Below are 57,671 nucleotides of genomic sequence, written 5' to 3' on the forward strand. Positions count from 1 at the left end.
TACTTGGCTTATTGGTTTGGCGTCATAGCACTCGAGAGTGTAATAGATAGCGCAATAAAGAGCACAATAGAACACCGCAATAAAAAACAGCGCCTTTAAAGAGCGCTGCTTTTCATCTTCTAATTATCTTCTTAATGCGAGCAAAGCTAGTTAAGCAATAAAATATACGCTAGTGAACTACTACCAATCGCAATCCATAGCAATACTCCTGATTATAAAAAGATGGTTTAGGGCCGGTTGCTTTCATCTTCTGAATGCGAGCAAAGCTAGTTAAGCAGTAAAATATACGCTAGTGAACTACTACCAATCGCAATCCATAGCAATACTCCTAAAACAAGTGGTTTAGGACCAGTGGCTTTCATTCTTTGGATGGTGATGCCTGCGCCAATCAAGAACAGACATACAACTAATAAGCGTTTTGACACCTCAAATATCGCCCCATAGACCACTTCGCCTGCGGGTAACCAGTGGGCTATGGCGATGGCTAAACAGTAGAAGCCGATAAAGTAAGGAATCGCAATCTTATTCTTATCACCTTTAAATAGCATGGCGCTAATAAGGGCGATAGGAATGATCCACAATGCGCGTGCAAGCTTAATGGTCGTGGCAGTGGTTAAGGCTTCATTACCGTAAGCCGAGGCTGCGCCAACTACCGACGAGGTGTCGTGGATAGCTATTGCGCTCCAGACACCGAAATCATGCTGACTCATAGACAGTGCATGACCAATGGCGGGGAACAGGAACAGTGCCACAGAGTTAAGGATAAATACTGTGGCCAATGCGATAGCAGTTTGTTCGCTATTGGCTTTAATCGCAGGTGATACTGCTGCGATGGCGCTACCGCCACAAATTGCCGTGCCAGAGGCGATAAGGTGGCCAGTTTTATGGTCCATCTTTAGCAATCGAGTCAGGGCAAAGCCTAAAATCAGAGTGAAAATGATTGAGCCAAGGATCAGTGGCAGGTTCTCTAGACTGATACTTAGGGCGGCATCTAACTGAATGCCAAAACCGAGTCCCACGATTGAGTAGGCGAGTAGCTTTTTAGTCAAGGCACCAAGGTGTACCTGATTAGGTGCCCAACCTATGCTGGCAAGCGTAAAACCCAAGATCAGTGCGACAGGTGAAGACACTATCGGCATAAGGCACAGCATGCCTACTAAGATAAATACAGCTAGATGGATTTTGTTTGGGCTTTCGTTGGTCATGGGATTAATAATTAACGGCTACTGGTCAGCCGTTAATTATAGCTGTAGGCTAAATTTTAATAAATTAAATACACTTTACTGTTAGCTTCAGGAAAACTTAATCTTGGTTGTAGGAAAGGCAAAGAAAGGTTCTAGGGAAAGCTAAGGCGAGGGCGTGACTGCGTCACTTCGAGAAAAGGCAAAGAAAGGTTCTAGGTCCTAGGAAAAGAAAGGTCCTAGGAAAAGAAAGGTCCTAGGGAAAGCCGAGACGGTAAAGCACAAGCACAAGCAAAGAAGTTCCAGAGCCTGCTTTTGAGGTGCTTTAACGCTTTTCCTAGCAGGTGCGTAGCACCGACCTCGCAGTGAGCTTGCGAACGTCCTAGGACCTATCTTCTGATAACAAAAAAGCCGCTTAAAGCGGCTTTTTGTTATATAAATTCGAAGAATTTATTTAGCAGTGCTGTGCATGCCTTCCCAAACAATTTGACGGTAACGGTCTGGGTTAGTGTCGCCTTCAGTGCTGAAAAGCATGATAACCGCATCTTGGTCTAGACCTAGCTGAGCGCGGTACTCGCTGTACTCTTCGCGGCTAGCTAGCATGTATAGTAGGCCTAGGTTTAGTGCACCTGACTCACCGCTAACAATCTTAGTGTCGCCAGCTAGTGGGTTACCAAGAATACGCATACCAGTAGCCGTCACTTCGTCTTCAACTGATGCGAAGAAGCTGCTGCACTGCTTTAGGATTGGCCAAGTCACAGGGTTAGGCTCGCCACATGCAAGACCTGCCATGATTGAGTTTAACTCGCCAGTTACCGCAACCATTTCACCTTTGATGCCAGAGTTGTAGATACAATCTGCTTTAGCAGGCTCAGCAATAATGGTCTTGAAGTTGTTCGCGCCAACTTTATCGGCGAAGTAACCTAATAGGCCGCCAGCCATTGCACCAACACCCGCTTGTAGCATTAGGTGAGTTGGCTTAAGACCCATAGCTTCAACTTGCTCTTGCGCTTCAACAGCCATAGTCATATAGCCTTGCGAGATCCAAGTTGGGATCTTGTCGTAACCTTCCCAAGCTGTATCTTGTACTAGCATCCAACCGTTTTCTGTCGCAGTTTGGTTAGCGATACGTACTGTGTCATCGTAGTTACAGTCAGTAACGATACACTCTGCACCAAGATTCTTAATGCGAGTCACGCTTGCTTGCGAAGAGCCTTTTGGCATGTAAACCACAGCCTTTTGACCCATTTCACGTGCAGCCCAAGCTACACCTGTACCGTGGTTACCGGCTGTTGCTGTAGCGAAAACTAATGGTGCGCTTAGTTTAGCGGCAACCGTTTTCATATCAATTTCGCTAATATCAACATTTAAGTGCTCAGCAAGTTGCTTACCTAATGCGTAAGAACCACCAAGAACTTTAAATGCGTTTAGACCGAAACGGTAAGATTCGTCTTTAACCAGAATCGCTTTAACGCCTAAGCGCGCCGCAAGCTGCTCTAAAGAGATCAGCGGTGTTGGCTGGTAAGCTTCGATCTGCTGGTGGAATTGACGAGTTTGTTCAGCGACCTGAGCTGTAAATAGATCAGAGGTCTCGCCGTTAAAGAAATCATTTTGAGTCAGCTTTAGCATAGTAACCACTATAAATTTTGAACTGGGGGGCAGCTGTCCATTTAACCCATATTGGCAAATGGACAGTCAGACTTACTTAAATAGGCCGTTAAAAACCTAAATTTAAGTTATTTGATGAAAGCGATCGCTTCAACTTCAACTAGTGCGTCTTTTGGAAGACGAGCAGCTTGTACACATGAACGAGCTGGTGCAGCTTCAGTACCGAAAACTTCAGTGTAAACTTCGTTAAAAGCAACGAAATCTTCCATGTTTGCAAGGAAACAAGTGGTCTTAAGTACAGTGTCTGTACCCGCGCCAGCTTGCTCTAGAACAGCTTTAAGGTTCTTAAGGGATTGGTAAGCTTGCTCTTTAATTCCACCTTCTACGAAAGCCATAGTTGCTGGGTCTAGTGGTAGCTGACCAGAGGTGAATACTAATTTGTCAAAAGCAAGAGCTTGAGAGTATGGACCAATTGCAGCTGGAGCATTTTCAGTATGGATTACAGTTTTCATAGCTTAGTTATCTCTGATAATTAGGATTTAAATTCACGGATGTACTTGTACACCGCATGCTTGGTAATACTTAAATGATTAGCAACTATGTTAGTTGCTTCTTTCAATTCAAAGATGCCGTTATCAAACAACACCTTAGTAATCGCTTTGTTGCGGCCTTTCAGGTTAACGCTGTCGTCAGCATCGACCTCTATTACCGCGTGGTTTAGCGCCTGCTCAACCACATCTCCAGCTGATGCGCTGAAGTTTTCAGTCATATCGAAACTGTGATGCTGTGATGTATCTGGCATCAGAGTCTTGATGATCTCTGGGAACGGGTGCGACAAGTTCATGTTGACGCAGAACATACCGATAGGTTTGCCATTCTCACCCATAATAATGCAGGTGCTCGACTTCAACATCTCGCCACCTTTGTTATTACTGAAGTAACTCTTAGGGGTAACTTCGCCGCTTTGCTCATAAAGACGTAACATCTTTAAGCCCAAATCAGTGATGGGTGAACCCACCTTACGACCGGTATGGTGGCCATTAACAATCTTAACTACCGATTGCTCAAAGCTCTCTAATGAATGAATAACGACTTCGCAGTGAGGTCCTATTAGATCGGCCATGCTTTCGGCTAAATGGAAATAGCCTTGCAATAGCTGACGATCCCTAGGTGTAAATTCCGTTTTGTATGCCTGTTCTGCCGCTTTGATCATTTCAGATTACTTTTGTGAACTATAGATGCGTTTATTGTCAACTTTTTAGCTCGCCAATTCAACCCTAAAATTAACTTTATGTAACTATGGGACGTTTTTTTGGGCTTTTGCGCAAGTTAAATTTAACTATGGTTCATTTTATTTGACTTTGATCATGAAATTTCAGTTTGGCGACTCATCTTGAGTTAACAGATTTTGACTATGAGATATGCGTCACATTTTTAAATTCAGCAAACAGTATGATGCGCCACAAGTTAACGATAGTTGACTAAAACAGGTTTCCGGTCACTTTAGTGACCTTTTGGCAAATAGGCCAGTTGTGTGGGATGTGGAGAAAAAAATGAAAAGCATATTACAGCGTGGATTTACAACAGCTGAATTTGAAATGCGTGCAACTAAAGCTCAGCAAAAGATGCGTGAGCTAGAAGTCGACGCGATTCTGTTAACTACCGAGCCTAACGTGCGTTACTTTTCAGGTTTCCACACCCAGTTCTGGCACAGCCCGACTCGTCCATGGTTCCTAATCCTACCTGCAGAAGGCAAGCCAATCGCAGTTATTCCTGAGATCGGTGCAAGCGGCATGGCGGGTACTTGGGTTGAAGATATCCACACTTGGGCTTCACCACGTCCAGATGACGACGGTATCAGCATCGTAGCTAGCGTGCTTAACAGTCTACCTTCACGCTTTGGCCGTGTGGGTGCAACGCTAGGTATCGAGTCTCACCTACGTATGCCAGTAGCTAACTACCTACAGTTAACGACTCTAATAAACAAAGAGTTCGTTGACGTTTCTCTAGCTGTTCATGAACTTCGTCAAGTTAAGTCTGAAGCTGAGATTGAGAAAGTACGTGAAATCTGTCGTATCACTAACGTGGGCTTCGACAAGATCCCAGGTTACGCAAAAGCGGGTATGACAGAGCGTGAAATTTGTAAGCAGTTCGGTATCGACATGCTTATGGAAGGTGCTGATGAATGTCCATACATCATCGCAGGTTCAGGCCAAGACGGTTACGACAGCATCATCATGGGTCCAACTGACCGCGTGATTGAAGATGGTGACGTTTTGATCATCGACACCGGTGCGGTACGTGATGGTTACTTCTCTGACTTCGACCGTAACTGGGCATTTGGCCACGCAAGTGAGCAAACTAAAGCTGCTTACCGCGCAACTTATGATGCGACTACTGCAGGTTTTGACGCTGCGCGTCCAGGCAACACCACTTCTGACATCTACAACGCAATGTGGAAAGTATTAGAAGCTAACGGTGCACTAGGTAACGACGTGGGTCGTCTAGGTCACGGTCTAGGTATGGAGCTAACTGAGCGTCCATCTAACACCGCAACTGACAACACTCTATTAGTACCAGGCATGGTAATGACTCTAGAGCCTGGCATGGTTTACGCACCAGGTAAGTCTATGGTTCACGAAGAAAACATCGTGATCACCGAGAATGGTGCAGAGTGGTTAAGCAAGCGCGCTGAACCAGAACTACTGATTATCAAATAACTTTATATAGCCATTGATTTCCCTGGAGGGGACTGGGGAAATCATTACTGAAGAGCATCTCATTATGATGAGTTTTGAAGCCTTTACATCGTTTGAACAGCCGCTTGAGCACAAGCAGGCACCAAGAATTAATCGCGTACACATTGGTCTAGTGCAATTAAGCACAGACCACAGTCTAGAAATGGACTGGGCAAAGTTACTCGGTACCCAAGCTGGCGTATTTAGCTCACGCGTATATTACTCAAGCGAAATGACACCTGAAGCACTCGATCAAATCGCCAACGGCATCGTTGAAGCGTCTGATTTAATTGCAACAGGTCTGCCAATGGATGTGATGGCATTTGGTTGCACATCAGCTTCAATCATTATCGGTGAAGAAAAAGTTGCCTCACTACTAACTCAAAACCGTGGTGACATTCCAGCAACGAACCCATGGACAGCGGCTAAAGCATCATTCAAGCACTTAAATGCGAAGAAGATTGCAGTATTTTCTCCATACCCAACTAGCGTTAACTACCCGCTATATCAGCAATTAACTGATGCAGATTTTGACGTAGTGACTTTAGGTTCATTAGGTATCGAGCGCGATACCGATATCACTCTAGTGGCTAAAGAATCAATGTTCGCAGCACTTGAGCAGATGCTTAAAGATTCAGACGCAGAATTAGTGTTTATGTCATGCACTAACCTACGCGTACTCGATTATATCGAAGAGATCGAAGCTAAATTCGGCATTCCAGTTGTATGCAGTAACTCTGCAATGTTCTGGCATGCAATGCACCTGACTGGCAACGTGGCAATGTGCCCAGGCTACGGCAAACTACTTAATAATCAAACAGCTTAAGCTGTTGACTACCAAACATAAATTGTTGGGAAATATAATAATGTCTAATACACAGAAAGGTTGGTTGGCTGCTATTTTCGTTGGTCTATTGTGGGGTATCCCGTGGATCGTTGGTACACCAATTCTTGAGGTGATGGATCCTCAAGTACTAGTATGGTTACGCTATACCGTTGCATTTATTACACTAGGTTTGATTTTCAACATCGGTCTTGCGTCTGGCAAGATGAAAAAGAAAACAGATTTTAAGCTTAACTGGGAAAACCGTAATGATATCTTCTGGGCAGCGTGCTGCGGTATCATTGGTCAAGGCTCTTTCAGCTTCCTATCATTCCTATCTTTGGATTATATTACCGCCTCTGAAAACGGCGTGATCCAAGGTTTGATCCCAATCCTTATCCTAAGTGTTGGTTTCCTACGCCACGGTGAGCGTTTCACTGTAATGCAAATCATGTGTGCGCTAGGTGCTTTCCTAGGTGTGGCAATTCTAGTTATGGACCCACAGTCTGAAACTAACGGCTTCAACATCGGTCACCTGATCTGTTTCGGCTCTGCAGCAAGCTTTGCATGTATGGCTTACGCTCGTGCCAAACTAGCAGACAAGTACGGTTCAGTTGCAACTATGTTCCACCAGTTTGTATTCGCATCACTAGGTTTTGGTCTGTACCTGTTCGTTGTTGGCGCTGATTTCAGCTCTGCATTGAACGTATTCAGCTCACCACTACGTATCCTATGTATCGTAATCTTAGGTGTGTGTATCTCTGGTATGAGCTACCTAGTTTACATCTACGGTATGGAGCGTGTAGGTGTTGACGGTACTGGTATGGCACTAAACTTAATGCCACTGTCTTCATTCATCCTAGCGGTATTTGCACTAGGTGAGCAGGTAACACCGATGCGTCTAATTGCTATCGCAGTGGTTATTACCTCGATGATTGCCTTCATGAAACTAGGCAACAAGAACAAGGCGAAAGTAGAGCAGGTTGAGCCAGAGTTACAGGCGATTCCTAAGCCATGCCGCAGCCAGTAACTGATTAACTCAGTTAGCAAATTAAATAAATTTTTATCACCGGTGACCTAGTCACCGGTTCTTGTTAGAAGAGAAAAGCATATGAATATCGAGCAGAAAGTTATTGAATGGCGTCACCACATTCACCAGCACCCAGAGTTTGGTACCCAAGAGCACGAGACCGCAGCATTTGTGGCAAGCAAACTAGAAGAGTTTGGCATTGAAGTGCATACAGGGATCGGCGGCACTGGCGTTGTGGGTATTTTAAAGTGTGGTGACAGCGAGCGTTCAATTGGTCTACGTGCTGATATGGATGCGCTACATATTCATGAAGAAAACACTTTCGATTACGCATCAGTAAACGAAGGCGCAATGCATGCTTGTGGTCACGATGGTCACACAGCAATGCTATTGGCTGCAGCTCACGAGCTAGCACAAACTAAGAACTTCGACGGTACGGTTTACTTCATCTTCCAACCAGATGAAGAGCGTGGCACTGGCGCTAAAGCGATGATCGCTGATGGTCTATTTACCCGTTGGAATATCGACGCTGTTTACGCGATGCACAACCTACCGGGGATCCCAGCAGGTCACTTTGTGACCCGTCCACACTCAATCATGGCAAGTGAAAGTAGCTTCGAAATCGAAGTACTAGCAACGGGCGGCCACGCAGCTATGCCACACATGGGTACCGATCCTATCGTTGTTGGCGCACAGATCGTTACTGCTATTCAAACGATTGTATCGCGTAACCTAAGCGCGATTGACGAAACTGCGGTTATCTCGGTAACTGAATTTGCCACTAACGGTACAGTGAACGTTATCCCGACTAAAGTGACTATTACTGGTGATACCCGTAGCTTTACCGATGGTGCATTGCACAAGATTGAAAAAGCGCTTGAGCGTGTAGTTGCTGGTCAGTGTATGTCTGCAGGTGTTGATTACACATACAAGTTCAATAACAGCTTCCTATCGACTATCAACACTCCTGCTGAAGCGGCATATGCGGTTCGTGCTGCGCAGACAGTCGTTGGCGAAGATAAAGTTAACGGTAGCTGTCAGCCATTTACCATCAGTGAAGACTTCTCGTTCATGCTACGTGAAGCGCCTGGTTGTTACATCCTAGTGGGTAACGGCGATGGCTGTGGTTGTGGTAGCGTAGCGCTACACAAGCCAACTTATGACTTCAATGACAATATCTTGGTTCCAGGTTTGAAATACTGGCAGACGCTTGTTGAACAGTGTTTGGCTAAATAGTTCGTTTTAAACTATTTGCTATATATAGCAGTGTTTAGATTAAGGCTATGAGCTTAGGTTCATAGCCTTTTTTGTTACCGTTTGCTCGGTGGAAGCAATCAAACTTCGTTTGATAATTTTATCAGGCTGTGCCTGACCAAAGTCGTGGCGCTTCGCCCACACCCGAGCAAGGAGGACTGCTCGTCCTTATCCTCCTTGCATCCACCATGACGCCCCGACGAAGTTACATGCATTAGATACGGACCTCATACTCCGATAAAAATCGCCTAACTGCTCAGATGGGACATCTAATGTGAATGGATTCACAAATGCCGCGATAGCATGGATGCTAATGAGCGGTCATGTCCCGCTGAGCCTGAACCATCATCCATGATGGCTCTACGGCACTCTTGAAGGTAAAGAGTTATCTGCGTACTTCGGCAACTTCGATGGGGATTGGTGTTTTTTGTAATCTCTGAGTTGATGTTGGTTTCACTCTTTCTATGGCTAACGCTGAAAGCTAGGAATTGTGCATTTCGAAACCCGTGTAGATACGGCTTAGGCCTTCGAAAACAAGGATGTTTTCGCAGAGCGGTCAGGGATGACGAAAAGCGTGTCTAAGAAGTGTCTACACATACGCCGGCTGCAGGCCATTAGCTGCATCAGATGCAGACAGCCAAATCTGAGGTAATTAGATACAGCAAGCACAAGCAGTTAAGTAGCTTTGCTTAAATCGATAGTGCATGCAAATATCGTTGCTATTTCACATCAGCCCAATAGGGAACTGGGAAATGTCATTATGATGTGGGGAGCATCATTGACCATGCGAGCACGACATTCGGACATCCTGTCCAGCACTGGCTGGCTGCAGGCCGTTGGAAGCATCGATGCTTGAAGCTGGGCTTAAAGACCATCTAAGGTTCCACCATTTGACCTAGAAATGGAGTCTTACTCCATTAGCTTAAGCTGACTCTTACCGTACACGCTGGCAAACGGTATTGCCTCTTGGGGGGCTGAGGGTGAACTCATTCTCGCAGCCTCTGCCAATAAAGGTACAACCCCTTTTATGAATAACATTCCTAAGTAGCTTTTAGCTGGGGGTTAGGCTGTGTAACCCCTGTTGTGCCTTTCTTTTACGTAATTGCTTATCCAGCAAGGTGCTCGCTATAAATATACCGAACGTGGGTAAAATCCAGCTGGCATTGTAGTGATACAGAGGTAGATGGTTTGCAAAATATTCGCTCAAGGATTCGGGCATTAGCCCCACTATTTTTGCAGCATCAATTGATCCGCCTATGACGGAAACACAGAGCGTTGCTGTCCAAACTTGATAGTTTGTCTGTCGTTGATGGAAATACACCGCCAAACCGACAACACAGATGGTGATTGGATGTAAAATGACGACGAGAGGTAGGGTTATAGAGATTAATGTATCTAAGCCAACATTAGCAATAATCGTACTGACTGCCACTATGGTTATCGCGGCGGGTTGATAAGCGATAAATTTGAAGTTTTCACTAAAAAAGCTAGCGCTAGCGCAGGTTAGGCCTACGGCAGTGGTTAAACATGCCAGTGCCATAATGGCTCCTAGGCATAACATTCCTGGCGTACCATAAATCCAATGCATATAGTCAGATAATAGCTCTCCGCCATTGCTCACTTTGCCCGCATAGTTAGCGCCAATCCATGCCATAGCGATATAGACTAAACACATCACAGTGCCGTAAACCAGAGTGACGCGAACCATGGTCTTGGTTAGTGATACTTGGCCTGTGCTATTTTGATTGATTACATTGATGACTAGCCAGCCAAAGCCGATAGCACCAAGTACGTCCATGGTCATATACCCGTCAGCAAGCCCAGCTGCAAAGGCAAATTCTTGATACTTAACCGCTGTGCTACCTGAGGCTCCATGAGGGTAGGCAATGACACTGCAAACAGTAAATAGAATAAGCAGTAATATGGTTGGGGTAAGTAATTTACCTACTCGGCTCATTATCTGAGCGGGCTTTAATGCAAAGAATAGGGTTAACACTGCGAAGATAAGCGTGGCGAGCAGTAGTCCTGAATCTGCGAAGAAAGGCTTGCCAGTAAATTCGTATGCCACAGTGAAAGTTCTCGGCATATTAAACAGTGGCCCGATAGTTAAAAACAGGGTGCTCCAAAACGCCAGGTGTGCCCATCGCGGTAATTTAGCTGTGATGGCATCGCTTCCACCTAGCCAGGATATTGCAATTAAGGTTAATACAGGCATTCCTACGGAGGTGAGCAAAAATCCCGACAACGCCTGATAAAACTCCTCGCCAGCACCATGGCCTAGCATCGGAGGGAAAATAATATTTCCAGCCCCCAGGAAGAGTGCAAATGTCATAAAACCAATATAAAGGATTTGCTGTTTTGGCACATTTAGCTCCGATATAACAAGATAAGCTGAAAGATGAGTTTGAAGAGGGTAATAAACCTGACTTCACTAAGCATCATTAGGAGCTGTAGTGCACAGTTATATAGAGACGTAGATTGCTGAAATGACCGTATTATCCAAAGCTAATTGTTATTAATACCGACTATTAACCGCTTTGAGGATTATTCTTCAATCCTGAACTTAGCCGATTAGCCTTACTATCTTCCATTTTTATCAGTCTGTTACTCCATTAGCTTAAGCTGACTCTTACCGTACTCGGAGGCAAAGAGCATGGCCTCTTGTGGGCTGAGGGTGAATTCGTTTTCGCAGCCGCTGCCGTTGGGTGTTTCCCAAAGTTCTATGCCTTTTGAGCTGAGAGTCAGATAGAAATAACCTGAGCCGTCTGAGTTATCGCAATCCTCAAAAACTTCCATATCGGCAAACAACTTTTCACGCAGGGCTGGTGGCAGTTGATGGCGCATCTCATCTATATCAGCCCCTTCAATAAACCATTGCCATGGATTGAATGGTTTGCCATCGCTAAGGTTGAAGCTGGTGAATGTGCGGTTGATGCCTCCGGCGCCGTAGCCTGCAGCCCAGCGGTAAAACTTCACGCTTAACCAGTGCTGATTGATAAAGCTTGGTTCTGCTCCGGTTTCATCTGTGATGGGTAAGCCGACTTGCGCTAGCATTCTTCGGCGTGTCTCGAAGGTTTCTGCAAGCAGGGTATCACTGGTTAACTTCTGCTTAAGCCATTGGTTAATAACAGTTATGCCAGCGTGATCGCCTTTAAATTCTAAGCCGATTTCTGTGCCATAGCTCAGTTGGCGGTAGCTTATTTGGTGAGAGTTAGCTTGGTGGGAGTCAGTATCTTCAAAATGCTGCCATTTTCCGCGACTCAATTTTGGCGCAGTTTCTAGCGGCTGGTTGTAGGCATTGCTGCTGCAATCATTTATGCCGTCAGAGCTGATTTGACGTTCAAGCATGATGGCTAATGACTTATCTGAAGCCGACGGCTCTTTATTGAACCCTTCTTTATTAAACCAAAGCCCAATCAGTTGCTGCTCGTTGACGTTATCAAATTGCCAATAACCTGTACTGTTTTCCTCTTGCCAGTGACTATCGACTTGTTCGAGTCTGATCGGGGTTAAGTAACGCTGATAGTAGTAGCTGCCTGTGCCGTATTCGTTAAAGCAGACGCGGATTTTACTTTTGCCTAAGGTGCCTTGCCAGATCCCGCTTAAGTCATTGGCAGCAAATACAGGTAGAGCAATGCTTGAAAGCAGTAACAGGCTGGAAACTAAAATGCTAGGTAACATTCGAATGTACATAGAGTCTGTCTCTAAAAAATGACTGAAAAGGGCAAAGGTGACCGATAGAAAGGCCAATATTTTAGGCGGCAACACTAGCGGATTAGTGATTCAAAATCAAAGCGTTCAGTTGTAGATGAAGTCGAGATCTCCATCTTTAATCGCAAGTATATTTCTTTGGGTAGTTTTTGATTTTTATTTAAGCATTGGTTATTGTTGATAGGTTGACACGTTGTTTTAACACAATCCGCTTATATCATTGATGATTAAAGGTTTAATTATGAGCCATCAGGAAGGTAAATCATATCTCGCCCTCACTCTGGCGACACTGGCGTTTGCTGCATGTTTTTCTGTTTGGACTCTATATTCAATTCTGGGGATTGAGCTACAGCGTCAGTTGAATCTGAGTTCGACTGAGTTTGGTTTGTTACTGGCTGCGCCCATTTTTACCGGGGCGATCTTTCGTATACCGATAGGTTTTTTGGCAGAGAAAGTCTCTTGTCGGTCGCTGTTTTTCTGGCAAATGCTCTCGGTTGTCCCTCCACTTTTCTATCTTCCCTATGTCGAAACATTTTCCGGTTATATCACCTTGGGGTTCTTAATCGGTATTAGCGGTGTCTCTTTCACCATAGGTATCCGCTACGTTACCGATTGGTTCGAAACCAAGCACCAAGGTTTTGCGCTAGGGGTGTTCGGCGCCGGTAATGCCGGAGCGGCTATCACCTTGGTACTGGTACCTCTGGTGGTGGAGTTTTATGGCTGGAAAACTATCGGTACTGTGTATGGATTCGGAATGATATTTATGGCTATCCTGTTCCGCCTATTTGCTCCAGAAGTTAATGCCTTTTATAAGAATAAGCAGCAAACGAAGAGTTTTGAGTTCTATTGGGAGCCATTAAAGCAGCTGCAGGTATGGCGCTTTGGACTTTATTACTATTTTGTTTTTGGTAGCTTTCTGGCCTTGCTGCTTTGGTTGCCACAATATTATGTATCGGCATACGGCTTATCTTTGACTCAATCCTTAGCGCTGACTCTGCTGTTTGTTACTAGCTCCAGTATTGTGCGTGCAGTGGGAGGTTGGTTTGCCGACACTTTTGGTGCTCGTACGGTTAACTGGAGTGCCTTTTGGATCTGCATGGTATGCCTGTTTTTCTTGAGCTACCCTCCAACAACCATGACGGTTCACGGCGTTGAAAAAGATGTCACCGTCGCCTTTGAAGTGAATGTCTGGCTATTTACTCTGCTGATCGTGATCATCGGTTTAGCACAGGGATTTGGTCGAGCCAGTATCTACAAGACAATATATGACTATTACCCACACCATATGGGAAGTGTTGGCGGCGTAGTTGCTGCTGTGGGGGCTCTGGGAGGCTGTACGCTTCCGATTTTATTTGGTCTGGCTGTCGACGTGATTGGCGTATATAGCGCCTGCTTTATGCTGCTGTATGGCGTGTTAGCTCTGTGTATGGTGGTGATGTACTTTGCTATTAGGGCGGAGCGGGAGCAGAAACTGCTTAAGGAAGCGATTGCGAACAATTTCTTAGAAAAGGATTAGGCTTACTCTAAGAAAGCGATGGCTCCTAGCGCTGCATACCTAGGCTCATTGATGTCGTCGCTCTATAGCAGAGTGCTTCATTACTAGGCGAATAAGCGACTAGAGGAGTAAGCCATTAGAGAGCGATGACCAACTCCGATTTTTGACCTTAGTTTGGACTGCTAAACTTGATTAGCCAGTAGGTTATGAATCACTGGCTAATCTTATTCTCTACGGCCCAAAGCACCACTTCAACTCGGCTCTTCAGTGCCAGCTTTTTCAGTAGATTTTTAACATGCACTTTCACCGTGGAGTCGGTGATCCCCAGTTTATTGGCGATCTCCTTGTTACTTTTTCCTGAGGCGATAAGCTTAACTATCTGCAGTTCACGTTGGGTCAGCTCTTCAAGTTGTGAGACTTTCTTACTGCCACTTCTGAGTGATTGTGCGAGGATTTGGGTCAGTGGCGAGCTGATAACGAACTCCCCTTGGAGGGCGAGGTGAATCTTTTCAATTAGCTCTTCGGGCTCGGAGTCTTTTAATAGATAGCCATCGGTATTGAACTTTATGGCTTGCAGTACGTCGCTCTCGTTATCTGAGACGGTAAAAATAACGACTTTACTTTTTACCTGAGCATTCTTGAGTGAGATAAGGGTGTCGATGCCACTGAGCCCTCTCATGTTGAGATCCAGCAGTATGATATCTGGCTCATATTGCACGGCGAGGCTGATGGCCTCTTCACCGGAACTTGCCTGAGCGACGACATCCAAACTGTCCTCTAGAGACATAAGTTGCGCGAGCCCTTGGCGTAGGGCTGGGTGGTCATCAACCAGCAGTATTTTGGCTATAGGCATCTTATTTTTTCTTATCCTTTATCCGCTATTCTAATTCTCGAACGTAATTGAAATCATAGTGCCCGAAGGTAAGTGATCTTTTAGGTGCATTTGCCCCTTCAGAGAGCTCACTCTCTCTCTCATGATCCCCAAGCCAAAGTGGCCTTGAGTTTGAAGCGTAGCTGGTAAGCCTGTGCCATTATCCCATATATCGAGCTGAATTAATTCCCCTTTTGGCGATAATCTGACCCATGCCTCGGAGGCCTTGGCATGACGGTGAATATTCGACAACCCCTCTCTGATGATCTGCAGTAGATGAATTTCTTGGTTAGCAGATAAACAGTGTTGTGGCAGGTCGTAGCTGAAGTGTATCGGGTGTTGGCACTTCTGGGTGAATTCGGCAATCGTGCCCTGTAGAGCACTTTCTATAGAGGGGTCATCCAGTTTGAGCCTGAAGGTGGTTAATAGCTCTCGCAGTTGCAGATAAGCTTTATTGAGACCGTTCTTGATCTCGACTATAGTTTCTTCAATTTGTTCTTCGGGGAGTTTCTTCTCCATTTTACGGGTTAGCAGGCTCATTTGGACTTTTAAAAATGACAAGGATTGCGCTAATGAATCATGCAGTTCTCTGGCAATAATGGCGCGCTCTTCCGATATGAGAAGTCTATTTTCTGCATTTTTTTGATGCCCTAATTCAATCGCGGTTGCAACAATATCGGCCATTGCTTGAATTAACTGTTTCTGCCACTCCTCAACGACTTGATCCTCTGGCACCTCCCAAATGATATCGCCAAAGACCTTGTTGTGCTTCTCTAGAGAAAATTGGTAACTATATTTGTAATTGGAGGGGTGGCCGGATTCTCCTGCCTGAAACACGACTAGATTATCGATATGTTTATGGATCAATCTTATCTTTATAGAGCCAATACCGATAAGGACTTGCATATCTTGAATAATAACCGATTTAACTCGGTCATAGTCTTGATTCGATAGCAGTCTTGCAGCCTTGTAAAGCACTTCTAGAGATTCATTGCTGCGGGTTAGCTCGCGGGTTTTTTCTGCCACTATCTGTTCATAGTCTTGATAGGTATAAGCCAACTGACTCGACATCCGCTTGATGGTTTTGGCCAGCAAGCCAAGCTCATTATCTGCTTTAAACTCAATCGGTGCGCTGAAGTTCCCCTTTCCCGCCTCTTCGGCTACATGTACTAGGTTCTTTAATGGCGCGACAAGTAATTGATTTATCTTTATGAGAGCGATTGTACTGATTACCAGAATAAGCAATACGGCGATACTTTGAATTAACCTTAATAGACTTAGCTTTCTCTCTGATTCAAGTTGAATTAGGTGGACCAGCTTATCGAGCTTATTGGTGAAGCGGTCGTAATCCTGAGGCTTTACTGTCTTGTGTCTTGAATTTAACTGTTCCCACAGCGAGACAATATTTTGATATTGGCTCTCAATCTCAGGGGTGTTGAAGCTGGTTCCAAAGGTTGTGCGCTTTAGCTTGAATAGCTTGGTTTCAAAAGCCTTTTTCTCCTCTCTTATTAAGCTCTTCGAGGCTCCTGCTTCTAAAAGTTGAGCACGGGATATACGGATTACCTGCATCCTCAGTGAGCCCGTATTGTTTATTAATTCGGCTCCCCCCGCTAACTTTTCGGTTACCAAAATTGAAAAAATCATACTCATCAGAGCGAGAGCGATGATTGTAGCCATGTATAAACCAGCGGTCGCGACTAATGATGAAGATACGTTGTGGTTACCTTCCGATTGAGCCAAATGTAAGTCTTTTACGTTATCGGGATCAGCCATTTTCCGCTGCCTTTTATTATGTGATTTTTGTATTAGGGCGCTAACTACTACCAAATAGTTGCTTTGGTAAATCTGTTATAGGAAAAAAACGATTTTTCACTATAAACGTTATTAATACAGCTAGATACATACAATTTCGAACTAATACCTAGGTGGTAGTTTGAGTGTGATCGCTGTCTTTTTACTTGCGTAAATATGATCTAGGTCAAATTCCTTTTGAGCGCGAATGCTAACCTCTTCGCAAGTTCGTGTTAACGATAAGTAAGTAAACATCAGCAAGATGTTTCAAATATACATAAAAAGAAACTGATTATCCTGCCAAATATGAGCAACTGGCTAGCTTAATTAAGTGATTAAACGATTGGAGAAACCAATGTCCGATATAGATAAATGGAATGTCGAGGATCCCAAATTTTGGGACGGAGAGGGGAAAAAAATCGCCAACAGAAATCTTTGGATATCAATCCCAAGTTTACTTTGCGGTTTTGCGGTTTGGCTTTACTGGGGAATTATTACTATCCAGATGTTGAATCTGGGTTTCCCATATGCAACATCTGAACTGTTTACCTTGATGGCTATTGCTGGCTTAACTGGTGCAACATTACGAATTCCAAGTAGCTTTTTTATTCGTTTATGTGGTGGCAGAAATACCATCGTCTTTACCACCGCATTATTAATGATCCCGGCTATAGGCACGGGTATTGCCTTGCAGGATAAGAATACACCGTTATGGGTGTTCCAGTGTCTTGCTTTACTGTCAGGTTTAGGTGGCGGTAACTTCGCCTCTTCAATGTCAAATATCAGTTTCTTCTTCCCTAAGAAGCAGCAGGGATTGGCGCTTGGATTAAATGCAGGTCTAGGTAACTTTGGTGTAACCACCATGCAGATCTTAGTTCCTCTAGTTATGACATTTGGCATCTTCGGCGGAGAGCCGATGGAGTTGGTGAATACTTCAGGAACCCTAATCGGCAAGATCCCAGCGGGCTCAGATGCTTGGATTCAAAATGCGGGTTATGTTTGGCTGCTGTTTTTGATTCCGTTAGCCTTGGTTGGCTGGTTTGGTATGAATAATATCAAGGCTGCGCATGTCACACCGGGATTACCTAGTCCAGTAGGTTCTTTCGGCATTATTTCTGGCATGTTAGCTATCGGTTTCCTTACTTCTATCCTTGGCTTGTGGTTGATGCTACCGGAAAAGGTAGGTGGCTCAGGGCTAGAGTTGAGCAAGTGGATCGTACTGCCAATTGTGATCGCTCTGACCGTATTCCTGCTTAAGCTTATTCCTGGTCAGGTTAAGGAAAACTTAACCCGTCAATACAAAATATTCGGCAATACCCACACTTGGGTGATGAGTATTATCTACACCATGACCTTTGGCTCTTTTATCGGGTTTTCTGCAGGCTTTGGTCTATCAATCAAAGTTATCTTCGGATATCAACATGTGATGGTCGATGGTGTGATGAGCCACGATATCATTAACCCTAACGGCCCAAGTGCATTGATGTACGCATGGATGGGGCCTTTCATCGGTGCGCTTATTCGTCCAGTTGGTGGTTGGATTGCAGATAAGTTCGGCGGTGCAAAAGTGACGCAGATCTGTGCGGTTGTCATGGTGGCCAGTGCGGTAGGTGTAGCCTATTTCATGAAGGCTGCATACGCCTCAGAAACTCCGCAAGAGTTCTTCGTTCCATTCCTTGTGTTGTTCCTAGTGTTGTTTGCTGCAACAGGTATTGGTAACGGTTCGACTTTCAGAACTATCTCTATGGTATTCGATAAAGAGCAGGCGGGTCCGGTTCTTGGTTGGACATCAGCAGTTGCTGCTTACGGCGCATTCATTATCCCTAAGGTTCTAGGTGAGCAGATTAAGCTTACAACTCCTGAAAATGCGTTGTACGGCTTCGCTGTTTTCTATGGACTATGCATCGTAATTAACTGGTGGTTCTACCTGCGCCCAGGGGCAGAGCACAAGAATCCATAATGGCTTTGTAGTTTTCTAAGCTACGTCAATCCTAGCCAAGGAACGCAAAATATAACAATGAGAAGTGGATGATTTCGACAAGATTTCATCCACTCAAATGCGAAAATGGAGTATTGAGATGAGTAATTTTCTTGACCGCTTACAGTTTTTCAAAAAGAAAACTGGCGAGTTCAGTGATGGTCATGGCGACATAACCAATGAGAGTCGTGAGTGGGAAAACAGCTATCGTCAGCGCTGGCAGCATGACAAGGTTGTACGTTCAACTCACGGCGTAAACTGTACTGGTTCCTGTTCATGGAAGATCTATGTAAAAAATGGCCTTGTAACTTGGGAAACCCAACAAACAGACTATCCGCGTACACGCCCGGATCTGCCTAACCACGAGCCTCGTGGTTGTCCTCGTGGTGCAAGCTACTCTTGGTACCTATACAGTGCTAACCGCCTTAAGTATCCAAAGGTTCGTAAGCCACTGTTAAAGTTATGGCGCCAGGCTCGCCTAAATCAAGATCCAGTTGATGCATGGGCATCGATTGTTGAAGATAAGGCTAAAACAGATTCATACAAGTCAAAGCGTGGTATGGGCGGGTTCGTTCGTTCTAGCTGGGACGAAGTGAATGAGATTATTGCTGCTGCTAACGTCTATACCACTAAAACCTTTGGTCCCGACCGCGTTATCGGTTTCTCACCAATTCCTGCCATGTCTATGGTTTCTTATGCAGCGGGTGCTCGTTACCTGTCGCTTATCGGTGGTGTGTGTCTCAGTTTTTATGATTGGTATTGCGATCTACCACCATCGTCTCCAATGACTTGGGGTGAGCAAACCGACGTTCCAGAGTCTGCCGATTGGTATAACTCAAACTATATTATCGCTTGGGGTTCTAACGTACCTCAAACACGTACACCTGATGCTCACTTCTTAACAGAGGTTCGCTATAAGGGTGCGAAAACAGTTTCAATCACACCTGATTATGCTGAAGTTTCAAAGCTTACCGATGAGTGGTTAAACCCTAAGCAGGGTACCGATGCCGCATTAGGTATGGCATTTGGTCACGTTATCTTGCGTGAATTCCACCTCGATAAGCCGAGTGAGTACTTCACTAACTACGTACGTCAATACACCGACTTCCCTATGCTGGTTGTACTTGAGAAGCATGATGATGCCTCACTTAAGTCGACTCGTTTCCTACGTGCATCCGATCTTGCCGACAACTTAGGTCAGGATAACAACCCTGAGTGGAAGACGATTGCTATCGATGAGAATTCAGACGAGTTTGTCTCGCCCACGGGTTCTATCGGCTATCGCTGGGGTGAAAAAGGTAAGTGGAACATTCAGCCAAGAGAAGGTAAGGCAGGTAAAGAAACCAAGCTACAACTCTCTTTGATTGGTGGTGATGTCTCTCCAGTATCATTCCCTCACTTTGCTGGTGACGATGCCAACAAGCACTGGGTCTCTTGTGATCAAGAGCAGGTACAGGTTCGTAACGTACCAAGTAAGAAGATCACGACCGCCGATGGTGAAGAGCTCATCGTCGCAACGGTATATGACTTGATGATGGCCAACTACGGTCTTGACCGTGGATTAGGCGGTGAAAACGTGGCTTCTAGCTACGATCAAGATATTCCAGGTACTCCAGCATGGCAGGAGAAAATCACCGGTGTATCTCGTGACAAGGTGATCAAGGTTGCCCGTGAATTTGCTGATACAGCAGATAAGACTCACGGTAAGTCGATGATTATCGTTGGCGCGGCGATGAACCACTGGTACCACATGGATATGAACTACCGTGGTCTTATCAACATGGTAATGATGTGTGGTTGTGTTGGTCAGTCTGGTGGTGGTTGGTCACACTATGTTGGTCAGGAAAAACTTCGTCCTCAAACGGGCTGGCAGCCGCTTGCATTCGGTCTAGATTGGGCGCGTCCACCACGTCAAATGAACAGTACCTCTTTCTTCTACAACCACTCTTCTCAGTGGCGTCATGAGAAGGTGAGTGTACATGAGGTGTTATCGCCATTAGCCGATAAGTCTCAGTTCCCAGAGCATATGCTTGATTACAACATCAAGGCAGAACGCTTAGGTTGGTTGCCATCGGCACCTCAGCTAAACAGAAACCCACTGCAACTGACTAAAGATGCAGAAGCCGCTGGCATGTCTCCAAAAGATTATGCAGTTCAGCAGCTTAAATCAGGCGAGCTTAAGTTTGCTTGTGAGGCACCTGATGCGCCTGAGAACTTCCCTCGTAACATGTTTATCTGGCGTTCTAACTTATTAGGCTCTTCAGGAAAGGGTCACGAGTACATGCTTAAGTACCTACTCGGAACTAAGAATGGCGTGATGAACGATGATCTTGGTAAGCGTGGTGGATTTAAGCCTGAAGAGGTTGAGTGGGTTGATGAAGGGGCTACCGGTAAGCTAGACCTAGTGACGACGCTCGATTTCCGTATGTCTTCGACCTGTATGTACTCAGACATTCTTCTTCCAACTGCATGTTGGTATGAAAAAGACGACCTGAACACTTCAGATATGCACCCATTCATCCACCCGCTATCTACGGCGGTTGACCCAGCTTGGGAAGCAAGATCTGACTTTGAAATCTATAAGGGGATTGCAAAAGCATTCTCTGAGGTCTGTGTTGGACACTTAGATAAAGAGACTGACTTTGTCACAGTACCAATGCTTCACGACACTCCTGGTGAGCTTGCTCAACCATTTGATGTTAAAGATTGGAAGAAAGGCGAATGTGACCTTATCCCAGGCATGACTGCACCGAATATGGTCGTAGTTGAGCGTGACTACCCAAGTACTTACAAGAAGTTCACCTCATTTGGCCCAGCGCTAGATAAGTTAGGTAACGGTGGTAAGGGCATCAACTGGAATACCGATGATGAGATCATGTTGCTAGGCGATCTTAACCATCGCAACACAGATGAAGGTGTCAGCGAAGGTCGTCCAATTATCGAGACTGCTATCGATGCTGCGGAAACCATCTTAACGTTAGCGCCAGAAACGAACGGTGCGGTAGCGGTTAAAGCATGGGCTGCACTCAGCGAGTTTACCGGTATCGACCACACTCACCTTGCTAAGCCTAAGCAGGAGGAGAAGATCCGTTTCCGTGATGTGCAGGCACAGCCACGTAAGATTATCTCTTCACCGACTTGGTCAGGCCTTGAAGATGAGCATGTGAGTTACACCGCAGGCTATACCAACGTGCATGAGCAGATCCCATGGAGAACCATTACGGGTCGTCAGCAGTTCTATCAAGATCACAAGTGGATGCAGGCGTTTGGTGAGCAGTTTGTCTCTTATCGTCCGCCTATCAACACTAGAACGATCGATGTTGTTAAGGGCACTAAGCAAAACGGTAATAAAGAGATTGTGCTTAACTGGATCACGCCGCACCAGAAGTGGGGTATTCACAGTACTTACTCTGACAACTTGTTGATGCTGACTCTTTCACGTGGTGGCCCCATCATCTGGATGAGTGAAGTTGATGCTAAAGATGCGGGCATTGAGGATAACGATTGGGTTGAAGTATTCAACGCTAACGGTGCTATCGCTTGTCGTGCTGTGGTATCGCAGCGTGTCATGCAAGGTATGACCATGATGTATCACGCTCAAGAGCGTATCGTTAACGTACCTGGTAGTGAGATGACGGGGACCCGTGGTGGTCACCATAACTCAGTTACTCGTATTGTGATGAAACCAACGCATATGATTGGTGGTTATGCCCAGCAGTCTTGGGGCTTCAACTATTACGGTACCGTGGGTTGTAACCGTGATGAGATGGTTGTGATTAGAAAGATGGATAAAGTTGATTGGTTAGAGGGTTCTAATACCGATGACCTACCGCGTCCATTGCCAACCAATCCAGATGAAGCTTAAGGAGTAGAACCATGAAAATACGTTCTCAAATAGGTATGGTACTTAACCTTGATAAGTGTATCGGTTGCCATACTTGTTCAATTACTTGTAAAAACGTATGGACGTCTCGCGAAGGCGTTGAGTACGCTTGGTTCAACAACGTTGAAACTAAGCCTGGTATTGGTTACCCCAAAGAGTGGGAAAACCAAGATAAGTGGAATGGCGGCTGGGAGAGAAAGTCTAACGGTGATATTCAGCCTCGCATCGGTGGTAAGTATCGCGTACTGGCTAATATCTTTGCTAACCCTGATATGCCAGAGATCGATGACTACTACGAGCCATTCGATTATGACTATCAGCACCTGCACACAGCACCGATTGTTGAGCATCAACCTACGGCGCGTCCACGTTCAGTTATCTCCGGTAAGCGTATGGAGAAAATTGAGTGGGGTCCAAACTGGGAAGAGATCTTAGGTACTGAGTTCGAGAAGCGCAGTAAAGACAAGAACTTCGACAATATGCAGAAAGATGTGTATGGCGAGTTCGAAAATACATTCATGATGTATCTTCCACGTCTTTGCGAGCACTGCTTGAACCCAGCTTGTGTCGCTTCATGTCCATCGGGTGCTATCTATAAGCGTGAAGAGGACGGCATCGTTCTTATCGACCAAGAGAAGTGTCGCGGTTGGAGAATGTGTATCTCAGGCTGCCCATACAAGAAGATCTACTACAACTGGAAGTCTGGTAAGTCAGAGAAGTGTATCTTCTGTTACCCACGTATCGAAGCCGGTATGCCAACCGTCTGTTCAGAGACCTGTGTGGGTCGTATCCGCTACTTGGGCGTACTGCTTTATGATGCAGACAAGATCAAAGAGGTGGCATCGACCGCTTCTGAGCAGGATCTGTATGAGAAGCAGCTGGAAGTTTTCCTAGACCCATTCGATCCAGCTGTGATTGAACAGGCTCGTAAGGACGGCGTTGCAGATTCTGTCATCCAGGCGGCTCAGAAGTCGCCAGTTTATAAGATGGCGATGGATTGGAAACTGGCACTGCCACTACACCCTGAGTACCGCACGCTACCTATGGTTTGGTATATCCCATCTCTGAGTCCAATTCAGAATGCAGCTGAGTCTGGCACATTAGGCAAAGCGGGTGTCATTCCAGATGTACGCTCACTGCGTATTCCTGTTAAGTACCTAGCTAACTTGCTAACCGCAGGTGATGAGGCTCCGGTTATCACCGCGCTTGAGCGTATGCTGGCAATGCGTGCTTATAAGCGTGCTGAGAATGTCGAAGGTGTCGAAGACCTAGAGGTACTGCAGCAAGTGGGCCTTACCAAGAAGCAGGCTGATGAGATGTATCGTTATCTTGCAATCGCTAACTACGAAGATCGTTACGTTATCCCAAGTGGACACCGTGAGATGAACGTACCAGAGGCCTATGGTGAGAAGAGCGGTTGTGGCTTCACCTTTGGTAATGGCTGTAGCGATGGCCATAACGGCGTCAATATGTTCGGCGGAAAGAAGGTTACTCGCCGTAATATCATTAAAACTGTGAGTGTGGAGGACTAATACTGTGCTAATCCTTAAAGTTGTTTCACGTCTACTCGATTATCCAACAGAGGCACTATTTGGTGCTGCCGACGAGATGATCGCTATTGTGGAGCAGTCGGGTGAACTCAGTGTTGAAAGCCGTGCAGCGTTGGTGGATTTTATCCGCCAACTCTCTGCAAGGGATCTATATGACGCTCAAGAAAGTTACGACCTACTGTTTGATCGTGGTCGCGCACTTTCACTACTCTTGTTTGAACACGTGCACGGTGAGTCCCGTGACCGTGGTCAGGCGATGGTAGATCTTATGAACGTCTATAAGACCAATGGCTTTGAAGTTGATTCATCACAACTGCCAGATTATATCCCGCTATATCTTGAATATTTGAGCGAACAGTCTCCTGAATATGTTCAGGAGTGGCTCGGGGATATCTGCCATATTTTGACCATGCTGTCTGAACGATTGATCGATCGTGAATGCTATTACAGTGTGCTTCTTGATTCTCTTATCGAGGTGTCCGGCGTAGAAGTCGACCGCGTTGAGATTGCTGAAAATGTCAGTAAAGAGGAGCGTGATGACACTGTAGAGGCAATTGATAAGGAGTGGGAGGATAAAGAGATCCGCTTTGATGACCCTATGGTTGGGCAATGCCCAAGCGCGGGAGTCCATCAATCGAAGAACTCGCTCGATCCCAATACTGTAAATCAAGTGCCTATTAAGTGGCATGACGCAGATGCTGCACAAGTTGCAGGATTGTAAGGAGAAAATAATGTCAAATTTAAATTTTTTATTGTTTGGGATCTATCCCTTTGTCGCCATCGCAGTCTTCTTTATCGGCTGTTGGATCCGCTACGACCGTGAGCCCTATTCATGGAAGGCTGACTCGAGTCAGATATTCGATCAGAAGGGCTTCCGTTTGGCCAGCTACCTGTTCCATATCGGTGTCATCTTTATCTTAGGTGGTCACTTCGTCGGTTTGTTAACGCCAGAGTCTATCTATCACCACTTTATCTCTACGCCTGATAAGCAGTTACTGGCTATGGTGAGTGGTGGCTTCTTCGGCATACTTTGCTTTATTGGTACAGTGATGTTGATTCGTCGTCGTTTAAACAATGACAGAGTGAAGGCGAATACCAAGCGTTCAGATCTCGTGGTGTTGTTCTTGCTGCTACTACAGGTCACTTTAGGCTTGTTGACGATTGTCGCATCGGCTCAGCACTTAGATGGCTCAGTTATGGTATTACTTGCAGATTGGGCGCAAAGCATCGTGACTCTGCAAGGAGTTCAAGCTACAGAGTCAATTGAGTCGGTCAATATTATCTATAAGTTGCATATCCTTGTAGGATTGACCTTGATAATGATATTCCCATTCACCCGTTTGGTGCATGTGATTAGTGTTCCGGTGAAGTATTTCACCAGAGGTTATCAGATCGTTCGTCAGCGTTAGTTTTGCGCAAAGGGCTCAGTTAAGTAGGCAATACCTGCTTAAATTGAGCCCTGATGATTGTAATTAAGTGTGCAATCATCAAGTTTTATTTAGTGGGGATGGGTGATGCATAGCGAGCCCAGCCCCTATAACAAAAAAGACAAGGTGATTTTCTTATGGGTTCTTGTGGACAACATGCATCAGCAACGCCTTCTGAGCAGGCGTTACCAGTCATTAGCGTGAATGGCGTTACCATTAAAGAAGAGGCGCTTGCGAACGAACTGCAGTATCACTCAAATAGTAATTTTGACGTAGTGGTTCAACAGGCAGGACAAACGTTGGTTATTCGTCAGTTGCTGATCGAGCAAGCGAAACAAAATGGTGTGGATGTTACTGCAGAAAATGAGGAACAGGCCATCCAGCAACTACTGGCAGATAAAGTCGTTTATCAAGAGCCTAGCGAAGAGGATTGCCTGCGTTATTTTCAAAATAATCGAGAAAAATTTGTTACCGCTCCGCTATTGGAGGTTGACCATATTTTACTTCCTGCTCCAGCAGATGATGAAGATGCCAGAGAAGTTGCCAGACAAAACGCTGAAAATATATTGGTCCAGTTATCACAAGACATTAGCGATTTCGCTGAGTTAGCGAAAAAGTACTCGGCCTGTCCTTCAAAGGAAACTGGCGGCTCACTTGGGCAGATCAGTAGCGGCCAGACGGTGCCGGAATTTGAACAGCAACTAATGCAACATGGTGAAGGACTGGTTGAGCAACCACTGACTTCACGCTACGGTTTTCATGTCGTAAATATTGCCAGGAAAGTGGATGGCAAGCAGCTCGACTACAATATGGTTGCCGACAAGGTTAAAGGTTATCTGGTTCATAGAGCCTCTAGATTGGCTATTCAAGCCTATATTCATGGTTTGGTAGAGGTTGCCGAAATCGAAGGGATAGATGTTGGTTTTGCACCTGAGTTAAATATTCATCTATAGGTTTTGCTCCTATTACTCAACTGTCGTTTGGATATGACAGTATGTCTCAGCCCCTACCGTTAATAACGTAGGGGTTTTTTTCTCTAAATGACCCCACCGCCATCGCGATAGACAGCAAGATGATGGCATTGAAGAACACCGGCACGATGATGAAGTAGTACCCCAGCTCGTGAACTGTGTTACCACCAATAACCGCAGTGACCGCTGTCGCGCCTCCTGGCGGGTGCATTGAGTCGGTAAGGTGCATCGCTAACATAGCGAGTCCAATAGCCACTGACGAGGCTACAACAGCATTCGGGATTAAATAATAGGCAGAGATCCCGATAAAGGCAGCAATGAGGTGACCACCAATCAGTGGCCATGGTTGAGAGACCGGACTGTGGGGAATGGCAAATATCAGCATGGCCGATGCTCCCGTAGAAGCGAGCACCATTGGCATATCGTTAGCTTCTAAAATGCTGTTACTGAAAAAAGAAGCGCAAAGGGTGGCAAAAAAAGCCCCAATGATTGATGCAATGACTTCTGTGTTGGACATTTTTTTCATAAGTGTCGACTGCTTTTTCTTGTCCGTTAATTAGTCATAAGCATAGTTTAGTAATAGGAAATTACTAATTAATTCAATATGAATGCTGACAATTTTGGTCGGTTGCTGCAGTTATTTGGCTATGAGGTATATGAAGATTGATTGCCGCTGGTGGGCTTGCGAAGTGATAGATGATAGCTGAAGAAGAATGTCTCAGGAATGTGTTAAAGCAAAGGGCATCTATTAGCATAAAGATGCCCTGTCACTTACTGGTCTCTCGTCTTGGGCTCAGACTAAGTATTTGACTCTATCTCAATTGGGTTTTCTTCACGGTCAAATACCACGTATCTTCCAACACCATTGCCTGTTTCCACATCATTGGCCATCTTATTCAAAAACTGTTCTGCATCGTCTGAGCTAGGAGCCTGCTCCTCTTCACCACTTAGGCTAGCGATGAAAAGAAAGTTCCAGCTCTTATTGATGTTGTCTGCTTCCTCGACCAGAGCGGCAAATGAGGCGATCTCCTCGGGTAACTTATCGACACACATTACTGGGCTAATCGTGCCTTTTTGGTGCTTTTTACTTTTCTTAGGATTGACGGATTCTGCGTTGGCAAATAGTAACAAGAGTCGTTGTGGATTGGATTGATTCTTTGTCATTTTTAGTAATTCGTCGAAATTCGCAATCATCGTATTTTTACTCATCTAGGTAGTTGTTTTAGTTATGTTTGAACATTGCTATTACAAGTAGCAGCATTAAGATCCAGAATCCGGATAACAGTTGCCAAAATAGGATTTGGCTCTTGTTCTTTCGGATTTTCGGATCGTCTCTTAAGTAATTTGAATTAGGATTTTTTAGATCCTTCAGAAAGTCTTCTATACGCTGATATCTATGTTCTAAATCAAACATGACACCGCGCTGCAGCGTTCTATCAAACCAGACGGGGATCATTGGGTTTAGGGTGTTAGCTGGGATATAACGTAATCTGTCATATTCAAATGCGGTTTGGCACTCTTCAATTTTTCCCCCATAGGGAAGTGCGCCACAAAATAGCTCGTAAGTAATGGTCGCCAAGGCATACAGATCGCCTTGGATGCCGGTATTTTTTCCAAGGAGGTACTTGGGGTCGGAGTAACTAGCGGTGCCGAGCACACCGTCGTGTTCCAGTGGAATAAATATTTCAGCGACTCCAGCAACAAATACCGAGCCAAAATCAACAATTTTGATATTCAGATCCTTGTCGATGATGATATTAGCCGGCTTTAAGTCTTGGTGTATGGTTTCCATCTTATGGAATTCATTTAAGCCTTTGGCAATCTCTTCGACAATGGATATTGCAGTCTTAGGTTTTGGAAAGCGGTTTTGTTGCATCCATTTATCGAGTGATATGCCGTCGACATATTCCATTAGATAGTACAGACAGGTTCTTTTTCTTTTCTGCTCAATGACCTTAACCACGTAAGGACTGTTGATTCTTTTTCCGATCCACTCTTCCTGTATAAACCTGTCTATGTAGCCAGCATCGTCTTCGAAATTCACGGAGGGGGTTTTCATTACCATCAGCTCACCCGTCTCTGTGTCTTTCACTAGGTAGATCTGGCTTCTGCTGCTGGCAAACAGCTCTTTAATCACCTTGTACCCATCTAACTTTACCCCCGTGTCTAATGGGGGAGGGAAAGGGAGCATGGTGAGCTTGGAGTTGTAGTCATTGAGACTCTCATTGGGGAGAGATATCACTTCTCCAATGATGCCGCTGACGTTGTCATCACTGCCGTTTTCTAGCGCTAAATAGGCTAATTGATCAATCTTTTGCTGTGGAGAGGTTGAGTCAGACAGGGTTTTTACTAGAATTTCTTCATCCACAAAGTCATGGATACCGTCTGAGGTTAGCAGGAGTTGGTCACCCTTGATTAAATTGAGGCTGCTGTAATCAATCTGTAAGCAGTTATCCATCCCTAGCGCTCTAGATAGAAAGCTCTTTCCAGAAGCGATACTTGCAATATGATCACGGGTCAGTTGACTCAGTTCACCGTTACGAAATAGGTAAGCTCGGCTGTCACCAACATGGAAGTAATGGCAGGTTTGTGACTTAATCACCATTCCTGTAAACGTGGTTAGATAGCCTTTCTCTTCATTTGCAAACTCATGGCTACGCTTGAAAAGCGTAATGTTAATACTGGAGAGAAGCTTTTGTCCGGCATGTTTAACAGACCAGGTATCTGGTGTTGGATAGTAATCTTCGATAAAACGTTTAACGGCTGTTTCGCTGGCATCCTTTCCAGCTTCGGCGCTACTTACACCATCAGCAACAGCCAAAATAATCCCTTTCCCCTCAAGTTGTCTCTCCTCTTGTGGGGAAAAAAAGCCAACAGCATCTTCATTTATCTCTTTTAAGCCACGGGTGGTGTGGCTAGCAAGAGCGATAGTAAGCTTTTTTTTATGGGTCATTTCCTATCCTGAGATGCTGTTGTTTAGGTTAAGCTGCTAGTGTTAACAGCTTAACTGTAACTAATCAACATCAATTAACTCAACAGTGCCATCTTCATTAACCTCTGCCATATGGCCTTTTGGCTCACTAAGGAAGAGTACGGCTAAGAACATCACGGCTGACGAGGCAGAGATGACCATAAAGAAGGTACTGTAATCAACAAATGACAACACGGTTAAATAGATCACCGCACCGACATTACCGTATGCTCCCGTCATACCGGCTATTTGGCCTGTCATTCGACGTTTAACCAGTGGCACGATGGCAAATACAGCACCTTCACCCGCTTGCACGAAGAAAGAGCAGATCATCGTCGCCATCACCGCGAAGGGGATGAACCAGGTTCCGTCTATCTGACTCAGCATGGCATAGCCTAATGTGAGACCCCCAATGAAAATCATCAAAGAATGACGGCGACCAAATTTATCACTGAACCAGCCACCAGTTGGGCGAGCAACTAGGTTCATAAAGGCGAATCCTGACGCCAACAAGCCCGCTTTAACAGGATCCAGACCTTCGAATGTATCTAGGAAGAACAGCGGTAGCATAGAGACTACGGCAAGCTCTGAACCAAAGGTAACAAAGTAAGCGACGTTCAAGATTGCAACTTGCTTGAATTCATACTTATCAATATCAGGCACACCCTTGGTGAGGTTCTCTTTATTTACGCGCCAGATTGAATTGAGCTGTATAAAGAATAAAACAATAAGACCAGCCCACATTAGGTACATGGTTTCTGTTGCGTAAAGGTTTACGCCAGCTGGAGATAGCTTCCATGCTAAAACGGCCAATGCGATATACATTGGCACATTCATGCCTAGATAGAAGAAGAAGTCTTTCCAACTAGTGACTTCCAGTCCGCCAGATTTCTTTGGCTTAAAGTAGGTTGAGCCTTTAGGCGTGTTGCGGGCCATTACATAGAAGAAGATACCGTAGAGTCCAGCGGCAACACCGGTTAAGCCCAGTGCATATCGCCATCCGTCATCACCACCGAAAGCATAGGCGATGGTGGGAAGTGTCATGGCGGCGGCTGCCGAACCAAAGTTACCCCATCCACCGTAGATACCCTCAGCAATACCTACCTGTTTGGCTGGAAACCACTCACCCACTAGGCGGATGCCGATCACGAAGCCCGCGCCGACAAAACCGAGCAGGAATCGGAAGAAGGCGAGTTGTTCAAAGCTGGTCGCTGTGGCAAAGGTAAGACAGATCCCTGAAGAAAGGATTAACAGGCCGCTGTAAATGATCCGCGGACCAAACTTGTCAACGAGGATCCCGATAATGATTCGCGCCGGAATCGTTAATGCCACGTTCAGAATGAGCAGAGCTTTGACTTGATCACTTGTTAGGTCAAAAGCCTCTTTGATAAAGACCATCAAGGGGGCATGACTGAACCACACCACAAAGGTTAGGAAAAACGCAAACCAAGTAATATGGAGCATTTTAATTTTAGGATCCGCCAGATTTAGCAGATTCATTCTTCCGTTATTTTGCATACGTCGACTCCAGAAGGTTTTATGCGCGTAATTATGTAGTTGTGATGCTCGGTATTGTTGATCATATGTTTAAAAGGTGTGTTGATCTGTGTCAAGTGCGGAGTTCTTGTGTGATGAAGATCTCAAATTATTTTCATGTGTGATTTTGATAGGGGTGAGCTTTGGATGTTGGCTTAAGGTGCGGAAAATATAAGGGTTTTTATTTTTATCTGAATTGATGGCTAAAATTGAAGCCATAAAAACAGAAGTTCTTGGCCCCTCAGCTATTACTGGTGGCTTGTAATTTATAACTGCAATGGTGTAGGAGACATTTGAGAGCGGAATTTCAAAAGCTGAATCTAGGTTAAGGACTTTCTTATATTTTGCGAGTAATATCTCGCGCCTGCTGCGCTCTCCATCTTGATTGGGAGAGACTAACCACAGTCATGCCATAATTTTGTGACTGTAGTTTTTTTAGCCTTTGTTAATGTTGGCTGGCGCTAAATATGATTTTAAGAGGATTGCACTTGAGCACTTTGTTTTCACCCGCCCGTATTGGCAACATGACACTGAAAAACCGCTTTGTAAGGAGCGCGACCTGGGAAAATATGGCGACAGAAGATGGCCATATGACCGACAAGTTGTACGCGGTATATGAAGAGCTTGCTAAGGGAGAGGTGGGCCTGATTGTTACGGGCTACGCTAACATCGTTGCTGAAGAGAAACCTAACGCTGGTATGATGGGCATGTATAACGACTCGTTTATCGCCGAATACCAGAAGCTAACAAAACTGGTGCATGGTTTTGATTCGAAGATCGTCATGCAGCTGGCATATGGCGGCACTAAGACTACCTACAATGTGGGTGAGCGAGTGATCTTTGCCCCGAGTGCAGTGGCTGAGCGCGGAACCCAAACCTTGGGTAAGGCGATGACCAAGGATGAGATCGGTTACATCGTTAAGGCATTTGCCGAGGCGAGCCGCAGAGCCCAAGAGTCAGGCTTTGATGGCGTTGAGATCCACGCGGCGCACACCTATCTTATTAACCAGTTCCTGAGCCCCTACTATAACCAGCGTGAAGATGAATATGGTGGTAGCCTTGAGAACCGTATGCGCTTCTTACTCGAGATCTACGTTGAGATCAGAAAGCTAGTCGGTGGGGAATATCCAATCCTGGTCAAGTTAACCGCCTCGGAGTTTTTTGATGGTGGCTTAACCTTTGCTGACACCCGTGTTATCTGTAAAAAGTTAGAGTCGGTTGGTGTCGATGCGATTATTATTTCGGGCAACATTCACGGTAACGCCAGTGCGGTTGTTGGTGAGTCGTTTGACGGTCACGTTATTCAACAGGAAGGTTACTTTCGTGAATATGGCGCTGTGATCAGCCAAGAGGTGAACTTACCGATTATTACTGTTGGTGGCCTTGCAGATATCTGCGCCATCGAAGAGATTGCTGCAACCACCAATATTCAATATTTTGCCCTATCTAGACCTTTGCTGGCCGAGCCACAGCTCATTAAGCGTTGGTCTGAGGGGCGCAGAGCAGAAGTCGATTGTGAGCGCTGTTCTAAGTGCCGAACTAAACGTGGCAACTTCTGTGTGGTATATAAAAAGCGTAATGCTGCGTAAGCTTGTTATCGTTAGTGTTGGCACGATTGCAATCGTGCCAACACTTTCACCTCCGCCCTCATTTTTACCTTAATGATTTCTCTTTGCCTCAGTATTTCTTTCGCTAAAAAAGCATCATTTCCCCAGTGGGCAAAATGACCCACAAACGCCGCCAACAGGGCGTTTAGCCTACTTATGAAGCATTAATTCCCCTTGGAATATCTTCATCTATTTTAACGCGAGATTTACATCACACTTTTGATAGATTCGCGACTCAAGTTTGTCGACAGATAGCCCAATTAACATTATTTTATCCTTAGTCCATATTAATCGTAATTTGGGCAACTTTTGGGTGTTATTCGCTCTACAAAAAAAACCGTTCACACACAATATTCATACTCTTCGACTCAGTATAAAACTTACTAGGCTTTCTGCCTTGGTAGGGCGTTGTGGTGTGCACTTAATCAAATCTGTATTTAGTTGTTGCGGACAAAAAAAATGAAAAAGCACTTCGAGCTTATTGATAAGCCGACATTTATCGGCGCACTAGTATTGCTCCTTTCAGTGGTGATCCCACTGTTGATGTTTCCAACAGAAGGAGCTGAATGGATTGCAGTAGCTAAGACCTTTATGACAGATAAGTTAGGTTTTGCTTATTTAGGCCTAGGTTTGGCTGCGTTTTTCTTCATGATCTATATCGTTTTCTCCGATATTGGTCAGATTAAACTAGGTGATCCTGATGAAAAGCCTGAGTTCGCGCTAGCGTCTTGGGCTGCAATGTTATTTTGTGGTGGTATTGGTGCCAGTATTTTGTACTGGGGCACCATTGAGTGGGCATATTACTATCAAAACCCACCATTCCAGTTAGAGGCGGGAAGTGAAGAAGCTGTCCGTTGGGCTGCGACCTACGGTCTGTTCCATTGGGGGCCTATCGCATGGTGTATCTATATGATCCCTGCAATCCCAATCGCTTACTTCTTTTATGTGCGTAAACAGCCTGTCCTTAAGGTTTCTGCAGCACTGATGCCTGTGATTGGTGAAGCTAACAGCTTTGGCAAACTGGGTAAAGTTATCGACATTCTGTTTATCTTCGGTCTATTGGGCGGCGCGGCAACGACCTTAGGTTTAGCGGCACCGTTGATTAACGAAGGTATTAGTTACCTGTTTGATATTCCTGCAACGACTGGCAGTCAAATTGGCGTGTTGATGCTGTGTACTGCAATCTTTGCTTATTCTTCATATATGGGCATGGATAAAGGGATTAAGATCTTAAGTAACATTAACTTCTGGGGTGCCATAGGTTTACTGCTGTTTGTACTGGTTTGTGGTCCAACGATCTTCATGTTGGAAACGGGCCTAGATTCTATCGGTCGCATGCTATCTAATTTCTTTGTGATGGCGACTTGGGCTGAGCCTTTTGGTGGAATGGGTACCTTTGAAGATACGCACTTCCCACAAGATTGGACGATTTTCTACTGGGCTTGGTGGTTAGTCTTTGCACCTAGTATGGGTCTATTCGTAGCGCGTATTTCTCGTGGCAGAACAATTAAGCAGATGGTGTCTGGTGCGGTATTCTTCGGCTCGCTTGGCTGCTCAATGTATTTCATTATCCTAGGTAACTATGGGTTGTCATTACAGCTTTCGGGGCAGCTTGATGTTGTGGGTATTCTAAATACTGAGGGGGCGACTCGCGCTATTTTTGCGACTTTAGAGCAATTACCTTTTAGTACATTGATCATCGCGCTGTTTACTCTGTTATGTGTGATTTTCACTGCAACGACCTTCGACTCAATCTCTTATATTTTGGCATCTGTTGTACAGACCAATGTGACCGAAGATCCAATGCGTTGGAACCGTCTATTTTGGGCATTTGCGCTATCGTTTATGCCATCGGCATTGATGTTTATGGGCGGTTTAGCCACATTACAAACGGCGGCTATCGTTGGTGGTTTACCACTATTGATTATTGCTGTGATGCTGATGATATCGGGTGTTAAAGCTGCGACGTTAGACTTAAGTCATCAAGATAGCTATGTGGATCCTGTTATTAATATTTCAGATCTGCCAGATGTTGATCCTTGGAGTAAAGAAGGACAAGCGCTTGCACGCTTTGAACTATTGCGTGATAACGCTATTGAAGCTGCGGACTTAGAGCGTGAAGCTAACGACGCTATCTGGGAGCTGAAAAAGCAATTACGTAGAGAAGCATTGGCTCGCGGTGAGTCGAGCGTTGAGCTAGGTAATGCACCCGATGAGATTATCGAGCAACTACGTCAGTTAACCGACGATTCGATGAAAGCTAAAGAGGCTAAGTTAGAGGCGTCACAGCTAGCACAGGAAGCACGAGTGGCTTTTGATACGCTGATGCGTGAGAAGCTTGAAGAAGAAGCCTTGCAGGCGCAAGAAGAAGTTAAGCTAGCAATTCAAGCAAGACTGAACACGCCGAGCTAACAGGCATATTGTTAGCGCCGTTTGGCGTAGTTAGTTCAATGTCAGTAAAAGGATTTACCTGCATTGATCCTCAAGTTTTAGATACAAAAAAGCCGCTAACTTAGCGGCTTTCTTATTGCACTTTCTATTGCACTGAATTGTGCTTAGCGCATAGTATTAAAGTACTGCCACATGTGGAATCTGGAAGATTTCTGTAAAGCCTTTAACAGCAAGGCGTGTGTGTGTTTTCCAGAAAAATAAGCGTCGGCAGTCATTTTTCCTAAAAATGTAGATATCCATGTATCATTTTCCAGATTTTTGATCAAAATTGCAGGTAAAGTGCGAACGTTTACGATGCCTCATGGAAAATTTGACCTTAACTTATGAGGTTATTACTGCCAGTGTGTTCAAATTCACTTTTATATTCGTCTTCGCAAATTCTCTCTACTTCATTCCAAACTTTTACTTTAGACATTTTTAGTTGATGTAAGCAGCTATTTATTATCTCAATATATTCATTTGTGACATTTTGAGCGATTTGAAGAAGTAACTTTTGTAATTTTATACTCTTGATGTCTAAGTAGCACTCTTCAGCCAGAGATATAGGCAGAAGTTCTAGTATTACTTTTGCTTGAGCTTTATGGCACTGAGCTGCTTCTAAAGTCTTGATTAGAAGTTTCTCTAGAATGTTATTAAAATCAGTAAAATTCAGGTTATTTGTTTTGGCTTCTATAATGCGCATAATTATGGCGCTGGATGATTGGCATAGTGCAAGTACTTCTTCACTCTTTACTGATATCCCACTCAAAAAATGCTCTAAGCTGTTGATTTGAACTGGTGTTGCATGTGAGCACATTTGAAAAATAGTTGCCCAAGGTACAAAGAGATTAAAATTATGCTCCTGTAATTGAATCAGTTTGCTAACTTGCTCTGTGGGTGTATCTTTAAACAGAAAGTCAGCGAAACTTGGATGGCTAAATAAAATACACTTAAATTCAGGCTTTCTTAGCATTGCTCTCAGTTGGAAGTCAGGTGTAAAAAAAGCCCAATTGTTTGTGTTTGCCAGTCCTAAAGAGCTCACAGTACTAGATGACAATAAGAAACCTGTATACATTACGAGTTTAAATGGAGTGTTATAATTCTTTTTATTGTGTGTTTGGCATATGGTAAGGAGTAGTTCGGCTTCTCTACGTAAGTCAAAATTAGGTTGCACATTTTTATTATCAATAGATATAAATTCATCCCTATCTTTACTAAAGGATATGCCTAAATCTCCATAAGTAGTTAGCCAAGCAGTAATCGAACTTCGTGTTTCACTTGTTATATGAAGTTTGCTGTCCTTTAATTTATCCCCAAGTCCTGTTATAGCGAGAAAAGCAAAGCCTATTTCATCAAGTACAATATCATTTAAATTGTATTTGATGTCTTCAAGTTCATTATTACCTATGAGATCAAAGTAAACATTTTTGGATAAGATAGCTTTCAGGGCTTTAGCAAAACTATTGTGACCAGTGATTTGAGAATATTTTAGATGGACAGGAAAATTGCCCTTTAAAAGTTGTTGGATTTTTTGATCTTGAGGCTCATTTTTTCCAGTGACACTATCGAGGATTTCTTTAAACGACTCATAGTTGAACTTTTCGGGCATTTGGAAAGATGTAAAAACCTGGTTTTCATCATGATCCATAATCTTTATAGCTATTCTGTAAGCAGAGATTATGGGAGGTAGAGAGTCTTCAAAAATACATAGCTTTGCCTTATGAAGGAAACTGTCCCCAGTCTTTTTTGCAGCAAGTTTTTTTGCTAGTTCACTATCGGAAAAGAGTAAATATTGAGGATAATCGTTGGCCAATGATAGGTCATTTACTAATATCCGTATCTTTGATATTTTGTCTTCTGTATATTGATAACCTCTGCTAAATCGACCTTTTGTGGTGCTAAAACTTTCTCGGCCAGATTGAGCAGTGTTCATTACAACCTTAAATAAACGGTTTGCATACTTATTTGGGTTGTAAAAAAACCAACTTAACAGTAATTCCTCAACTAAGTGAAACTGGTTAGTAAAGAAGGTTAACAAATCCCAAGCATTTTCGTCTTCATGGTCGTAGAAAATTGAAATTGGGATTCGTTCTACAATACTATTTATTTTTTCAGGATTAATGTTTTGAATATTAACAATTAAGTGCAACCATAAGTATGTACACTGCCTTTTGTCATGTTTTGATAGTATTTTTCCTTCAAATTTTCTTAGTTCAATTTCTAGTAAATTAACAGCATTTTGATAGTTCCCCTCATCATTTGCAATACAGATTTCAAGGTTAATAATTTCAGAATGCTTTTTTTCTGAACTGGTCAAAAAATTTAAACGAGTGTTAAAATCATGATACTGAGCATTTTCATATAACAGCCCAAGATAACTAATGTACATATCAGACAGCCAGGGCGTTCTGCCTTCAAATGTATGATTAAAGGCAATTAATGCTAACTCTTTATAACCTCCTTTAGCTAACTCCATTGAGATAGGTGCGATAAAGGTTGAATGAATTCTGAGTTTTGAAAAGTCCTCATTAAAGATCTCTGTGATACTTTCAAGAGGAAATTCTTCTTTTGAAATAATGCTGCTTGCATGTGCTGCAAGCATACAGAAGTAGCCTAAGTTATCTGGTGTTTTTCCTAAAGAAATCAGTTCTGAAAGGGTTTGATTGATAAGTTTAGTGTTTCTTCTGGAACAAAATTCACTAATTAATATTCCATTACATTCTTCTTGGTTTGGTTGTGTAATCAGCTTGGATAAATCCATATCGCTCATACTATGTAAGGAGTTTCGATATTCTGAGGCGGCTTTCCTATCTAGGCACCGAAGTAGTTCCTCTATACCTCTAAATGTCATTTTTTCGACTGATTTTTTATTTTCAACAAGATAACTCATGAGATCTTGATCATTAAATTGCGTGTAAATAGCAAGCTGAGCGGCAATGCTGATCATTCTGCTTTCTGGAGTTGTAGATTGTTGACAGAATTCTAATAGCTTAAATTTAGTATCATCAAAAACTTGTTTTTGTTCGCTTGTAAGTAAGAAAAAGTCATTTACAGCAATTTCATTTAGGTTTATACATTCAACCAATAGTTCATACTGGCCTAGTTCAGCGAAAGGCTCTTTTTCTCTCAAAAGGTTTATTAGTTTTTGGCATTCTTTGATCGCGCTAGATTCTAATGTTTTATCCAGTATTACACGGAGTAAAGGTGCATTCGCTGTGTGTATTTCTATCGGTAGTTCTTCAACAGAATCGATCCTATCAAGTGAACGTATATAAGAAAAAGTAGTGAAACTACCAGTAGGTAAGCTCTTGAAAACTGCAGCTACCTCTGTAGGTTTTTTTAGATCCTTGAAAAGAATAATGGCTGCAGCATTGACGATATCCCTGTAGGCATCGTAATCATTAATAGATGTTGGCAAGTTGCTATAGGCTTGCTGGATTGCACTTTTCTCCGAATCAGAGACCTTAAAGCCAAATGAAATTTTTAATGCAATAATGGCATTTTGAGCTTCTAGGCTTAATGATCCAAGCTTGCTTAACATATCTAACGTTTGTTCAGCTTGCTCCCTTTTTCCAGAGGTTAACTGAGTTAGAATGTCATTAAGTACGGATCGCATTGATTCTAAGGGAACCAGTTGTTGAATCATTGTTTGATAATGATTCTCGATGCAATACTTATCACCGTTAACTTTATCTCCTGCGAAGGCGTCCCCTTGCATAGTGACAAAGGTGTTCTTTTCTTCAGCCTTGAATTCTACCGACATATACACTCCAGAACTTTTTACCGCTATTTAGTGATGATTTTGTCGCCCATAACTTTGTCTCCATTAAAGGCATCCCCAGACCCGAAGTTTTGGATAGTGACACCATTTTGCGGTGCCTGATTGATTTGAGTAAGAAGTGACTGTATCGGTAAAGATGAATCTAATAGAGCTGTTAACTCCTCTATTGATGAGCTTTCGTTGGCTTTCAGCTTTAATAGCTCTTTGCTTAAAGCACTTTCGATAGCTTCATCAATGTTGACTAGCTTACCAACAGTTGAGCGGATATTGTCTATTGTTGGTTCGGCTTTGAATTTTATGAAATCCCAAATAGCTCCACCTAGTATTGCGCTTGTAATAAATTCCATCGTATCTCCTAGTGTTTATCTGATTTAGTGTTATTTCAATGAATAACTATGATGTTTCAGGTTTAGTTTAATTATGTATTCTGCTGTAAAAACTGATTTGTATATTTAAAGTACTCACTGACAGGTGTTCTTTGCTCATCCCATCGACGCGTGAACCCTGCTGGCCGTGATCGTTCTTTTGCATATGTAAGCAGTAACTTACGCTTAGCTCTCGAAACTCCGACGAAAAAGGTACACAGGCTTTCTTCTGGGGCCCCAAAGTAACTTTGATTTTCGATACCTAAAAGCACAACGGTATCAAACTCTAGTCCTTTACTCTTGTGGGAGGTCAATATTCTTACTGATTGATCATCTGTAAACTGGCAAAGGGCCTCAAGTAGTGTCAGACCTGAGGCTAAGGCTTCATCTAACTGCTTAAATGTTTCCCTGAGAATTTCATTTAGGCGTGAAGTTGTTTCGTAGTCATGTGAAAGCGCTGTCATTGTTTTGATTCCTACTAAATCAATAAAACGCTTTGCACATTGCCAACGGTTAGGATTATCAGTAGTTATCGGGTTTTGTTGCAATTCTTTACGTTCACTTTGAATGAAGCTAAGCCACACTTGCTGGTATGAAGTTTGCCCTTCTTCGTCCTCTGTAAACGGTATTAATTGATTCATGAGCCTTGACCAAGATGCTGGCTCACGTTTACCAAAAGTGCACAGCAGGAAATCGACTATGAGGCGCGCTGCGGGTTCAACTGTTATATCTTGTAGTAATTGTTCGTTTCTATAAGGGATATGCCTATTTTTCAAGGCGGGCATCAAATGTTGGGCATAAAGGTCGGGTTGGTTTCGTATTAGAACGGCAATCTCGTTTGGAGGAATATTCTCTACATTTATCCAGTTTTGAATCTGGTCAGCTAGATATTCTGCTTCATGTTGGCTTGTTTCAAATTGAAATGCTTGTATTTCTCCTTCATTGCCAACAATGAGTTCATTCGGCATCACCGAGGAGGGATCTAATGTCCGGATAATTTCGTTTTGTAAGCGAAGAAGCTGTGGCTTTGAACGGAAATTACGGTACATGTTCAATGGTAATGCTTGAAAATCTTGAGCATAAGTGACAAAAATGCCATCAAGTGCACCTGCCCACCCCATAATTTTTTGTTTCGTATCTCCAACAGCAGTCAATCGAATGGTTGTGCCTTGGAAAGCAATTTTAAGAAACTCATACTGAATATCAGTACAATCCTGAAATTCATCCAAAAACACATCAGTATATGTTTGCCTTATGGCATTTCTAGCAGTTGCAGAATTTTGGAGTATACGAGTCGCTAATGGAACCAAATCCGTGAACGTTATTTGCTTGTGAGGAGTTCTAGAGTTTCCAATGGTATACCCTAAATCTAATGCGTTGGCTCCCGTGAGTATAGGGCGAAAACGGTCAATAATTCGCTTAGCAAATGCGTGAAATGTATAACTATCAAATCGAGATGATAATTCACCACCGCACCGGCGAGTTACTCGATCTTTTAAGTTCGAACTGGCATCAACTTTAAATGAAATTGCCAAAATTCGTTTCGGATAACGGCAAGTGCCAGTTCGGAGTAAGAAGTCAGCCCGCTGAGCAAGCATTTCTGTCTTACCAGCACCAGGACCTGCCGTTAGGGCTAGATTTCTTAAGCGCTCTTTTACCGCTATTTCTGCATTGGGCTCTAGAATCAGCCCATCGGCAGGTTTCCAGTTGTCGATTTTAATCACTCTGGTAACTCCGCTAGTTTAGCGATAACGGCGTCTGCTAATCGGTCTAATGATGGCGGCATTGAGGCTATTACTTGCTTATTGGAAAGTCTTGATAATGCTTCAATATGGGCCGCTGGCTTGCTACCAAGCTTAAATAATTTATGGTAAACGTCGAAGAGCTTTCGTTCTTTTACTGTATATTGGCATATATCAAAGTGTGAATTACCTAATACCGCTCTAACTCTACCTATCTTGGGTTTGACTCTATCTTCTTTTACTATATTAAAAGCTTCTGGATAACTTAATATCATTGAAAAATCTAAGTCTAATGGGCTTGAGAAAAAGACACCTTGATGTTCTAGTATAGTCAGGTAGTGCGTATAGTCTTTTATTTTCTGCTCTGGATCATTCCAATTTGGAATACCGTATCCTTCAGGGAATACATTATGCTGAGAGTATAATTTAAGTTGGTCATGAACATATTTTACTCGTCCCCAGCCTCCTTGATATCTTGCTATATCAAGGTCTAACAACGTAATGAATGGTATTTCTAATTTTGTTAGAAGTCGCCAGAAGTGATTGACGTGCCTTCCACCTAAAGGTGCGATAGTGATTGCAGACTCATCAATCGGGGCTCCCTTAGCTTCCAAGATCCGTGGGAGAACGATTTCTTCACTATCACCTTCACCAAGAACAACCAGTCTAGAGAAGTATATTTCAGGAAATGCTTTTACGGCTTGTATTACAAATTTGTGTGCTTCATCAGTTTTTGCTGGAAGAACAATTTCTGTAATTCTTGACTGACGTTTCGTATTTAATCGTAGATGGCGAATTTGTTTTGGGTTAATACGCCTCAACATTGAGGGGGCGTGCGTGGCAATAAGAGCTTGAGCATCGCCATGTTTAACCATTTCTTTGAGTGCGCTAACAATGCGACCAAGATAATGTGGTGATAAGCTATTTTCTGGCTCTTCTACGGCCACTAAAGTAAAAACAGGAGGGCGAAGTTTGTCTGGATCGAAAGAATCTTCCCCCTGCAGTACTGCTCGCCCTATAGTCTGAGAGGATAACACCAGAGATAAATAGAGCATTGATTTTTGTCCATCGCTTAAGCGAGAGAAATCAACTAATGCCTCATCATGTCCAGGAGCGAACGAAATAGAAAGGTGACGCAATAGGGATTCGATTTCGCTGGCTACAAAAGTTATTTGAGGCTTTGTAAAAAAATGTCCTTTATGTAGATTCGACCATGTATTTTGAATGTTAGTGCTTAGAGCATTTACAGCTGTGTTTGTTGCTAAGCACTCACTGATTTCGTCAGTATGCTCTTTAACTATTTCTCGTTCATCTTCCCAATTAATAGCTCTTAGCATTCGGCCTAAGATCGCGTTTGTGCCAAAAGTAATATGTTCAGCGGGATCACGACGTGCTGGTAAGTAATGAACTTGAATTAAGCTACGTTCACCTCGTCTAACTTTTGCTGTAGAGAGGGGGTGTCCATATTCATCTAGATCGTGTACATAAACAAAAGATTCTTCTATGTCACCATCGACCCCAATTGTTGCTTCTAACCTAAAGCGAACTCGTGGAATTCCATCACCATTATCATCAAGTCTCATGTGACCAAAGTGAGGCGCTACAGTTGTATTGTCTGCTTCATCGGTAAGTTCGGGAAATTGAAAGTCTGCTTCTATCCAAAGGTTTCGCTCGTCCGGTATTTCGATTTCGTCGTATGGCACATGGAAATCAGATTTTTTTATTCGACGTACAGAAGGATCTAGAGCAAACATACGGCAAAGCGCCTGTAAAACTGCTGTTTTCCCTGAGCCGTTAGGGCCGATAAGAAAGGTTAAATCTTCTAGGTTTAGCTCAGTTGAAGTTGGGCCAAAACTTTGGAAGTTGTATAAGCGTACGCAGCTAAGTTTCATTTTAGATCCTATTTATAGTTATTACTATAAGCAACAAAACGGTTCACGTTCCTTGAGCGTTAAGTTAATAAATTATAAGTAAAAAAGATAGTTTAATGTTTGATGTGTGAAGTAGTTTCTCAAGAGAAATGCATGTAGAGTATGGCGTAGTGGTTATGTTGCTTTTTACTCATGATTTTTTATTGCATGTTAGTTTTACTGGCTAGTGGCTTTAAGCTAATTTGGCTTTTACGGAGATATTATGGAAAATGTTTATCGAAGTCAGCTTGCTGTTATTGGCAATTTGGCAAGCGCGGAAGCTAAGCTAAATTGTTTAACTTCAACTCTCAGATCCATCCTTCAGTTAGTTGTTGTAACGTCAATAGAGCTCGCTTCTAAAAAAACTAGTACTGAAGAGCTAGATATTGATTCATCTATTGAACGATTCTGTATCCCGTCAGATGGATTACCTAGAGAAATGCTAGATAAGATAATTCCTCATTTGCGAAGCTACCAAGACAGTCGTATAGCATATGGTTGGTTTGAAGAAATTCAGAATGTAAAACCTTGTCTGTCTAAAGATATCGTTGAGTGGGTCGAGTTTAGGAACCGTGCAGCTCACGGAGTATTAGATGCTCAAACAACTAAGGAATGGGTTGATAAGATACAACTGATAATAGAAAAGTGTTTTAAGGTTTTTTCTTCTTTAATTCCGACTATAGACAGTGCTGGAAAAGTTTTAATTCGGAGTAAGTCAGAGAGTATTTATATTTCGACGCCAGTACTTAGAAATGGTCTGCCCATCGTATTGGCTAAAGTTAAACAAAGAAAAGGTTTGTGGTCTTTAGAAGGGCAAGCTCTTATTTTTGATAGACAGGCAGGTAAGTTTACTGTTGAGTTGAATGAAGATACTGTATTTTCTGGTTTAAACAGCGGGACTAAAGAAGAGTATGAAATAAAAATAATAGATTGTGATAATCAAGAGCTAATTGTTTCTCACAATGTTCCTATTAGACAAACTGCAACATTTGAAGGGCGTAAAAAAGAATTACAAGCTCTACAAGAGTGGTATGAAGATGAAGATTCTAGAAGGTGCCTTATTTATGGTGATGGAGGGTATGGGAAAACAACCCTTGTACTTGAGTTTATAAATAAATATTTAGATGGGGATATTCAACCAACTTGGTTCACCCCGTCTGTGATTAGTTTTTATACTGCAAAAATGACACGTTGGACTGCAGACGGGCTAACTCACTTCACTTCTACTAAGCCTGTGATGGACGAGTGCCTGAGAGGAGTTATGCAATGCTTTTATCCAGTTTTAGACAAGAAGTGGTATAGTATTTCTGGAAGGACGTTGATAGATCGAGTTGTGCAAGAGTTGCGAGCCAGAAAGATCGAACGTAATGATGTTTTGCTAATCATTGATAATTCAGAATCGTTAGCTGCTAATAGCCAAGATACAGCTGATTTAGCGAGTTTCTTTAGAGATGTCGGAAAGAGTGTTGGTCGAATAATTATTACATCACGAAGAAATGAAAGTATTGAAGCTGCTCAGATTTTAATTGATGGTTTAGATGAGGTTGATTGTGTTTCTTTGTTGAAATGTCTTGCCGAAACTCATGGTGCAGATGCCATTATTAAAGCGGGAAGTTCAACACTGAGAAAAGTTTCGAATAAGCTAATGCGTAAGCCGATATTGCTCGAAGCATTAGTGGTTTATGTTGCTCGCTCAGGTGTGTCAATTGATCGAGCAATGGATAACTTATATAAAAAATCTGATACAGATTTATTAGAGTTTCTATATGAAGATGCATGGGAGCGCCTAGATGAGCTTCAAAGAAAGGTGTTTTACGTTATTGTATCTATAGCTAGTCCTTTAAATGACATTTCAATTGGAAGAGCTTGCCAAATATTAGAAATTCAGCACAGTGAATTTCAAAGCAGTCTCCAAGAAACGCATTTTGCTTCGGTCTCAGATTATGGCAAGGGCTATGAAATTGAGCTTGTAGATTTAGCAAAACGCTTCTTTGAAAAGAAATTATCCGAAGTGGAGAATGATTCTCGTAATAGTGTTTTAGAGTCTGCCTCGCTGGTTGATGAATACGCAAAAGAAAGAGATCGCGTTGAGAGGGAGTATCAAGAAGATCGAGTCTCAGATGCATTTAGAAATGAATATGCTAAAGCAGCAAAAGTTGAAGGTGATAAAGAAAACTATCCCGAAGCCGATGAATTGTTTAGCTTGGCGGTTGAAGATGATCCTTGTAATTCTGCCTTAAATGACAGGTACGCTTGGTTGCTGTTAAACAAGATAAAGAACCCTGAAAGAGCTCTAACTTATGCGGAAAAAGCAATAGCGTTAGACCCTAATAATTGTGATGCAGCTGTTACTTTAGCTTTAGTATATTATCGTCTTAATAATATACAAAAAGGAGATGAGTTTATTGATGTTGCGCATAAACTCGGACGTCCTAAGTCTTTTTGTCTGTTAAGAAAGGCTATTGCAAGATTTCATATGTCTTATTCTTGTAATGGCGAAGTTTTTATAGCCGTTTTACAAAGTGCTGACACTCTTTTAAAGCAAGCGTTAAGTGAACATGTATCCCTTACGGGTTATGACGCTAAAAATTTAAGGGATATTCATAAATACCAAGAATTAGTTTTAAAGCGTTTGAGTAGTAAGCGTCTGACTGAAAAACGTTTTGGCTAAAATTTTTGTTTAAAAACAGTGTGTAGTATTGGCGCTACATACTGTTCTTAAAATGGTGAATCAAAAGTTGAAATAACCTTCTCTCTAAACCTGCCTAAGATCTCTATTGATAGGTTGATTGAGCTGGTGAATTGAACATCTTCAGTTGTTCGATTCAGTATTGCATTAGTCTGTTTCTTATCGAAAATATCACCAACGCTAAGTGTAAAAGAACGAGATTGATTGGGAAGATGACTAGGTTTTTTCTCATAGTTAGATATTGTTAATTCCATACCGCCACTAGGTTTTGACTCTCTCATCACAACATGGTTATCAGGGAGTTCAAGCTCAATTCTATGCGCAAATACGACTAGTTTGGGTTCCGCAAACATGAAGAGCCAAGCTTGTTGATCTAAAGCTCTAGTGGTTCGCAAAATGCGCCCTAATATTTGCCTAAAGTACAATTCAGTTTTTACTCGACTTAGGTGGCAGCACACCTGTAGCCTCGGAATATCAGTGCCTTCGCTTACCATTCCAACACTGACGATCCACTGTGTATTATCATGCCTAAATTCGTTGATTATGTCCGATGGGTTAGCTTCTTGGTAAGTGACTATTGTCGCTGTTTGGTGGAATGTATCTTTGAGTATTTTTAAGATATGGGACGCATGTTCAATTGAGGATGCTACGACTAATCCTGCTGCATTAGGGTTTAGCTGTCTGATACTTCCTAGCTTATCTATTGCTAGTCCTAAAATGTGATGAATCGCTAAATTATTTTTGACGACCGATTGATATGAAATTGATGAGCCTTTAAATAAGTCATCAAAACTGCTGAAAGTTTGGATCTCATTATCTTGGTTTGTAACTAATAGTTCTTCGTTATCAATTAATACAATTTTCGGGTTCCGGCAAACACCATCTCTCACGGCTTCTCTTAGGCCATAAACATAGTCACATTGAATTTTGCTATCAGGGTCTAGATATCGAGATAAAACAATCGGTGCTTGATCTGAGCGCCAAGGCGTACCAGTCAACGCCAAGGTGTACTTCGCGTGATCTTGTATGTTGAGTAAGATCTCTTCTCCCCAAGCATTGGCATCTTCAAGAGTACTACCAGAGCAATGATGGATCTCATCAAAAATGACTAATACCCGATTTCTTTTTAGTAACTGCCAGAAGTCATCTTTAAATGACAGCATCCCCTGATAGGTATAAGAGCAACCAACTGCACCTATTACGCCATCAAAGCGACATTCCAGCCTGTGTGAAAATGTGTTTTGAATACCTTGCGAGATGTTTACTGAAGGCGAAAAGCACAATACAAAATCGATAAGATCTTGCTCAAACAATTCAGCTGCTATCTCTGCCGCCATAATCGTCTTACCTGCTCCAGGAGTTGCTAAGCAGAGGAAGTGTCTTTTATTGGCATGAAAGTGCTCTAGAGCGCGGTTTACGCACTCTAATTGCCATTGTCTTAATTGCATTGGGGTTACTTCTGTTGGTGCGAGAGTACTGATTTAATAGCTTTGATTTGCCCAAGTAGCTTCGAGCTATTTTCTCTAGCCACTATGTACTGCGACTCAAGGTGTTCCTTCATCTCTGGGAAGGACTTGTATAGCCGCATATATTCTTCAGACTCTCCAATGCTAGTCAGCAGATCGACTTCTGATTGCTTAAGGCGTTCTTTTAGCTGCTGAATAGCATCTTGTTCAGTCCTATCTAGTAGTTTTTGTAAGGGCTTACTAGCTTCAATGGGTCCGTTTATAACGAAGTTGATTTGATCAAATAGCTCTGTCTTTTGGTAAGTGACTGTTTTCGTGCTCTCCTTATTAACTTTCCGTAAGGCTCTCTTTTTAACGAGTCTACTGACCTGCCTATAAATAAATTTATATGCATCGCCAACGCTTTGGTTGCTAGTGGAGGCTGCTAAAAATCTATCGCGTAACTGCACGACTTGGAAATTATTAAAGCTCTCGTCCTGGAGAATAGTATGCAACTTAGTGCATATTTTGATTGAAACTTTCGGCATGACTTTCTCACAAGGTGTTAATCACTAGCTCTAGGGAGTAGAAAAACATTACAAACTAAATGCGGATTATAATCCGTGGCTTTATAAGCCGCAACTTTGGATAGTCTTTATCTTTAACGAGATGAAAAATGAAAGACTTAGCAATCCAATTTGGCTTGAAATTACGGAGCAAACGCAAAGAGTTGGGGATATCTCAAGATAAATTGGCGCTTTTAGCTGAGATTGATCGCAGCTATGCGGGGAGAATCGAGCGCGGTGAAGTCAATATTACGCTTGAAAAGGCATATCAATTGGCCGAAGTTTTAGATTGTGATGTGAAGGAGTTGCTCCCTTAAATTTTTAGATATCGAAATGCGTCTAGCTGGTTGAATTTCGCAAATTCCCGAGCCTCATTTTTTGTCTTGAAAGGATGTATATCAAGCTCTCGTAATTGTTCAATGAATAAGTAGAAAGAGTGGGAACTTTGGTCAAATCTGTATAGCGAAGTGTTACCGTAGATAATGTTGTTATGTTTAAAATCAAAATTTCATGGGCGAGAAGCTCATTTCCGCCCAAAATTGATGTTGAAAGTAATCAAACTTTAATGTGTTGGTGCATCAATGCTATGGAAAGAATATGTCCCCCAACAAATTTTAGTAGGAAGTTATTCTTATAATTATTAGTTGCTGGGCTTTTTAGTTAATGTGTTTGTTTCTATAGTTTACCGAAAAGAGCCTTAAAACAGGTTTGGTATGGAATAAACGAGTAGATATTGGCGGGACCTGAATTCCATTTTTCTTTTACTGATGGACTTTCTAGCGAATTAAGGACCTGATAGGCTTCGGTGCGAGAGAATACTTTGGACCTTCCAAAGTTCTTTTTTTCTTTAATAAGTAGAAAATGCAGGTCGTCTTCTGACGTAGTATGTTGCAGTTTAAATTGTAACGAAGGATAGCTTTCTGCTATAGCGTTGAATCGCCCTTTCAAGGAGTTGTACTCGGTATCAATGAAATACTCGGTTACTTGTGCAAACTCAAACGGAGAACGGCCATTAAATACTTCAGGATTAAAGTAGGATAGAAATCTAGCGATAATAGTGCGGTGTTTACCTTCACTGATGAAATATTTATCTCCAACCTTAATAAAGGACAGTTTTTTCATCTCGCATTCTGATAAATAGTACTGTGGGTTATCTTCTAATTGTATCAGTCTGGACTTTAGACGTTTAAGCCATCGCCCTTCTAAGCATTGCCCCCAGGTTGAATCATCACCATACATCTGATCAATACCTATTACTTGATCAAGCGGTATAGGTCCTAAGTAGTCCTCTCCTTTTTCTTTAAGCCAGATGTCATTACGCCTTAAATAGGTGTTGTAGTTTTGAATAATATCATTTGAGAACGGCGCAGGAGCTTGCTTATTTAAAGTTTGGATATTGGTTCTAATATTTTTCATGCCAGAGAGCCTAATCATTGAGAATTAATCTATAGCTCTCCATTATTCAACAGAGAGTTCGTGGGCATATCTTATTTTGAAATACGTAGAATGAAAAGTCAGCTTATTTAATTAACACAACCTTACTTCTCTGCAGCTCAGTAATTTTTTCTTTTAGATTTGCATTTTCAAACTCTAAATCATCTATCTTCGCTACTGCTTGCACTAACTTATCATTGAGGTGATGCTGTGCAGCTGCAAAGCTAGCTAGTTGTTCTCTTGCCGCTTCGTACTTCTCTTTGTAGTTTTGCTTAATACGCTTCTGCTCATTGAGTTTTGCTCGAACAGATTGAATTTCAGGTTGAACATATTCGCCTTTCGCTTCAGCAATATCTACTTTGACGTGTTTAACCTTATCAACAAAATCAGGATAGTAATAACAACTGCCATTGCCTAGATTCGCTTCTTCTTCAACAGCTCTAACACTTAGCTTTCGTGTAGCCAAAATGCGCTTGGGTTTACCCTGTGAAATACGCTCTAGTGCTGCCTCCAATAGCAGTAATGTGTTTTCGCTCTTATTCATAATTCCATCACCTTTAACTCAGCCTCAAAAGGTGTAAACTCCATATCAAAATCAGACATCACGATCTCAGCGGCTCGAATTTGGGTGATATAGTGGCTTCTATCTGTCACCGAAATATCATCACTTAATCCTATATAGGCCACTAAGCTTTTGTGTTTTTTCTGCCACCATCTAGCTTGTTTGTCATCAATAATGCTGCTACCTGATGAACAATCAACGCAGAATTGGGGAGTGATAATGCCATCCATATCGCAGTCATATCCAGCCTTACAATAACTGTGAGCAGTACTATGTAAGGTTAATCTTCCATCTTTTACCGCTTGATAGATAACTTCCCAAGAACTGTAAATTTGTGGCACATTATCGCGCATTTTCATAATAGTTTTGCCGTGAGAACCAGATAAGTGAGCATCTGAGTGCCATTGATTAAAAATCTTATTGGTAGTTGTTTCAGCATTAATAATATCCAAGGCTTTTTGAATTTTATCATCGACCATTAAATCTCGAATACTCGCCAATTTACCACCATTGGTGTACCACTCAGTCATGGCTAGATATAAATGTTTAAATTGTTGCTTTAGGGCAACGGCTGTACCGAACCTGTTCTTAATACAGTAGAACGCTAGAGATCGCCTAAACTGGTGTGTTGTCATAGGCCAAGGCTCTCCGACCTTAACAGTCTCTTTTACCTTGTTGAATGATGCTGGGTTGGAATCTAAGCACTCCTGATAGTCCTCTTGCGTGACAACAAAATCAAACTGCTTGCAGAAGAGCTGAAGGCGTTTGTTCCAATAATTGATGAGACGAGGAGCTTTAGATCGGTAAGGTTGATTTACCCAAACCGTATTGTTGTACTTTGTATGAGGGTAACTAACCTCTTTACGCCAATATTTTGTGAGAGTTGTTACTAACTCGATAGCCTGTTGTGCTGCCGGTGCTACTACCCAGGTTTCTCGCTTTTCACCTAGCTTAAATGTGTGTGATTGCAACATGTGATAGTCGCGACCTTCAAAGGTATCCTTGTAGTAGCTATCCGGTGTTAACTTATCAAGTTCGGAATCTCGCATCCCACTAAACCCACCACAAATGATGTAGCATGATGTGATTAGTTGCCCAAGGTAACGATGAAAGTCATTGCCATTATTAAGCTCTGTATTTTCTATTTTTCTAGCCAGTGGTGCGATGATATCACTTAGCGTTTGTGGTTGGTTATCTGCAATCGCGATGACATATTTGCGGTGATCTACAATATTTTTACTTCCGCTCAAAAACGTAAATGTGAAGCCGTTTTTAAGTTTCTCATCGAGGGTTCGTTTACCCTCAAGGTAGTTGTCTTGTAGTGCTTTTTCTGTTTCCGCGATTAACTCTTTATGGGGAAGTGCCGCATTAACTAAATTAATCGCTTGACCGTAAATTGCATCAGAAAGGCGTTCAGGAATAACCAGTGTTTGTTGGAGTATTTTGTCACTTAATTTTGAGGATAATTCTTTTTTTATCGGATTGAACCCTAGTTTTAAATGGTGCCAGCCTGATAGCTTTAGTATGTTATTTATCGCTACAAACATTCCCTCTAAAGTGCGTTGAGCATACGATTTACTGATTAAGTACTCTTCAAACTTCTCCCAAGTCTTAGGGTTTGATAATTGTGATAAAGATGTGTAATTGTTTTCTAGTAAAAAACGATAGGCTATTTTATTTTTTGACAATTCGCTCTCTATTGCAGAGAAGGAAGAGGCCTTGCGCCCTTGTGGATTTTTATTAAATAACCGTCCGTAGGTGACTAATTTTAGTTCATTCATTAATCTAGGAGAATGTGTGAATTCACTAAAGTCAAAACTGTTCTTAATCTTTCGTCGAGCAAATGGCATTAAACCCCATGTATCTTCCTCAAATGTTGCGGTAATATCGCCATTGCTGTCTCTGCAAATAATAATAGCATCAAGTTCCTCATATCGGTTGTGATGATAAAGCGACACAATATCAATGTCTTTTATTTTTAGCTCTTCAGGAAAGTCGACAAGATAAAGTTGCGAAGTATCCATTATAAATACTCCTTATTGGTTTGTGATGGGATTAAATCAATAATTGAGTCAGAATCAGACCACAGAGGATGCTGGCCCTCATTAACTATGCGTAGCTCAGCTTGTTTAATAAGAGTTTTTGTCAGCTTTGGAAGGATCCGATTTTCAATAAAGTGAACGACATTTTCAAAATTCTTACGATAATGATGAGCATCTAGGTGTAGATACATTGCTTCTTCAATACAGAGTTTAAATGATAGTAAAGACCAAATATTGTGATCAGATTGAACAATTACTTGTTCTGGGCAGCCAAAACACGCAAGTAAATCCGCACAAGCAAGCCTTTCACCTTCTTTAGCTAGTCCATGCCGTAAAGCTTTTCTGGTATATTTCTCGGATTTTTTACTAAAGGGGTTGGCGCAACTTCCGCCATTTGGAGTATTACTGAGATTAGGTATATGGTTTTTGTACTCTTCCTCAATGACTAACACTTCAATAGCTATGTTTTGCTGTGCCTCTTTTGTACTGACTTTTGCTTGCGCTTGTTCTTGCCTTATCAAAAGCGTATCTTGCATCATGCCATTGTTGGTGTATTTATTACCGGTCGAGTAGCTTTTTTTGCGGGTATTAGGCGTATTATTCAGCATAATATCATTAGCTAACTTTCCCTGATGATAAGCTGTAAGTTGAGAACCAGTTTCACGAAAGCGACTGATTACGGGCCTTAGTCGCCTTCCTGTTTGGTCTGTAAAGACAAAATGCTTTTCTACCCATAGTCTTAGAAAGTCTTGAAGTGTCGTTGCGTTCATAGGCTTTAATTGCTTGTGAGCGATAGTTTTAAGTAGTAATTTGTCACCACCTTTATTTAAAATTTTTGAAGCTTTTAGTAACTTGTCAAAAAAGGTTATTGAATGCTTTGGCATTTCCAAGACACCATGCTCACCCATTTCGATCTGAATCATTTTGAATGCTCTACGTTTAAAAGTTGGCATGGTGTACCAGGCTTCATCTAATGAGAATGAGGTGTTCTTAGGTTGTTTTAAGTTGAATAAGTCACATGTATTAGCATATGTGTAATAAGCTAATAAAAAGGTTGCAGAACACATCATTTTAGATATGCCACTACACAGCTTGTATGTATCTCCTTTCCATACAAACTCCATTGTTGGTCTGCTCTTATTTGCCGCGATATGTTTGTCTGGGTTTGCAATAAATTGCTGATATGTTTGATTAAACAGCTTTATTAAAAAGGGAAGTAATTGATTTAGGTCACTACGAGAGTATGCTTCAAAGGGCTCTGTATCACTTGAATTCAGGACTGTTATGTTATCGAACCAGCTCGTAGGTAAATCAAGAGTTTGTGTAAAGGTGACAAACAATCGTGAGCGCATCTTTTTATAAGTGCTTTTCTTTAGCGAACCTAAAAGCACCTTTTGATACAAGGCATCCATATATTTTTCAATGGATATTCTTGTAAATGCTCTACTGTTTTCTTTGTCACACCATTTTACGTATGGATAGATGTTATTAAAGGTGAAATACAGTGAACTATGGCTCCCTCCTTCATCAATGGATTCTTGAAATTGGTCTTTCATTTTAAGAATAATTCTTTCTCGATTGGCATTGATAAAATCATTTTCTTGTTGCATGGTTTCGGTACTAGGAAAGTGCTTTACTAAGAGGCGATTAAAATCAGCTTTACGATGATGACCGTCATTGAGCTGAATACACAACTCTGGTTTCCATCCACTCAAGTAGGTTAGATCAGTCATCATAACTCTCTAGTGCTTCGTGTATGATGCTATCTAAGAGGCCAAACTTAACTTTGAAGGCTTCTTTGCGCTTTAAAAACTTTAGATACTTCCAGGTTGTACTCTCATTATTATGTCCCATCCACCCCATTAAGAGCTCCATGCTATCTGCTACAGGTAGTTTCGCCTCTAGCAAATCATTCAGGCGGTATGTTCCGTATGTAGAGCGTAAGTCATGGAATCTATGCGAAAATGTGGCTCCAGCATTTATAATTTTAGCTCTGAACTCGCCCCACCTAGATTCTATGGATTTGGAGGACGCAGGGTTACCCTGTTGGCTAATAAAGAGTGATTCGTGACTTTTACATCGCTCTAATACTTCAATTTGAGCTTGTTTAAACCAGTGGTTTTCAAGGGGAAGCTGTTTAATTTTTTCATTTAGCTTATTCACTCGACTAAGCCTGCGCTCTGAAGTTTTGTAATCTTCCAATAAGTGCAATAATTGAGCAGAGATCTCAACATGCCGAGTTTTTCCGAATTTTGTTTGGACTCCTGTTGTTCGTGGGCACAACAATATTTCAAAGCGATGCTCACTTTCTGCAATGGCTGTTGCCGTATCCAATGCTTCAAGAGTCAAAGTTGCTATTTCTTCAATTCGCATGCCGGTATCAATCGAAATCAATACTTGTAGGCGTAACTCTTCTGATTCTTGCGGCAGAAATCGAGTTAAGAGAAATAAGGAGTCGCGGCTAAGAGGAGATAGCGGTCGTATATTCTTACTATTGGCATCTTTTGGCACTTTTATGCGCAAGTCGCTTGCTTGTACTGTGAAGGTTGGATGGATATGCGCTAACATTCCTTGGCTTTTAACTTGTACAAACTCTATTTTAAAAGGGGCTTCTTGCTCTCGATTAATCGTCAGATACCTTTCGTGCATCGTCCACAAGTAAAAATTCTTAACGTGATTCATGTAAGCGTTAGCAGTGCTATATGCCAGTTGATCTTGTTTGACTAATTTAAGCAGGTACGATCGAAACAAATAGGTCGGTTTTAGTCTTTTGATCGGAGGGGTATGATCCCATTCTAGCCGTTCATCTTCCAGGAACTGATAGTATTTGAGGAGAGCACGACTGGATGGGCTAAGGTCTTTGGCTCGTTTTATGGCTTTTAGATAAAAAAAGTAGCTGTTTGGTTCACAAAGGAATATTCCATCCTGGCTAAATAAAGTTGGAAGTGAACCGATGTTATGTTCAGATGGAAGGCAATGATATGAACCATTATTATGGATTTGTAAATTTGTTTTTTTAAATACAGAACTTGAATGTATTAACTTAACCATGTGAGGCAAATCTCCAAAAAGAGTTAAAATACTGCTCTTTAAAAAGAACAGGATGTCACCTCGTTTTAGAAAGCTGTCGCATAGCTTTATATGCAACAGCCTATAAGATTTTCCTAAATAGTCAAGTAGTTGGGGTAGCCTTTCTACACTAACCCTTCATGGTAACAAACTCTTCTGCGCCCGTTGGGTGGATAGCGACAACCGCATCGAAATCTGCCTTGGTTGCGCCCATCTTCATCGCTACACCGAAGCCTTGCAGGATCTCATCCATGCCGTAACCTATGCCATGAATACCGACAACCTTTTGCTCATCACCCGCACAAACCAGCTTCATCTTACAAGCCTGACGGTGAGAGGTGACTGCTGTGTACATAGAGGTGAAGCCAGAGGTGTATACCGTCACGTTATCTTCGCCATATTGTGCATTCGCTTCTGGCTCAGTTAAACCCATGGTGCCGATAGCTGGGTGGCTAAATACCACGGTTGGAATGCAGCTGTAATCCATCTTAGCATCTGTCATGCCGTTGAATAATCGCTCCGACAACAGTCGACCCGCTTTAACCGCGACAGGCGTTAGTTCTACGCCGCCTGCCATGATATCACCGACACAGTATATGCCCGTGTCTGTGGTGTTTTGCTGCTCATCTGTGATCACATAGCCCTTAGCATCTAGCTCAACCTTGGTATTTTCAAGGCCAATGTTGCCCGTCGATGGGTGACGACCAATAGCCCAGATCAGGCAGTCGATATCGTAGCTTTCGCCATTTTCAATTTTAAGAGTGAGGCTGCCATCGCTATTTTTGGTGACCGACTCTGGGGTGCTATGGGTGTGTAACGTTGGGCCGTCAGTGGCCATAGACTCCATCAGCGCTTCGCTTAGCATAGGGTCGAAGTTACGTAGTGGGGCGTGCTTACGCACAAACAGGTGAGTATCACTGCCGAGAGCTTGCAGTACACCAGCGACTTCGACGGCAATATAACCCGCACCGATCACGGCAACGCGTTTAGGCTGCTCGGCGAGTGCGAAGAAGCCATCAGAGTCGATACCATACTCGGCACCAGGAATGTTTGGAATGGTTGCCGCGCCGCCAGTGGCGATTAAGATATTGTCAGCCGTGTAGTGCTCGCCATTCACTTCGATGGTGTGGCTATCGACGAAGCGGCCGTAACCGCGCACTAAAGTGACGCCATTGCTTTCTAGGCCACGATCGTAAGAGCCATGGATACGGCCGATATAGGCTTCACGACTGGCAATCAGGGTGCTCCAATCAAACTTGTTTACGGTAACGTCGAAACCATAATCTTTAGCATACAGGTGCATGGCTTCAGCCACTTGTGCGCCATACCACATCACTTTTTTCGGTACGCAACCTACGTTAACACACGTGCCGCCCAGCTCTTTCGCTTCGATAAGTAGTACCTTGGCACCGCGCATGGCTGCTCTGTTAGCCGATGCAATACCGCCGCTACCCGCGCCAAGACAGATATAATCAAAATGTTGAGCCATGTGTATCTCCAATAAAGTTGCGAACTGTTGGCCAAAAGCAGATGAATAGGGGCTTTTGGACCCGTAATTATGATTAACCCGTTTGTTGCTTAAATAAAATTACAACGAGTGACGAGTTAAATTATTGGCTTTGCGCCAGTTCAAGAACAAGCCATTGTAGAGGGAAAAATTTGATCCAGCTAGCCCCATAAATTATGAGTTAGAAGACTTTAATTTTTAGCTTAAAACCACCGATGGCAATCATTAATGGCTTTGGCTGAAATGGTTCTCTGCGACCCGCTGGTGATTGAGAGTTTGAGTCAACGCATAGGGAAGTGGGCTATTACAGTCTGTCTCTATGATTATTAAATGGGAACTTCCACTATGATGTTCAAGCCGCGTGTTTTAACGCCTGTACTGGCAGGTGGCGTGGTCACTCTGCTCGGGGCCCTCTGCGCCACATTTCATGCATTCCCATTCGCCTTGTCTAATCTTGAGTTCCGTTTGGTAGTGGCGATTGCGTGAGTTGACTCCCGAACTAAGGTGGCGATCTAGACTATTCATGCGGCTGTTAAGCCAGCGACAACCTGGGTCGTTGGCCACGCTGCTGCGGCTGGCGAGCCGTTGCTTGCGACTCTTAGCCTTAGCTTTCTTAGACGAACTCTTCTTTGTCACGCGGCTTTGTGTTGAGGAGCGCTTGGAGTCTTCAATGGGGGGCGGTGAGTAATTAAAGTCGCTCTTAGGCTTGTCGGGTAGCTCGATCGGTTGACCCTTATCGTTTAGCACGCTACCTAAAGCGAGTGTTGCGCTATCGGGGTCGTTGCCAAAGCTGAGCGGGCTATAAACAATGATGAGTGTGACTAAAGTTAAGCGCGATAGAAGTAACATTCCTTGTTCCTCTTACTCAAGATTACTGTCCGTGTAATCTGTTTTGTGTATTCAGGTTTTATATTCGCTCCTGCTTACAGCTTGCTTAGCCAGCAAGAGCGAAACAGCTAACTATGAGTTGTTAGTATAGCTAATTGTGGTGGATAAGAAGCTGTTAACTAAAGACGGTGATGAATTGGCAAAGGTCAGCTAAAAATAGCTGACCTTATGTCGTTGACTAAAAGTTCCAGCTTAGGTGCAGGCCGGCAAAGGTTTCATCCAGGCTACCGGTGATGCCATCATTACGTGCCTCTAGCTTGATATCTTCTTGAGCGATAGTGTGACTAATGTGGCCAGATACGACAAAGTTATTAGGTAATAGGTACTCGGCTTCTACACCAAACTGAAAGTGGTTAGGGCCATCATGATCTTCGGTGACATACTGAAAATCAAAACCTTGGGTAACATACGGGCTAACGCTTAAGCCTTCGGTCAGCTCCCAGTTACTGTGTAGGCTGACTTCTACGAAGTAACCAGCCGCTTCGGTGGAGTAAGTATAGCTAACAGATGGTACTAACCAGTCTACCGCTGTGTATTCGAGTGAGCTGAATAGCTCATTGTCATGAGCACGCTCATCGCCATAAAATTCTAGGCGCTGATAGCCTAGGCTACCACTTAAGTTTTCACTAAGCTCGAAGCCATACTCAATACCAAAATTCCACTCGGTATAGTGCTGGCTATCACCGCGCCCCACGGTGGCATAAACCGTCAGATTGTCTTTTTGTACTGCGGCGGTAGCCCAATAGATGCCGCCTTTGTCTAAGTTGTTGCGGCCTTCTGAGATGTATTTCGAGTCCCAGCCAAGATCGATAAGCC

General features: G+C 42.9%; 42 protein-coding genes (1 of these 42 only partly in view). 15 read left to right on the plus strand and 27 right to left on the minus strand.

The window, feature by feature from the left end; genetic code table 11:
* Positions 1–266 precede the first annotated feature (266 nt).
* From JMA39_RS16490 to JMA39_RS16505, 4 genes are all read right to left on the minus strand, one after another.
* Positions 267–1,205, minus strand: coding sequence for a YeiH family protein (locus JMA39_RS16490; RefSeq protein ID WP_202722954.1), 939 nt, complete (start codon positions 1,203–1,205; stop codon positions 267–269).
* Between the two features lie 426 nt (positions 1,206–1,631).
* Positions 1,632–2,810: a diaminopropionate ammonia-lyase gene (locus JMA39_RS16495; RefSeq protein ID WP_202722955.1), complete on the minus strand. Its 1,179-nt coding sequence runs from the start codon at positions 2,808–2,810 to the stop codon at positions 1,632–1,634.
* A gap of 107 nt (positions 2,811–2,917) precedes the next feature.
* Entirely contained in the window at positions 2,918–3,301 is a 384-nt protein-coding gene (locus JMA39_RS16500; protein WP_202722956.1) for a RidA family protein, read from the minus strand.
* A gap of 20 nt (positions 3,302–3,321) precedes the next feature.
* Complete coding sequence (locus JMA39_RS16505; RefSeq protein WP_202722957.1) at positions 3,322–4,002, minus strand: helix-turn-helix transcriptional regulator; 681 nt, start codon at positions 4,000–4,002, stop codon at positions 3,322–3,324.
* Positions 4,003–4,342: 340 nt separating this feature from the next.
* On the opposite strand from JMA39_RS16505, the gene JMA39_RS16510 reads away from it, so the two are divergent.
* From JMA39_RS16510 to JMA39_RS16525, 4 genes are all read left to right on the plus strand, one after another.
* Entirely contained in the window at positions 4,343–5,509 is a 1,167-nt protein-coding gene (locus JMA39_RS16510) for a M24 family metallopeptidase (protein WP_202722958.1), read from the plus strand.
* 64 nt (positions 5,510–5,573) lie between these two features.
* Positions 5,574–6,353 (plus strand): maleate cis-trans isomerase family protein, encoded by a 780-nt coding sequence (locus tag JMA39_RS16515; RefSeq protein WP_202722959.1) that lies wholly within the window; start codon positions 5,574–5,576, stop codon positions 6,351–6,353.
* Positions 6,354–6,393: 40 nt separating this feature from the next.
* Positions 6,394–7,380 (plus strand): DMT family transporter, encoded by a 987-nt coding sequence (locus JMA39_RS16520; protein ID WP_202722960.1) that lies wholly within the window; start codon positions 6,394–6,396, stop codon positions 7,378–7,380.
* A gap of 81 nt (positions 7,381–7,461) precedes the next feature.
* Positions 7,462–8,616, plus strand: a complete 1,155-nt coding sequence (locus JMA39_RS16525) for a M20 aminoacylase family protein (protein WP_202722961.1) — start codon at positions 7,462–7,464, stop codon at positions 8,614–8,616.
* 927 nt (positions 8,617–9,543) lie between these two features.
* Here JMA39_RS16525 and JMA39_RS21355 read toward each other — a convergent pair.
* The 3 genes from JMA39_RS21355 to JMA39_RS16535 form a co-directional block, all read right to left on the minus strand.
* Positions 9,544–9,672: a hypothetical protein gene (locus JMA39_RS21355; protein WP_269154455.1), complete on the minus strand. Its 129-nt coding sequence runs from the start codon at positions 9,670–9,672 to the stop codon at positions 9,544–9,546.
* Positions 9,673–9,685: 13 nt separating this feature from the next.
* Entirely contained in the window at positions 9,686–10,999 is a 1,314-nt protein-coding gene (gene brnQ, locus JMA39_RS16530; RefSeq protein ID WP_202722962.1) for a branched-chain amino acid transport system II carrier protein, read from the minus strand.
* A 239-nt stretch (positions 11,000–11,238) separates the two neighbouring features.
* Positions 11,239–12,327 carry a hypothetical protein gene (locus JMA39_RS16535; RefSeq protein WP_202722963.1) on the minus strand — a complete coding sequence of 363 codons (1,089 nt, stop codon included), beginning with the start codon at positions 12,325–12,327 and terminating at the stop codon, positions 11,239–11,241.
* 259 nt (positions 12,328–12,586) lie between these two features.
* Here JMA39_RS16535 and JMA39_RS16540 point away from each other — a divergent pair, with 259 nt between their 5' ends.
* A complete protein-coding gene (locus tag JMA39_RS16540) occupies positions 12,587–13,861 on the plus strand; it encodes an MFS transporter (RefSeq protein WP_202722964.1) in 1,275 nt (424 codons plus the stop codon).
* A gap of 190 nt (positions 13,862–14,051) precedes the next feature.
* Here JMA39_RS16540 and narL read toward each other — a convergent pair whose 3' ends face one another.
* Positions 14,052–14,693, minus strand: coding sequence for a two-component system response regulator NarL (gene narL, locus JMA39_RS16545; protein WP_202722965.1), 642 nt, complete (start codon positions 14,691–14,693; stop codon positions 14,052–14,054).
* 30 nt (positions 14,694–14,723) lie between these two features.
* Positions 14,724–16,484 carry a histidine kinase gene (locus JMA39_RS16550; RefSeq protein WP_202722966.1) on the minus strand — a complete coding sequence of 587 codons (1,761 nt, stop codon included), beginning with the start codon at positions 16,482–16,484 and terminating at the stop codon, positions 14,724–14,726.
* 373 nt (positions 16,485–16,857) lie between these two features.
* On the opposite strand from JMA39_RS16550, the gene JMA39_RS16555 reads away from it, so the two are divergent.
* The 6 genes from JMA39_RS16555 to JMA39_RS16580 all read left to right on the plus strand — a co-directional run bounded on the left by JMA39_RS16555 (position 16,858) and on the right by JMA39_RS16580 (position 26,293).
* Positions 16,858–18,462 carry an MFS transporter gene (locus JMA39_RS16555; RefSeq protein ID WP_202722967.1) on the plus strand — a complete coding sequence of 535 codons (1,605 nt, stop codon included), beginning with the start codon at positions 16,858–16,860 and terminating at the stop codon, positions 18,460–18,462.
* A gap of 118 nt (positions 18,463–18,580) precedes the next feature.
* Positions 18,581–22,345 carry a nitrate reductase subunit alpha gene (locus JMA39_RS16560; protein WP_202722968.1) on the plus strand — a complete coding sequence of 1,255 codons (3,765 nt, stop codon included), beginning with the start codon at positions 18,581–18,583 and terminating at the stop codon, positions 22,343–22,345.
* Positions 22,346–22,356: 11 nt separating this feature from the next.
* Positions 22,357–23,895 carry a nitrate reductase subunit beta gene (gene narH / locus JMA39_RS16565; RefSeq protein ID WP_202722969.1) on the plus strand — a complete coding sequence of 513 codons (1,539 nt, stop codon included), beginning with the start codon at positions 22,357–22,359 and terminating at the stop codon, positions 23,893–23,895.
* Between the two features lie 4 nt (positions 23,896–23,899).
* Positions 23,900–24,634 carry a nitrate reductase molybdenum cofactor assembly chaperone gene (narJ, locus tag JMA39_RS16570; RefSeq protein ID WP_202722970.1) on the plus strand — a complete coding sequence of 245 codons (735 nt, stop codon included), beginning with the start codon at positions 23,900–23,902 and terminating at the stop codon, positions 24,632–24,634.
* Positions 24,635–24,644: 10 nt separating this feature from the next.
* Positions 24,645–25,322 (plus strand): respiratory nitrate reductase subunit gamma, encoded by a 678-nt coding sequence (gene narI / locus JMA39_RS16575; protein WP_202722971.1) that lies wholly within the window; start codon positions 24,645–24,647, stop codon positions 25,320–25,322.
* 155 nt (positions 25,323–25,477) lie between these two features.
* Positions 25,478–26,293, plus strand: a complete 816-nt coding sequence (locus JMA39_RS16580) for a peptidylprolyl isomerase (RefSeq protein WP_202722972.1) — start codon at positions 25,478–25,480, stop codon at positions 26,291–26,293.
* Positions 26,294–26,339: 46 nt separating this feature from the next.
* On the opposite strand, the gene JMA39_RS16585 is transcribed toward JMA39_RS16580, so the two are convergent.
* The 4 genes from JMA39_RS16585 to JMA39_RS16600 form a co-directional block, all read right to left on the minus strand.
* A complete protein-coding gene (locus tag JMA39_RS16585) occupies positions 26,340–26,837 on the minus strand; it encodes an HPP family protein (RefSeq protein WP_202722973.1) in 498 nt (165 codons plus the stop codon).
* Positions 26,838–27,109: 272 nt separating this feature from the next.
* Positions 27,110–27,475: a ribonucleotide reductase subunit alpha gene (locus JMA39_RS16590; protein WP_237732874.1), complete on the minus strand. Its 366-nt coding sequence runs from the start codon at positions 27,473–27,475 to the stop codon at positions 27,110–27,112.
* Positions 27,476–27,533: 58 nt separating this feature from the next.
* Positions 27,534–29,264: a bifunctional protein-serine/threonine kinase/phosphatase gene (locus JMA39_RS16595; protein WP_202722974.1), complete on the minus strand. Its 1,731-nt coding sequence runs from the start codon at positions 29,262–29,264 to the stop codon at positions 27,534–27,536.
* Between the two features lie 60 nt (positions 29,265–29,324).
* Positions 29,325–30,800, minus strand: a complete 1,476-nt coding sequence (locus JMA39_RS16600) for a NarK family nitrate/nitrite MFS transporter (protein ID WP_202722975.1) — start codon at positions 30,798–30,800, stop codon at positions 29,325–29,327.
* Between the two features lie 506 nt (positions 30,801–31,306).
* On the opposite strand from JMA39_RS16600, the gene JMA39_RS16605 reads away from it, so the two are divergent.
* Positions 31,307–32,407: an NADH:flavin oxidoreductase gene (locus tag JMA39_RS16605; protein ID WP_202722976.1), complete on the plus strand. Its 1,101-nt coding sequence runs from the start codon at positions 31,307–31,309 to the stop codon at positions 32,405–32,407.
* Positions 32,408–32,884: 477 nt separating this feature from the next.
* Entirely contained in the window at positions 32,885–34,837 is a 1,953-nt protein-coding gene (locus JMA39_RS16610; protein ID WP_202722977.1) for a BCCT family transporter, read from the plus strand.
* Between the two features lie 355 nt (positions 34,838–35,192).
* Here JMA39_RS16610 and JMA39_RS16615 read toward each other — a convergent pair whose 3' ends face one another.
* The 4 genes from JMA39_RS16615 to JMA39_RS16630 all read right to left on the minus strand — a co-directional run bounded on the left by JMA39_RS16615 (position 35,193) and on the right by JMA39_RS16630 (position 42,635).
* Positions 35,193–38,618 (minus strand): hypothetical protein, encoded by a 3,426-nt coding sequence (locus tag JMA39_RS16615; protein ID WP_202722978.1) that lies wholly within the window; start codon positions 38,616–38,618, stop codon positions 35,193–35,195.
* A gap of 23 nt (positions 38,619–38,641) precedes the next feature.
* Positions 38,642–38,983, minus strand: a complete 342-nt coding sequence (locus tag JMA39_RS16620; RefSeq protein WP_202722979.1) for a hypothetical protein — start codon at positions 38,981–38,983, stop codon at positions 38,642–38,644.
* A 71-nt stretch (positions 38,984–39,054) separates the two neighbouring features.
* Complete coding sequence (locus JMA39_RS16625) at positions 39,055–40,725, minus strand: UvrD-helicase domain-containing protein (RefSeq protein ID WP_202722980.1); 1,671 nt, start codon at positions 40,723–40,725, stop codon at positions 39,055–39,057.
* Positions 40,722–42,635 carry an ATP-dependent nuclease gene (locus tag JMA39_RS16630; RefSeq protein ID WP_202722981.1) on the minus strand — a complete coding sequence of 638 codons (1,914 nt, stop codon included), beginning with the start codon at positions 42,633–42,635 and terminating at the stop codon, positions 40,722–40,724. The genes JMA39_RS16625 and JMA39_RS16630 overlap by 4 nt, the downstream gene beginning before the upstream one ends.
* 241 nt (positions 42,636–42,876) lie before the next feature.
* On the opposite strand from JMA39_RS16630, the gene JMA39_RS16635 reads away from it, so the two are divergent.
* Positions 42,877–45,324 (plus strand): hypothetical protein, encoded by a 2,448-nt coding sequence (locus tag JMA39_RS16635; RefSeq protein WP_202722982.1) that lies wholly within the window; start codon positions 42,877–42,879, stop codon positions 45,322–45,324.
* Positions 45,325–45,371: 47 nt separating this feature from the next.
* Here the strand turns inward: JMA39_RS16635 and JMA39_RS16640 are convergent, their stop codons facing one another.
* Positions 45,372–46,790: a DEAD/DEAH box helicase gene (locus tag JMA39_RS16640; protein WP_202722983.1), complete on the minus strand. Its 1,419-nt coding sequence runs from the start codon at positions 46,788–46,790 to the stop codon at positions 45,372–45,374.
* 5 nt (positions 46,791–46,795) lie between these two features.
* A complete protein-coding gene (locus JMA39_RS16645) occupies positions 46,796–47,335 on the minus strand; it encodes a response regulator (protein ID WP_202722984.1) in 540 nt (179 codons plus the stop codon).
* A 128-nt stretch (positions 47,336–47,463) separates the two neighbouring features.
* On the opposite strand from JMA39_RS16645, the gene JMA39_RS16650 reads away from it, so the two are divergent.
* Positions 47,464–47,670, plus strand: coding sequence for a helix-turn-helix domain-containing protein (locus JMA39_RS16650; RefSeq protein WP_202722985.1), 207 nt, complete (start codon positions 47,464–47,466; stop codon positions 47,668–47,670).
* 358 nt (positions 47,671–48,028) lie between these two features.
* On the opposite strand, the gene JMA39_RS16655 is transcribed toward JMA39_RS16650, so the two are convergent.
* The 8 genes from JMA39_RS16655 to JMA39_RS16690 form a co-directional block, all read right to left on the minus strand.
* Entirely contained in the window at positions 48,029–48,769 is a 741-nt protein-coding gene (locus JMA39_RS16655; RefSeq protein ID WP_202722986.1) for a hypothetical protein, read from the minus strand.
* Positions 48,770–48,872: 103 nt separating this feature from the next.
* Complete coding sequence (locus JMA39_RS16660) at positions 48,873–49,331, minus strand: hypothetical protein (protein ID WP_202722987.1); 459 nt, start codon at positions 49,329–49,331, stop codon at positions 48,873–48,875.
* Positions 49,328–51,373 carry a hypothetical protein gene (locus tag JMA39_RS16665; RefSeq protein WP_202722988.1) on the minus strand — a complete coding sequence of 682 codons (2,046 nt, stop codon included), beginning with the start codon at positions 51,371–51,373 and terminating at the stop codon, positions 49,328–49,330. Before JMA39_RS16665 ends, JMA39_RS16660 begins: the two co-directional genes overlap by 4 nt.
* Positions 51,373–53,124, minus strand: coding sequence for a hypothetical protein (locus JMA39_RS16670; protein ID WP_202722989.1), 1,752 nt, complete (start codon positions 53,122–53,124; stop codon positions 51,373–51,375). The genes JMA39_RS16665 and JMA39_RS16670 overlap by 1 nt, the downstream gene beginning before the upstream one ends.
* Positions 53,117–54,442, minus strand: a complete 1,326-nt coding sequence (locus JMA39_RS16675) for a tyrosine-type recombinase/integrase (protein ID WP_202722990.1) — start codon at positions 54,440–54,442, stop codon at positions 53,117–53,119. The genes JMA39_RS16670 and JMA39_RS16675 overlap by 8 nt, the downstream gene beginning before the upstream one ends.
* A 148-nt stretch (positions 54,443–54,590) precedes the next feature.
* Positions 54,591–55,949 carry a glutathione-disulfide reductase gene (gorA, locus tag JMA39_RS16680; RefSeq protein ID WP_202722991.1) on the minus strand — a complete coding sequence of 453 codons (1,359 nt, stop codon included), beginning with the start codon at positions 55,947–55,949 and terminating at the stop codon, positions 54,591–54,593.
* Positions 55,950–56,333: 384 nt separating this feature from the next.
* A complete protein-coding gene (locus tag JMA39_RS16685; protein WP_202722992.1) occupies positions 56,334–56,816 on the minus strand; it encodes a hypothetical protein in 483 nt (160 codons plus the stop codon).
* 217 nt (positions 56,817–57,033) lie between these two features.
* On the minus strand, positions 57,034–57,671 hold the 3' portion of the coding sequence (locus JMA39_RS16690) for an outer membrane beta-barrel protein (RefSeq protein WP_202722993.1). The gene runs 145 nt beyond the window's last position; the window shows 638 of its 783 coding nt (coding positions 146–783); its start codon lies off the right edge, out of view — the gene reads right to left on this strand; its stop codon occupies positions 57,034–57,036.

Source organism: Shewanella schlegeliana (genome assembly GCF_016765635.1).
Classification (GTDB): domain Bacteria; phylum Pseudomonadota; class Gammaproteobacteria; order Enterobacterales; family Shewanellaceae; genus Shewanella; species Shewanella schlegeliana.

What these genes read in the sequence shown, in the direction of transcription:
- JMA39_RS16490 (WP_202722954.1), bottom strand. Translation starts at nt 1,205, where the DNA reads ATGACCAACGAAAGCCCAAACAAAATCCATCTAGCTGTATTTATCTTA.
- JMA39_RS16495 (WP_202722955.1), bottom strand. Translation starts at nt 2,810, where the DNA reads ATGCTAAAGCTGACTCAAAATGATTTCTTTAACGGCGAGACCTCTGAT.
- JMA39_RS16500 (WP_202722956.1), bottom strand. Translation starts at nt 3,301, where the DNA reads ATGAAAACTGTAATCCATACTGAAAATGCTCCAGCTGCAATTGGTCCA.
- JMA39_RS16505 (WP_202722957.1), bottom strand. Translation starts at nt 4,002, where the DNA reads ATGATCAAAGCGGCAGAACAGGCATACAAAACGGAATTTACACCTAGG.
- JMA39_RS16510 (WP_202722958.1), top strand. Translation starts at nt 4,343, where the DNA reads ATGAAAAGCATATTACAGCGTGGATTTACAACAGCTGAATTTGAAATG.
- JMA39_RS16515 (WP_202722959.1), top strand. Translation starts at nt 5,574, where the DNA reads ATGATGAGTTTTGAAGCCTTTACATCGTTTGAACAGCCGCTTGAGCAC.
- JMA39_RS16520 (WP_202722960.1), top strand. Translation starts at nt 6,394, where the DNA reads ATGTCTAATACACAGAAAGGTTGGTTGGCTGCTATTTTCGTTGGTCTA.
- JMA39_RS16525 (WP_202722961.1), top strand. Translation starts at nt 7,462, where the DNA reads ATGAATATCGAGCAGAAAGTTATTGAATGGCGTCACCACATTCACCAG.
- JMA39_RS21355 (WP_269154455.1), bottom strand. Translation starts at nt 9,672, where the DNA reads ATGTTATTCATAAAAGGGGTTGTACCTTTATTGGCAGAGGCTGCGAGA.
- JMA39_RS16535 (WP_202722963.1), bottom strand. Translation starts at nt 12,327, where the DNA reads ATGTACATTCGAATGTTACCTAGCATTTTAGTTTCCAGCCTGTTACTG.
- JMA39_RS16540 (WP_202722964.1), top strand. Translation starts at nt 12,587, where the DNA reads ATGAGCCATCAGGAAGGTAAATCATATCTCGCCCTCACTCTGGCGACA.
- narL (WP_202722965.1), bottom strand. Translation starts at nt 14,693, where the DNA reads ATGCCTATAGCCAAAATACTGCTGGTTGATGACCACCCAGCCCTACGC.
- JMA39_RS16550 (WP_202722966.1), bottom strand. Translation starts at nt 16,484, where the DNA reads ATGGCTGATCCCGATAACGTAAAAGACTTACATTTGGCTCAATCGGAA.
- JMA39_RS16555 (WP_202722967.1), top strand. Translation starts at nt 16,858, where the DNA reads ATGTCCGATATAGATAAATGGAATGTCGAGGATCCCAAATTTTGGGAC.
- JMA39_RS16560 (WP_202722968.1), top strand. Translation starts at nt 18,581, where the DNA reads ATGAGTAATTTTCTTGACCGCTTACAGTTTTTCAAAAAGAAAACTGGC.
- narH (WP_202722969.1), top strand. Translation starts at nt 22,357, where the DNA reads ATGAAAATACGTTCTCAAATAGGTATGGTACTTAACCTTGATAAGTGT.
- narI (WP_202722971.1), top strand. Translation starts at nt 24,645, where the DNA reads ATGTCAAATTTAAATTTTTTATTGTTTGGGATCTATCCCTTTGTCGCC.
- JMA39_RS16580 (WP_202722972.1), top strand. Translation starts at nt 25,478, where the DNA reads ATGGGTTCTTGTGGACAACATGCATCAGCAACGCCTTCTGAGCAGGCG.
- JMA39_RS16585 (WP_202722973.1), bottom strand. Translation starts at nt 26,837, where the DNA reads ATGAAAAAAATGTCCAACACAGAAGTCATTGCATCAATCATTGGGGCT.
- JMA39_RS16590 (WP_237732874.1), bottom strand. Translation starts at nt 27,475, where the DNA reads ATGACAAAGAATCAATCCAATCCACAACGACTCTTGTTACTATTTGCC.
- JMA39_RS16595 (WP_202722974.1), bottom strand. Translation starts at nt 29,264, where the DNA reads ATGACCCATAAAAAAAAGCTTACTATCGCTCTTGCTAGCCACACCACC.
- JMA39_RS16600 (WP_202722975.1), bottom strand. Translation starts at nt 30,800, where the DNA reads ATGCAAAATAACGGAAGAATGAATCTGCTAAATCTGGCGGATCCTAAA.
- JMA39_RS16610 (WP_202722977.1), top strand. Translation starts at nt 32,885, where the DNA reads ATGAAAAAGCACTTCGAGCTTATTGATAAGCCGACATTTATCGGCGCA.
- JMA39_RS16615 (WP_202722978.1), bottom strand. Translation starts at nt 38,618, where the DNA reads ATGTCGGTAGAATTCAAGGCTGAAGAAAAGAACACCTTTGTCACTATG.
- JMA39_RS16620 (WP_202722979.1), bottom strand. Translation starts at nt 38,983, where the DNA reads ATGGAATTTATTACAAGCGCAATACTAGGTGGAGCTATTTGGGATTTC.
- JMA39_RS16630 (WP_202722981.1), bottom strand. Translation starts at nt 42,635, where the DNA reads ATGAAACTTAGCTGCGTACGCTTATACAACTTCCAAAGTTTTGGCCCA.
- JMA39_RS16635 (WP_202722982.1), top strand. Translation starts at nt 42,877, where the DNA reads ATGGAAAATGTTTATCGAAGTCAGCTTGCTGTTATTGGCAATTTGGCA.
- JMA39_RS16640 (WP_202722983.1), bottom strand. Translation starts at nt 46,790, where the DNA reads ATGCAATTAAGACAATGGCAATTAGAGTGCGTAAACCGCGCTCTAGAG.
- JMA39_RS16645 (WP_202722984.1), bottom strand. Translation starts at nt 47,335, where the DNA reads ATGCCGAAAGTTTCAATCAAAATATGCACTAAGTTGCATACTATTCTC.
- JMA39_RS16650 (WP_202722985.1), top strand. Translation starts at nt 47,464, where the DNA reads ATGAAAGACTTAGCAATCCAATTTGGCTTGAAATTACGGAGCAAACGC.
- JMA39_RS16655 (WP_202722986.1), bottom strand. Translation starts at nt 48,769, where the DNA reads ATGAAAAATATTAGAACCAATATCCAAACTTTAAATAAGCAAGCTCCT.
- JMA39_RS16660 (WP_202722987.1), bottom strand. Translation starts at nt 49,331, where the DNA reads ATGAATAAGAGCGAAAACACATTACTGCTATTGGAGGCAGCACTAGAG.
- JMA39_RS16665 (WP_202722988.1), bottom strand. Translation starts at nt 51,373, where the DNA reads ATGGATACTTCGCAACTTTATCTTGTCGACTTTCCTGAAGAGCTAAAA.
- JMA39_RS16670 (WP_202722989.1), bottom strand. Translation starts at nt 53,124, where the DNA reads ATGACTGATCTAACCTACTTGAGTGGATGGAAACCAGAGTTGTGTATT.
- JMA39_RS16675 (WP_202722990.1), bottom strand. Translation starts at nt 54,442, where the DNA reads ATGGTTAAGTTAATACATTCAAGTTCTGTATTTAAAAAAACAAATTTA.
- gorA (WP_202722991.1), bottom strand. Translation starts at nt 55,949, where the DNA reads ATGGCTCAACATTTTGATTATATCTGTCTTGGCGCGGGTAGCGGCGGT.
- JMA39_RS16685 (WP_202722992.1), bottom strand. Translation starts at nt 56,816, where the DNA reads ATGTTACTTCTATCGCGCTTAACTTTAGTCACACTCATCATTGTTTAT.